We start from the raw sequence: 57,671 nt of genomic DNA on the forward strand, positions 1-57,671 counted from the left end.
GTGATGCGCAGCACTTCGCCGCTCCCCTCGACATCGACGTTCAGCGCCGATTGCAGCTGCGTGATGCGCGGCACGCGGTCGGTGGTGCGATAGGCGGTCAGGTCGTTCCAGAACCCGGCATCCTCGCTGCCCAGCCGCCACATCGCGACCGCATCGATCCCCAGCCGCCGCAGCGCCGCCATCTGGTTCCAGCTGGTCGCCGCATCCAGCATCCACACCTTGTGCTGGCTGCCGCGTTCGTCCTGATAGGCGAAGCCGGCATTGCCGCTGGCGCGGTCGAACCCGACCGCCGCCGACGAATCATGCGCGGCCAGCCACGCTTCCTCGATCGACAGCGCGTCGGCGCTGCCGTCATGCCAGTCATAGGCATAGCTGCCCAGTGCCACCACCAGCTTGTCGCGACCGACCTGTCGCAACGCGCTTTCGACCTGACCCACGAACCATGGCTGCGATGCGATCGGCCCCGCCGCCCCGCTTTCCCAATGTTCGTCATAGGCCATCAGGATGACGCGGTCGGTGGCACGGGCAAGGTCGGCCAGCCGCCAGTCGGGATCGCCGGCCGGCGCCGTCACCGCCAGCACCGCGTCCCTGGGAAGCGCCGCGTTCAACTGCGCGAGAAACGCCGGATAGCGCGCGACGGCGGCGGCGGGCAGGCTTTCATAATCCATCACCAGCCCGGCGGCATGGCGTGCCTTCACGAATGCGACCAGCTGATCGATCAGCGCCTTGCGCGCCGTCGGATCGGCCAGCATCTGTGCCGCACCCGCGCCGTCCCAGTCGGAATCGGTCAGGTTCTGCACCATCGGCAACAATTTCGGGGCATGGCGGGCACCGGCAAGCACCTGCTCCAGCCGCGGATCGTCGATGGCATGCACCTGCGTACCGACCACGCTGACATAGGCGGGCACGACCCAGTCGAGCGTGGCGAGGTGCCGCTGCAACGACGCGATCCCGCCCGCCGTATCGGGAGCATAGAAACCAATCGTCAGCGGCGTGCCGCCGGTCTTCGGCGACGTGGCGTGCGGCAGCCAGCGCCCATGCCGCCCCGTCGTATCGCTGCGCGGCGCAAACGCCTCGCCATGCCGCCGGGCAAAGGGCAGGGGAATGCCCAGCGTGCGCGGCGTCGCCACCAGCGTCGTCGCAAACGCCACCGCCGCGGCGATGACCGCGAGGATCAGCAACGCCACGCTCCGCCTTGCCCACACACCGCGACGCCCGGTCGGATCGAAGAAAATCGGCTTGCTCACACGGTCGACCCTGACTGCACCGGCCGCACGCTACGGCCATGACCTGCCGCTTAGCCCCGCCGTCCGGGCGGGGCGGTGAGCATGGCATGAACTTTTGGTCACCTGTCGGATCGCGAAGCTGCGCCGAACCGGAAGCCACCGCGGGCGATCGTCGCGGCGATCGACAGACATCTGCGGTCGGACCAACTCCGGTCGCGCGGCGCGACGGACAGACGATGGGTAGGAAAGGAAGCGCCGCCCATCCGGGCGGCTTCATCGCGACGCGCTTCGCACGGAAGGCATCTGGCGGAGAGGGAGGGATTCGAACCCTCGGTACCCGTTAAGGCACGCCGCATTTCGAGTGCGGTACAATCGACCACTCTGCCACCTCTCCGCAGAGGTTTCTCGCTCCATGCCGCAGGTCAGCGCGGCACGGTGGTCAGCGAGGGAGGCCGGTTAGCCCAAGGATTCGAGACTTGCAAGCGCCTCCTTGCTGCAATCGCACATCGGACCTAGATTATTTCAAATGAAGGCCCCGTCCTCCCCCTCGCTCGACCTCGGCACGCCGTTGCCGCCGGTCGCCCATGCCCGTTTTTCGATCGGCGACGTCGTGCGCCACCGTCTGTTCGACTTTCGCGGGGTCGTCTTCGATATCGACCCGATCTTCGCCAACAGCGAGGAATGGTATCAGTCGATCCCCGCCGAAGCGCGCCCGCGCAAGGACCAGCCCTTCTACCACCTGCTCGCCGAAAACGCGGAGGCGAGCTATGTCGCCTATGTCAGCCAGCAGAATCTGATAGCCGACGACAGCGAGGAGCCGGTCGATCATCCGGCGATCACCGGGTTGTTCGACGACTATGCCGATGGCCGCTACCGGCTGCGCCGCGAGCATCGCCACTGACCGGCAATCAGTAGATGTCGCGGCGATAGCGTCCTTCTTCCAGCATCGCCTCGACCATCGTTTCGCCGAGGATCGTCGTCAGCGCGGTATGGACCGCCGGTGCCATGCCCTGCACGCTGCCACAGACATAGATCGCCGCTCCGGCAGCGACCGCCGCGGCGATAGCCGGCGCGTCTGTCGCGAGTGCGTCCTGTACATAACGATGGCCGCCCGGATCGCGGGACCATGTCGCGATCGACCGCGTCAATACGCCCCGGTCGACCAGCGCCTGCCGTTCGACCGCGTGGAAATCGTCGTGCGCGGCCTGCCGCTCGCCCCAATAGAGCGACACCGGCCCGCCACCCTGTATCGCACGATGCCGCACATGGGCGAGCAGCCCGGCCAGCCCGGTGCCGTTGCCGATCAACACCAGCGGGGTCGCCGCGTCGCGTGGCGGATGGAAGGCCGGGTTCGCCCGAACCCGTGCCGCGATCGTCCCACCCAGCGTGGCGCCGTGGCACAGCCACCCCGATCCCAGACCGTCAAAGCCATCGGTCGCGGGACAGCGCCGTACGATCAATTCGACCCGGCCCGATGCCGCGATCGATGCGATCGAATATTCGCGGTGCCCGATCGGCTTGAGCGTCGCGACATCGGCATCCGCCGCGTCGGGGAGAATGCGCCTCATCAGCAACGCCCGCATCTCCGGCGTATCCGCGATCCCCGCTGCGCTCACAAAGGCATCGACCCTGCGGGCATCCTGTTGCGGGACGATCTCGACGATATCGCCCGGCATCCAGTCGACCGTCGCGCCGACCGGTTCGAGCGCGATATGCCATGCTTCCCCGCCGCTACTGCCCGGATTGAGCAGCCGCCGTTCGACCAGCCGCCATTCGCCCATCGCCGCCGGTGCCCAGTCGGGCTGATCGGTCCGAGCGCCCAGACCCGCCAGCTGCCGTTGCCAATGGCGCTGCGCATCGGCGTCCTCGCCATCGGCCTCGACCGCATCGAACAGCCGGGTCGCGCCGCTGTCGTGCAGCCAGCGATCGACCCGGTGGCCGAACGCGCAAAACTCGGCATATTCGCGGTCGCCCAGCGCCATCACCGCATATTCGAGGTGCGACAGATCGGGGGCAGCGCGATCGAGCGCACGCGCAAAACCGCGCGCATTGTCTGGCGGTTCGCCCTCGCCATAGGTGCTGGCGATCACGAACAGCCGCTTCACCCGCGCCAGCGCCGCATCGTCGAGCGCGGCGATCGGCAGCGCCGCGGCGGCGGGCAGGGCCTCGGCGGTCAACCGGGCAAGCCGCTCGGCCGATCCGGTCTGGCTCGCATAGGCGACGAGCGTCGTCGCCTCCGCGACCGGCCGGTCGGACGTATCGCCGACGACCGCCGCCAGCGCGGCCTTGCGCCGCCGTCGCGCGAAATAGAGCAGGAAGCCGGTGATGGTGAACAGCGGCATCGACAGGCTCGCGAGCAGGATCGCGATACGCCCGGCGACCCCGAAATAGGCACCACGATGCAGTTCATAGACGCTGGTGACGATATCATCGCCGACGGTCCGCATGGCGTAGGGCGTGGCCGACACCACTGCCCCGTTGGTCCCGTCGATGGTGAGTTCGTCGGTCACCCGGTCGTGCCGCGCACCGGGCAGTTTCGCGCGGAACTGCACCTGGTTGTCGCGGACGCTCGCGATGATGCGGTCGTACCGGCGGCCTTCGGTCGCGCGTTCGAACCCCCACCATGCCAGCGAGAGGTCCGCCTTCGCGCCCTTGACCGGCTTGTTCTCGGCGACCTGCGCGACCAGCATCGCCTTCACCCCGTCGCGATACCAGTCATAGGACCACCATAGCCCGGTCAGCCCGCTGATAAGGTAGAAGACCAGTACCCAGCCGCCAATGACGGCGTGGAGCGCGCGGTACAGGTTCCGCCCGGTCTTCCGCAGGTCGAGCACGAACCAGTTGCGCCAGTCGAGTGGGCGTTTCGGCCAGCGCAGATATAGGCCGGAAAGCGCGAAATAGATCAACGCGATCGCCGAGAAACCGGTAATCTGCCGACCGATACCGTCGCCGTCGTCGGGCAGCGCCAGCCAACGGTGCAAATCCTCCATCACCTCGAACACGGCGCTTCCCTTGAGCGTGCCCGTCAGTCTCCCGGTCGCAGGGTCGGTCCGTTCGACATGTCGTTCCTTCGATCCGGGCAGCGTATAGCCGACCAGCGTCGGCTCACTGGAATCGGTGGGCACGGTCAGCCGCGTGATCGTCGCCCCCGGCTTCTGCACCGCAAACCGCTCCGCCAGCACCGGCCCCGACAGCCGCGTACCAGCGGCAACCGGCCGATCCCGGTTCAGCGCGGCAAGGATTTCCGGCTCGAAGCTGAGCGACGCGCCGGTCACGCCCATCACCGCCAGCACCAGCCCGGCGGTGATCCCGAGGAACCAGTGAAGCTGGAAAAGAACGTTGCGGATCATCGACGGTTCGCTCATCTGCGCTTGCTATTGATAATTGATCGCGATAGCGGCCGCGCAAGATGAGGTCAATTGTTGCGCGGGGGAAATGATGATGGTGTCGGAAACGCGGCGTTCGCGCTGGATGATCGGGGCGGCGCTTGCACTGGTGCCGCAGCCGGTGATCGCACAGGAAGCGGGACCGGAAGCGGCCACGACCGCCGCGCGACCGGTCGACGACGAGATCGTCATCACCGCCGCCCGCACCATCCTGCCGCCCAATGCGTTGCCGCTGACCATCGACCTGATCGACAAGCAGGCGCTCGACCAGCAGATCGCGCTGTCGGGCAGCATCACCGATGCCGTCGCCACGCTGACGCCCAGCTTTTCGCCGACACGCGGCAAATTATCGGGCGCGGGGGAGACGCTGCGCGGTCGTTCGCCGCTCTATGCGATCAATGGCATCCCGCAGACGACGCCGCTGCGCGATGGCAGCCGCGACGGCTTTACCATCGATGGCTTCTTCATCGATCGGGTCGAACTGATCTATGGTTCGAACGCGTTGCAGGGTGTCGGCGGCACCGGCGGCATCGTGAACCAGGTGACGGTCGGCGCACCGCGCGAAGAGGGCGTCAGCGGCCGGGCGCTGGTGCAGGCGACGACCGCCGACGACTTCGACAAGGACGGCTCTGGCGGCAAAGCGGCCGGGCTGGTCCAGTATAAGGCCGGGCGGTTCGACGCGACATTCGGGGCCAGTTACGAACGGCGTGGCGCATTCTACGACGCGCGCGACCGGCGGATCGGCGTCAACCTGACGCAGGGCGAAACGCAGGATTCGCGCGCGACCGATATTTTCGCGCGGCTGGGGCTCGCGGTCGGCGCGACCGGGCGGCTCGACCTGATCGCCAATCGTTACGAACTGAACGGCGACGGTGATGATGTCGCGATCGCCGGCAACCGTCGTACCGGCCTGCCGACCAGTGCGGTGCGCGGGTCGCCGCCGGGCAAGCCGGCCGCCAACCGGGCCGAGGCATTGTCGCTGTCCTATTCCGACAGCGACCTGTTCGGCGGCAATCTCGTCACCCAGTTCTTCTTCAACCGCACGCACGACACCTTTGGCGGGGAAGTGACCTTCACTCCGACCTTTCAGGACCCGGCACTGGCGCCGGTCGGGACGTTGTTCGACCAGTCGGAAAACCGCTCGCGCAAATTGGGAGCGAAGCTCAGCTACGAGCGCGCCGTGCCGGGTTTTGAGGCACTGGTCGCGACGATCGGCTTCGACGCCCTGATAGACCGGACCGAGCAGCGGTTGATCGCGACGAACCGCATCTGGGTCCCGCCCGCCGATTTTCGCAGCCTCGCTCCGTTTGCCCAAGCCAATCTGAAGCTGTTCGACGGGGTCGTCCGGCTGGCCGGCGGGGCGCGCTGGGAAAATGTGCGGGTCCGCATCGACGATTTCCGCACGCTTGCGTCGAACACCTATGACGGGCGCAACGTCGCGACGTATGGCGGGGTCGCGGTGACCGGCGGCAGCCCGAAATTCAGCGACCTGCTGTTTAACGGCGGGGCGATCTTCGAACCCGTCACCGGCGTTCGCGCCTATGCCAGCTATGCACAGGGCTTCACCATGGCCGATATCGGCCGCATCACCCGCGCTATCTCGACGCCCAATGTCCGCCTCGTCGGCTTCCTCGATATCCAGCCGGTCGTATCGAACAACCGCGAGGTCGGCGTCGAGGTGAAGCGCGGGCCGCTCGACGCCAGCACCACCTATTTCTGGTCGTCGAGCGATCGCGGCCAGTTGCTGATCGCGCAGGGCAACGGCATTTTCGAGGTCCAGCGCCAGCGCGTCGAGATCGAGGGGTTGGAGGTCAGCCTCGCCGTACAGACCCCGCTACCAGGGCTGCGCGTCTCGACCGGCTATGCCCATATCCTCGGCCGCTATGACAGCGACCGCGCACCCGGCGACGGCGTGGTCGACACCGATCTCGACGGCACCAACATCTCGCCCGATCGGCTGAACCTTGCCGCAGATGTCGCGCACGGTCCGTTCACCGCGCGCGTCCAGACGCAATTCTACCTGTCGCGTACGTTCCGGGGGAAGGCGAACCCGAACCCCGACAATGATTTCGGCGGCTATGACGTGACCGACGCGCAACTCCGGTATCAGACCAGGTTCGGCGGCGTGACGCTGAGCGCCCAGAACATCTTCGATCGCTTCTATATCGATTATAACAGCGATACCCGGCTTCCGACCGACAACTTCGCCTTCTTCGCAGGGCGCGGTCGGACGTTCACGCTGGGCTGGGACGTGCGTTTCTGAACTGGACAGACGGGCGGGGCAGGGGCTACCCGCCGCCCATGCCTGTCACTGCAACGATCATGAATTCGACCACCGGCCAGCCGATCCAGAAGATGACCTTCGGCCGCATGCCCAAGCCATGGGCGTCGTTCAATCTCGAAACCGGCGAACTGGTCACCGCCGACCGCGTCGATGTCGGCAAGCCCGCGCCGGGCAAGGTCGTGGTGCCGGTATCGGTCTGGGTCACGCCCAAAAAATAACCCCTCCCGGCATCGCCGGAAGGGGTCGGTCGCTTATCCGCAGACTTCGCGGCCGTTGCGGATCACGTACCGGCAGGGGCCGCGATACTGGACCCCCATCGCGGCGGCTTCGCGCGATCCGCCATGGATGATCCGTTCGCCGCGATATCCCGAACGATCGCGGCGACCATCCCCGCGACGATCGTCCCATCGGCCGCGGTCGTTCCATGCGCGGCGATCGTCCCGACCGCGCCGGTCGTTCCAGCCACGACGATTGTCCCACTGACGGCGGTCGTCCCATCGGCGGCGATCCTGATCGCGCGCGCGTGGACCATCGTCATAGCGCTGCGCATGGTGGCGCGGGTGCGCGTCGGCCATGGCGGGCACAGCGGTCAGCCCGGCCAATGTTAGGCCGACCCCGGCAAAGATCTGCATCAACTTCATATCGGTTCCTCTCTGTTCCGGTTCTGCGCCGGGTCAGGTGAACCGGCGCTGGACGGTGTCGACAGGAAAGCGAAAGCCGATGCGGGCGGCGGGGTTCCCGAATCGTCAGTAGGTCGGTGTCCACATCTGGGCCGCGATCGCATCGCGATCGGTTGCCGCACCCTTGGCCGCGACGCCATCGCGGACCGCCTGCTCGGCCACGACCACGGCGATGTCGAGCGCCACGTCGCGAAGCCGCTCGATCGGCGGCAGCAACGTGTCCTCACCCCCCATCGCACCCAGCGCTCGTGCGGCGGCCATGAACATCGTGTCGGTGATCTTCGTCGCGCCCGCGGCGATCGCGCCCAGCCCGACGCCCGGAAAGATATAGACATTGTTGACCTGGGTGACGCCAGCCACCCCGAACGGGCTGCCGGTGCCGATCAGCGCGCGACCGGCACTCCAGCGATGCAGGTCGTCGGGATGCGCCTCCGCCCGCGACACCGGGTTGGACAGCGGAAAGATCACCGGCTGTTCGACCGCTTGCGCCATGGTGCGGATCACCGCTTCGTTGAACGCCCCATGCTGGCCCGATGCGCCGATCAGCACGGTCGGATGGACGTTGGCGACGGTGTCGAACAGGTCGATCGCGCCGTGGGTCGTCCGTGTCCATGCCGCGACGTCGTCGGGATCGCGGGCCAGTTCGCGCTGTGCCGGCGACAGATCGTCCATGTCGGACAGGATCAACCCGTAGCGATCGACCGCCCAGATGCGTTGCCGCGCCTGTGATTCGTCCAGCCCCTCTACCTGCAGCGCCTGCAACAGCATGTCGGCGATGCCGCATCCGGCCGCCCCCGCCCCGAACAGTAGGATGCGCTGCTCGGTCAGCGGCGTGCCGGTCCGTTCGATCGCCGACAGCAGCGTGCCGACGGCGGTGGCGGCGGTCCCCTGGATATCGTCGTTGAAGCTCAACAGCCGGCCCCGATACCGCTCCAGCAGCTTGTAGGCGTTGTGCCCGGCGAAATCCTCCCATTGCAGCAGCACGCCGGGGAAGCGCTCGGCGACCGCGCTCACGAAATCCTCGACGAACGCGTCATATTCGGCCCCGCGAATGCGCGGATTGCGCCAGCCGACATACAGCGGATCGTCGCGCCGTTCGGCATTGTCGGTGCCCACGTCGAGCAGGATCGGCAGCACTTCCGCCGGATGGATGCCGGCACAGGCGGTGTAGAGCGCCAGCTTCCCGATCGGGATACCCATGCCGCCCGCGCCCTGATCGCCGAGCCCCAAGATGCGTTCGCCATCGCTCACCACGATCACCTTCACCCGGTCGAGCGCGGGGTCGGCGAGGATGTCGGCGATGCGGTGCCGGTTCGGCCATGACAGGAACAGCCCGCGCGGCCGCCGCCATATCTCGCTGAACCGCTCGCATCCCTCGCCGACGGTCGGGGTATAGACCAGCGGCAGCATCGCGGGCAGGTCGCGCTGGACCAGCGCGTGGAACAGGATCTCGTTCGAATCCTGCAATTCGCGCAGGAAGGAATAGCGATGAAAGTCGTCCGGCATCCCGGCCAGCGCCTTGCGCCGCCGCTCGATCTGGCTGTCGAGCGTGCCGACATGCGGGGGCAGCAGCCCGTGCAGTCCAAACTGCTCGCGCTCGGCCTCGGTAAAGGCGGTACCCTTGTTGGTCAGCGGATCGGCAAGCAGCGCGCGCGCTGCGGCATGAACGGCGGGGGACATCGGCAGGCCCTTCGGATCGGAATACAAAAACGCCCCGGCGGAATCCGCCGGGGCGCGAGGTTGCTCCAGGGAACTAGAAGCGGAAGCTGACCCAGCCGGCCACGAAGTCGGAGCTTTTATAGTTCGCATCGGTCAGCGCCGGGCCGGCGATCAGATGCTCGTAGCGCGCCGTCAGGCTGACCCTCGGGCTGACCGTATAGATTGCCTGAAACCGGATCGTGTCGGCTATCTTGCGCGAATTGCCCAGCTGCGTGCCGGCAAACGCCTGTCCGTTGGCGCGGTACACCGCGTCGTTCAGGCTGTCGCGCCACGACAGCTGATACTCGCCGGCCAGCCGCAGTTTGGCGGTCGGCTGCAACTGCACGCTCGGCGCGAACGCGAACAGGTTGGTCGGCGTCGAATAGAGCTGATAGCTGTAGTAGATGTTGTTGCCGAACGGCGCGAGCGAGGTCTTCAACGTACCGTTGCCATAGGAACCGCCGCCGCTGGCGTAATCGAAGTGGAAGCCGACGCGCGGCGCGGTCTTCGATTTGCCGACCTTGTACATCTGCTGCATCAGGATCAACCAGGCCGAAATCGAACGGTTGTTGAACTCGCCGCCCTGATAATTGACCGTCCAGTCGAGATTGACCGGGCCGGTGTCACCATAAAGATGCAGGCCGTAGAATTTGCGGACTTCCTCCGCGGTCCGCCCGCCCCAGACGGCAGCGCTGTTGCGCAGCCGCCAGACGAATGGATCGAAATACAGGTTCGATCCGCCGAGGAACGTCTTGGGCAGCACGAACCCGGCGGTCGCGCCCGAGAACCGGCGATTGTCGTCGACGATGTCGTCGCGCGTGCCGCCGACGCCCAGCCGGGTCGTCTTGAAATCGAACACGTCGCCGCGGATCGTGTCGCCCTTCGCCCAGGCGCGCACGCCGTTATAGACGAAGAAGATCGTGTTGTTGTCGCGTGGCACGACCATCAGGTTCGGGCCGTCGGCAAACGTCTGCCGGCCATAGCGCACGCCGACGTCGACGTTGGCGACCGTCGCCTTCAGGTCGACGAAGCTCTGCTGCACCACCAGGTCGTTGTGCAGCTGTCCGGCCTTCGCGCCCAGATTGCGGCCCGACATGCCGGCATGCGCCATTTCGCCATACACGCGGACATGGTCGCCCAGATGCAGGTCGGCACCGCCGACGACGCGGAAGATATCCTGCCGCTGCGCTTCGCGGTCGCGCAGGTTGGGATTGGTGGTCAGGTTGACGCGAGCCCGGAACTCGCCCGACAGTGTCAGATAGACGTCGTCGCCGGCGATCGGGATGTATTTCAGCTTGTCGAGGATGTCCTCGCGCTTCTTGGGATCGCGATACTTGCTCCAGTCCTCGGCCCAGCGCGACTGGTTGTAGCCGCCGGCGGTGATACCGTCGCCGACGCCGGTGCTGGGATATTCCTGTGCGACCGGACGGGCGGTGCCCTTGTCCGCCACGGGGCCGGGGAAAACCGATGGCGAGTTCACATTGCCCGTCGCGGCCTGCGCTTCGGTCGCGGGCGTGCCAGCGTCGGCTGCCGGCGCTTCGGCGGTGGCCGGAGCGCCGGCGACGAATTCGGCGGCATGACCGATCGTCGGGATCGTCAGGGCGGCCGTGGTGCAGCAGAGCCGCAGGAACTTGTTCATCGAAACTCTCTCCGGTGCCTCGCGGGGCAGTAGCCGGGAACCGGTGCGGGATTCTTCACCCTGCACCGGCTCTCCCCTGATCAATCATTCGGCGGCGATGGCGCCTTCGGGCATCTGGTCGACGCGCACGCTGCGACCGGCCAGTGCTTCGTCGAACTGGTGCTTGTCGAGCTTGCCTTCCCACTTTGCGACGACAACGGTTGCTACTGCGTTACCGATGAAGTTGGTCAGGCTGCGGCATTCGCTCATGAAACGATCGACGCCGAGGATCAGCGCCATGCCGGCGACCGGCACGGTCGGGACGATCGACAGGGTCGCGGCCAGCGTGATGAAGCCCGCGCCGGTGACGCCCGCCGCGCCCTTCGACGACAGCATCGCGACGCTGAGGAGCAGCAGCTGCTGGCCGAGCGTCAGGTCGACGTTGCACGCCTGGGCGATGAACAGTGCCGCCAGCGTCATGTAGATGTTGGTGCCGTCGAGGTTGAACGAATAGCCGGTCGGGACGACCAGACCGACGATCGACTTCGGGATGCCGGCGCGTTCCATCTTCTCGATCAGCGAGGGCAGGGCGCTTTCCGACGACGAGGTACCGAGCACCAGCAGCAATTCGGCCTTCAGGTACGAGATCAGCTTGAAGATCGAGAAGCCGCAGAACTGCGCGACCGCCCCCAGCACGACCACGACGAACAGGAACGCGGTCAGGTAGAAGGTACCGACGAGCGCGGCGAGGCTGAACAGCGTGCCGATGCCGTATTTGCCGATGGTGAACGCCATCGCGCCGAATGCGCCGAGCGGTGCGGCCTTCATGACGATCGCGACGACCTTGAAGAAGGCGATCGAGATTTCGTTCAGACCGTCGAGGACGCGCTCGCCCTTGTCGCCGATCATGGCGAGGCCGATGCCGAACAGGATCGCGACGAACAGCGTCTGCAGGATGTTGCCTTCGGTCAGCGCCGAAATGAACGTGTCCGGGATGATCCCCATCAGGAACCCGGTGATCGTCGAATCATGTGCCTTTTCGGCATATTCGGTGATCTTCGTCGTATCGAGCGTCGAAGGATCGATGTTCAGCCCGGCACCCGGCTGGACGACGTTGCCGACGATCAGGCCGACGATGAGCGCAAGGGTCGAGAAGAACAGGAAATAGGCGAACGCCTTGCCCGCGACACGGCCGACGCTGGCAAGGTCGCGCATCCCGGCGATGCCGGTGACGATCGTCAGGAAGATGACCGGCGCGATGATCATCTTGACCAGCTTGATGAAGCCATCGCCGATCGGCTTCAGCGCTTCGCCGGTGGCCGGATAGAAGTGGCCCAGCAGCACGCCGCACACGATGGCGACCAGCACCTGCACGTACAGATGCCGATACCACGGCTTCGCTGCCGGCGGAATCGGCGGGTGGGTGGAATGACCAGTGATTATCATGCGACGACCTTTCATCCTCTGATGCGCCCGGCCCTGCTCTTCCCTGGCTATCGGCGCGACAGGAACGGTTTAACGGACTGCAAGCTGGGTTGTCCTATACGCAATCGCAGTGAATAAAGATCAATAATACAGCTACATAGCTGTTCTCGGCGATTCCAATTGCGTCAAATTTCGCCAGGGAACTTCGCGGAAAGTGCAAATTGTTGCACAAATGCTTGCGTATTCGTAAAGCGTAGATCGATGCGAGGGGGACTGAGATCGACATGGCTGCGCTGGGTGTTCGCGGCGGTGCTGCTGAGCATCCTCGTGGCCGTGGCCGTTGGCCGTCTGGCCGAACGCCGGGCACGCGCCGATCTGGTCGCGTCGATGGAGGCCGATGCCCGATTGCGTCAGGTCCTCCTCGCCAGCGAGATTGCCCGGTTTCGTCTGTTACCGCTCGCGCTGGCGGACGATCGCGACGTCGTCGCCGCGGTGCGCGGTGCGGACGGTGCCGCGCGATCGCTCGATCGCAAGCTCGCTGCCATGGCGAAATCGACCGGGGCGTCGGTCATCTATGTCATCGGTCGTGGGAAATTTGCCATCGCCGCCAGCAACTGGGCCGATCCGCAAAGTTTCGTGGGCAAGGACTATACCTTCCGCCGCTATTACCGTGACGCGATGTGGTACGGGGCAGGCACGCAGTTCGCGCTCGGGACCGTCAGCCATCGGCCCGGCCTGTACCTCAGCCGTCGCACCGCCGAGGGCGGCGTCGTCATCGTGAAACTGGAATTTGACCGGATCGAACAGGAATGGCGCGCCGCCGGCGGCATCACGTTCGTCACCGATCGCGCCGGCGTCGTGCTGATCTCCAGCCGGCCGAGCTGGCGTTTCGCCGCGACCCGACCGATCGCACCGGCGATCGCGGCGGCGTTGCGCGCCGATAGCGGTGCCGGGGCGCTGCGCACGGCCCCGTTCGCCATGATCGGTGACGCGATCCGGCTGAACGGCGATCGGCGGCGGTTGCAGCATGTCGCGACCGACGCCGATACCGCGGGCTGGCGCGTCCATCTGGCCATGCCGCTGCAACCCGCCGTCGGTGGCGTAGTGCGCGGCAGCGCGATCGCGGCGGCCATCGCCACCCTCGCGCTGCTCGCGATCGCATGGGGCCTCCACGAACGATCGCGTCGGCGGGCGCTGCGAACCAGCGAACTGGAGGCCGCCGTTGCCGATCGCACGCGCCTGCTACGCGGCGAGATGGAGGAACGCGCCGCCGCCGAAGCGCGCGCCGCCGATCTGCGCGAGGGGCTGCGACAGGCCAATCGCCTCGCCGCACTGGGACAGATCACTGCCAGCGTCGCCCACGAAACCGCCCAGCCGATCGCTGCGATTCGCAATTACGTCGCGGCGGCGCGCCAGTTGCTGGTGCGCGGCGATGCGCGTCAGGTCGACGACAATCTCGGCGCCATCGCCCGGCTGACCGACCGGATCGGTCTGGTCACCGCCGAACTGCGCGGGTTCGCGCGCAAGGGCAGCGGCACGATCGGTCCAGTCCCGCTCGCCGATGTCGTCGACGGCGCCCGGCTGATCCTGAAGGAACGTCTGTCGGAAGTGGCGTTCACCGTACCCGATATTCCCCCCGACCTGATGGTCGTCGCCGGTCGCGTGCGGCTGGAACAGGTGCTGGTCAATCTGTTGCAAAATGCGTTGGAGGCGCTCGGCGGGCGTCCCGATCCCGCCATCGCGATCGAGGTGCAGGTCGAACCGACGGTCGTCGCGCTCGTCGTCGCGGATAACGGACCGGGGATCGATCCGTCCGTCGCCGAACGCATGTTCACGCCGTTCGTCACCAGCCGTCCGACCGGCCTCGGACTGGGTCTGGTGATCGCGCAGGATATCATGACCGACCTCGGCGGCACGCTGCGGCTGATCCCGACCGCGCGCGGCGCGCGGTTCGAAGCGACCTTGCGGCGGGTGCCATGACCGATACCGGAACGAAACAGGGGCGGGTGGCCCTGGTCGAGGACGACGCCGATCTGCGCGCCTCGACCATGCAGTTGCTGATGTTGGCAGGGTTCGACGTCGTCCCCTTCGTCGCCGCACCGCCTGCGCTGCTGGCGATCGATGCCGATTTCGACGGGATCGTCGTAACCGACGTGCGGATGCCGCAAATGTCGGGGATCGAGCTGTTCCGCATCCTGCGCGAACGCGATCCGACGCTGCCGATCGTGCTGGTTACCGGTCATGCCGATGTCGAAATGGCGGTCGATGCGCTGAAGGCGGGGGCGTGGGACTTTTTGTCCAAGCCGTTCGATCCCGATGCGCTGATCGCCGCCGTCACCCGAGCGACTGCCGCCCGGTCGCTGGCGCTCGACAATCGCCGGTTGCGGGCGCAGGCGGCGGGCGGCGAACAGGTCGCGCTGATCGGTCGCTCCCCCGCGATCGTCCGCCTGCGCGAGATGATCCCGGTCTTGGCCGATACCGATATCGACCTGCTGATCGAGGGGGAGACCGGCACTGGCAAGGAATTGCTGGCGCGATCGATCCACCGCGCCGGCCGTCGTGCCCGCCATCGGTTCGTCGCTATCGCCTGCGCCGCGCTGCCCGGACAGGTGATCGAGGACGAATTGTTCGCGACGGTGGGCGACCGCGGCATTGTCGGTGCGCAGCGCGGCACGCTGTTCCTCGACGATATCGATCAGGCACCCCGCACCTTGCAGGGGCGCCTGACGCAGGTGATTGAGGATCGGGCGATCCGGGGTCCGCGCGACGCCGTGCCGGTCGATATTCGCGTCATCGCGACGGCGGCGGAGGAGGGGCAGCGTGCGGCCGACGCGATCGCCCCGGCGCTGCTGTACCGGCTGGCGGCGGTGCGACTGCGGATTCCGCCACTGCGCGAACGGCGCGAGGATGTGCCGCAATTGTTCGCGCATCTGGTCGACCTGTCGGCGGCACGGCTGCGGCGCGAGGTACCCGCGCTGACCCATGCCGCACGCGACCTGCTCGCCCGGCACGACTGGCCGGGCAATGTCCGCGAACTCGCACATTTCGCCGACCGGTTCGTGCTGGGGCTGGACGGCAGCAGCGGCGACGTGACCCCGAACGATGCCAGCCGCCCGCTGCCCGAACGCCTCGCCGCGTTCGAACGCGAGGCGATCCTCGCGGCGATCGCCGCGACCGGCGGTGAGATCGGCGCGGCGATCGACCGCCTCGGCATCCCGCGCAAGACCTTTTACTACAAGGTGCAGCGGCTCGGCATCGACCTGAAGACGGTACGCGGCCAGCCCTGATCGTCATCGCAGCGTTTCGGGTGCCAGTCCGTCGTCGGCGACATACGCAAGCCCGGCCCGCGACTGCAGTGCCGCCCGGTCGCGCATCGTGATCCGTCCGCGCGAACACCGGACCATATGCTCGCCCTCCAGGATGTGCAGGCAATCGGTGACCGTCGCCCGGCGCAGGTTCAGCGTCGCCGCGATCGATGCATGGGTGACCGACATGGTATCGCCCGCGATCCGGTCGTCGATCATCAGCAGCAGGCGGGCGATGCGCCGTTCGGGCACGTCGCGCAATGCCGACGCCAGCGTCCGCGCCATCTGCATCGTGAAACACTGTGCGAAGGTAAGGATCCGCTTCAGCAGTTCGGGGTCGTCGTCGGCGGCATCGACCACGGCCGCCGCCGGAATCTCGATCGCGCTGCCCGACTGGATATGGACCCGTGCAGTGAACGGCGTCGGCTGGTCGCTGAACAGGCGCGACCACCCGACCACGCCGTCGCGCCCGATCATGCCGACATCCTGCGACGACCCGCCGGTCGATACCGACAACATCGCCGGCGCCCCTTCGGGAAACACAAGACGATCGATCGGCTCGCCGGCACGCGTCAACACGTCGCCTGTATTCAATTCGATGCGGGTGGCTGCCATCGCCAGTCGTCGTCGCGTTTCCGGTCGCAACGACCCGATCAGCCGGTTGTCCGTCGTCGGCAGAAAATTGCCATTGTCGGGCGAAATGTCTGTTTGAACTGCGAACGCCATTGCACGACCTTTTGCCCGCAAGATTTTCTGCAATCCAGTCGTCGGCGTTCCCCGGTACGAAACCGTACGTCCGCGCCGGACTTGCATCTTTAATCCGCGACGTTTCGTTGCATGGAAATAACGATGCAGGGAGACGGTACCATGTCCGACCAAACGCTGTTGACGGAGGCGTTCGAAGCACGCGCCAAACGCCGGGAGGACCGGCGCGACTTCTTTCGGATGATCGGTGGTGCTGCGGCGGTCGGCGGTGCCGTGATCTTTGCATCGGAATCCAACGAAGCGATCGCGCAGACCGCGCCGAGCGATGCCGACGTGCTGAACTTCGCGCTCAATCTCGAATATCTCGAAGCGCAGTTTTATTATTTCGCGGCATTCGGCACCGGATTGCCCAGTTCGCTGCTGACCGGAACCGGTACGCAGGGCGCAGTAACCGGCGGGAAACAGGTGACGTTCACCGATCCTGTCGTCGCGCAATATGCCCGCGAAATTGCGGCCGATGAGCGCGCCCATGTCGAATTCCTGCGTGCAGGCCTCGGCACGTCGGCGGTCGCCCAGCCGGCGATCGATATCGGTTCGTCGGTCAACGGCGCGTTTTCCAGCGCGGCCCGCGCGGCCGGCCTGATCGGCGCGACCGACACCTTCGATCCCTATGCCAGCGACGAGAATTTTTTGCTCGGCGCGTATATCTTCGAGGACGTCGGGGTCACCGCCTACAAGGGGGCGGCACCGCTGCTTTCCAGCAAGACCTTCCTCGAAGCGGCCGCCGGCATTCTCGCGGTAGAGGCGTATCACGCGGCGATCGTCCGCACGACCCTGTATGCCAAGGGTATCCAGACCCCGGCGCTGATCGCGGCGACCGACGCGATCTCCAACGCGCGTGACAGCCTCGATGGCACGCTCGACATTGATCAGGGCCTGACCCCGCTGTCTACCAACCCCAGCGCCAGCAACATCGTCCCGCTCGACAGCAACGGCATCGCGTTCAGCCGTTCGACCGGGCAGGTGCTCAATATCGTCTATCTGAACCGGGCCCAGGTCAGCGGTGGTGGCTTCTTCCCCAACGGGGTGAACGGAACCATCCGCGCCAGCGCTGCGAACTGAGCCAGGGAGAGAGAATCATGACCAACGATCCAATCCTGCAGGTGCTCGAAGCCTGCGAACAACGCCGCAACGCCCGGCGCGATTTCATCCGGTACGCCGGCACCGCGGCGGTCGCGACCGCCGGCGCATCGCTGCTCGCGGCATGCAGCGACAGCGGCGGCGGTCCGATCAACGGCGCTACCCCCACGCCGACGCCGACGGCCACCGCCGGTGTGACCGATGCCGATGTGTTCAACTTTGCGCTGAACCTCGAATATCTGGAGGCGCAATTCTATGCATTCGCCGCCAATGGCAGCGGCCTTCCGAACAGCAGCCTGACCGGAACGGGCACGCAGGGTGCGGTCACCGGCGGGCGTCAGGTGACGTTCTCCGATCCGCTGGTCGCCCGGTACGCGCGCGAAATCGCGGCGGACGAACTGGCGCACGTCAACTTCCTGCGCGCGACGCTGGGATCGGCGGCGGTGGCGCAGCCGGCGATCGATATCGGCGTGACCGCGACCAGTGCCTTCTCGAACGCGGCCCGTGCCGCCGGACTGATCGGCACCGGCGCGGCGTTCGACGTATATGCCAATGACGAAAACTTCCTGCTCGGCGCGTACATCTTCGAAGATGTCGGCGTGACCGCGTACAAGGGGGCGGTCGGGTTCATCAGCAACAAGACCTTCCTCGAAGCCGCGGCCGGCATCCACGCTGCCGAGGCCTATCACGCCGGCCTGGTCCGCACCGTGCTGTATCGCAAGGGCGTGGCGACACCCGCGCTTCTCGACGCCGCCGACGCGATCTCGAACGCGCGCGACAGCCTCGATGGCAGCACCGATCTCGATCAGGGGATCCGCGCGACCGGCAGCGGATCGACCCTCGCGTCGAACATCGTTCCGACCGACAACAGCGGCATCGCGTTCAGCCGTACGCCGGGTCAGGTGTTGAACATCGTGTACCTGAACCGCACCGCCCAAACCGCCGGCGGCTTCTTCCCTAACGGGGTCAACGGCACGATCCGGCAGAGCGCCGCCAGCGGAACCTGACCGACCAAAAATCAACGGGCCGTTTCGAAAGGAACGGCCCGTTTTTTATTGTCTGAGCGCAATTGCTCGAACGAGATCGGCAGGCTCAAGGCCCGACGCGAACCAGCCGGTCATAGGCGGCCTCGGCAGAGCCATAGGTATCCGCCGCCAATGCCAGCAATTTGTCCCGTTCGCGCACGATCACCCGCCCGCGCACCGACCGGATCGCATGCGCTTCCTCCAGCCGGTGCAGTGCATCGGTGATGCTGCTGCGCCGTACGCCCAGCATGATGCGGAACTCCTCATGCGTCATCGCGATTTCGTCGCCGCGCACCCGGTCATGATAGAGAAGTATCCACCGGGCCAACCGCCGTTCGACCGGATGGCCCAGTGCCGACACCACCGTTCGCCCCATCTGGATCATGAAAACCTCGATGAAGCGCAACAGCGCCCGGCGCAGCGTCTCGCTCTGGTCCGCCGCCTCCGTCACCCGCTCGACCGGTATCCGCAGGGCGGTACCAGGCTCGGCGCGCAGGATGGTCGCATAGGGGGAACGATCGTCGCCCAGAAGCACCGGCCAACCCAGATAGCCTTCGTTTCCGATCAGCCCGACCGCGTGCAACCGCTCGCCTTCTATCGCATCGAGCAGTGCGGCGATGCCGGCATCGAGGAAATAGAGATGCTCGATCCGCCCCCCTGCCGGAATGATGACGTCGCCGACCGCGATCGACACCCGTTCGAGGTGCGGCGACAGCAATGCGAAGTCGGCATCGTTCAACTGGGCCAGAAACAGATTGGCGGACATCCGCCGGCCGGCGGGGCTGGTCGTTGCCCGGTTCGATACCCCGGCATGGTCGTGCTGCAAGCTCATCCTCGCTCCGTACAAAATCTTGCCAAGGGGATCTCAGTCCGTCGCGTACCAACGGTGGAGCGCCGTCCGGGTTGCCATATAATCGTTACGCGCACCCGGGCGTCGATCCGCATTGCCGTTTGCGCACGGGTTGCATAGACAGTGCGCGACCGTGCCCAGCATCCATGCCCTTGCCAATCCTCGTCGATTTCTGTCGATCGCACGACCGCTGACTCCGGTGCTGCTGTGGGGCGGGCTGGTCCTGTTCCTGTTCGGCTGCTGGGCCGGGCTGACGCAGACGCCGGCCGATTATCTGCAGGGGGAAAGCGTCCGCATCCTCTATGTCCATGTTCCGGCGGCGTGGCTCGGCATGGGCGGCTGGTCGGGACTGGCGATCGCCAGCATCGTCTATCTGGTGTGGCGGCATCCGCTGGCGGCGGTCGCGGCGCGGGCTATCGCGCTGCCGGGTGCGGTCTTCGCCGGCATCTGTCTGGCGACCGGATCGATCTGGGGCCGGCCGACCTGGGGAACGTGGTGGCAATGGGACGGTCGACTGACCTCGATGCTGCTGCTGTTCTTCGTCTATCTCGCCTATCTGGCATTGGCGCGGGCCGATGCCGATCGCGATGGCGACGGCCGCATTCCGGCGCTGTTCGGGATCGCCGGCACCGCGCTGCTGCCGGTCATCCGCTATTCGGTGCTATGGTGGTACACGCTGCATCAGGGGCCGAGCATCACGCTGACCAAATCGACGATCGATCCATCGATCCTGTGGCCGCTGGGTTTCACCGCCGGTGGTGCCAGCCTGTTGTTCGGCGGTATCGTGCTGATGCGGATGCGCGCCGATCTCGCCCGGATCAAGGCGGAGGCGCGGATGCGCCGCCGGGCCGCGATATGAACCACTGGCCCTTCATTCTCTCCGCCTATGGCCTGACGATCGGCGCGATCGTCGCGCTGGTCGTGTTCGCATGGGTGGCGATGCGCCGCGCGGAGCGGGGATGACCCCCAAACGGCAACGCATGACGCTGGCATTGCTGGCGGTGATCGCCATCGTCGGCGCGGTGCTGCTGGCGATGTCGGCGCTCAGCGACGAAGCGGCGTTCTTCTACGCGCCCGGCGATGCGGCCTCGGCCCCGGTCGACAAACCGGTGCGGCTGGGCGGGATGGTCGCGCCGGGATCGATCCGGCGCATGGCCGATGGCGTAACCATCGCCTTCACCGTGACCGATGGCAAGGCGACCGTGCCCGTCCGCTTTTCCGGCATCGCCCCCGATCTGTTCCGTGAGAATTCGGGCGTAGTCGCCGAGGGGCGGTTCGTGGCGGGCGGCGGTTTCGTCGCCGACAACCTGCTTGCCAAGCATGACGAACGCTACATGCCGCCGCAGGTCGCCGGAAAGATGCACAAGAGCGAAAGCATCGCCAAATGATCGCCGAAGCCGGTCTTGCCGCGCTATGGCTGGCGGCGGCGATGGCGCTGTTGCAGTTCGCGATGGCGGCGATCGCGCTGTCGTCGCGCGCGCAGGAACCGCCGCAGATCGTTCGCGACCTGCTGGCGGCGGTGCGGCCGGTGGCGGTGGCGCAGGGAGTGCTCGCGCTCGGCGCGTTCGCGGCACTGATCGCGCTGTTCGCGCGCACCGATCTGTCGGTGCTGCTGGTCGCCGAAAATAGCCACAGCGCGAAGCCGATGCTGTACAAGGTCGCCGCGACGTGGGGCAATCACGAAGGGTCGATGCTGCTATGGGTCACCGTGCTGGCGGTGGCGGGCGGCGGCATGGCCCTGTTCGAACGGCTGCTGGCCGCGCGCACCCATGTCGCGACGCTGGCGGCACAGGCGGCGATCGCGGCGGGTTTCTACGCGTTCCTGCTGTTCGCGTCCAACCCCTTTGCCCGCCTGTCGCCGGTGCCGCTCGACGGCCTCGGTCTCAATCCGTTGTTGCAGGACCCCGGTCTCGCCTTCCATCCGCCGACGCTCTACCTCGGCTATGTCGGGCTGTCGGTGGCGTTTTCCTTCGCGGTCGGCGCGCTCGTCACGCGCGATGTCGGCCGCGATTTCGCGCGGGCGATGCGGCCATGGGTGCTGGGCGCGTGGATATTTCTTACGATCGGGATCACGGCGGGCAGCTACTGGGCCTATTACGAGCTGGGCTGGGGCGGCTGGTGGTTCTGGGACCCGGTCGAAAACGCCTCGCTGATGCCATGGCTGGCGGCGACCGCGTTGCTGCATTCGGTGACGGTGCTGGCGACCCGCGACGGCCTGCGCGCCTGGACGATCATGTTATCGGTTGTCGCCTTCTCGATGTCGATGGTCGGCACCTTTCTGGTCCGATCGGGCATCCTGACCAGCGTCCATGCCTTTGCCGTCGACCCGACGCGCGGCAGCTTTATCCTTGCGCTGCTGATCCTGTATATCGGCGGCGCGCTGGCGCTGTTCGCCTTTCGCGTCGGGACCGTGCGGCAGGGCGCGCTGTTCGAACCGGTCAGTCGTGAAGGCGGGCTGGTGCTCAACAACCTGCTGTTGTCGGTCATCCTTGGCATCGTCCTGATCGGTACCCTCTATCCGTTGCTCGCCGAAGCATTCGGCGTGCAACTCTCGGTCGGACCGCCCTTCTTCAACCGCGCCGCCGGGCCGGTCGCGCTGTTGCTGGTCGCGGGGATGGCGGTCGGGCCGTTGCTGCGCTGGCGACGTGATCGGGGCGGCGCGGTCGCACGGCGGATCGCGATACCCGGCGCGGTGACGCTGATCGCGTTCGTCGCTTTGCTGTTCACCGGTGCCGGCTGGATGCCGATTCTCGGCCTGTCGTTCGCCGCCGGTCTGGCGGTCGCCAGCGTCCTGCCGCTGGTCGGGCGCAGTCCGTGGCGCACGCCACTGCCGATCTGGGGCATGGTCGTCGCGCATTTCGGCATCGCCGTCAGCCTGGCCGGCATGGCCAGCGACAGCGCCTTCACCGCCGAACGCCTCGTCGCTGCCGCACCGGGCGAAGTGAACCGCGTCGGGCCGTTCGGCATCCGCTTCGACGGGATCAAGCCGGTCGTCGGCGACAACTGGTCGGCGGTGCAGGGGCGGCTGATCGTCACCCGTGACGGCGACGCGCCCTTCCTGTTGCGGCCCGAACAGCGGTTCTTCGCCAATCCCCCGACCGAAACCAGCGAAGCCGCGCTCGCGACCTTCTGGGACGGACAGCTCTATGCCGTCCTCGGGCGCGACGATCATGGCGGGCGGCGGCAGTTGCGGCTGTGGTGGAAACCGTTCGTGACGCTGATCTGGGCGGGCGGCGGGCTGATCGCGCTCGGCGGGTTCGTGTCGCTGGTCGGGCGCGTCCGGCGGCGGAGGATGCGGTGAAGCGCAGGGTGCTCTGGCTGCCGCTGCTGGCCTTCGTCGCCATCGCTGTGCTGTTCGCGTGGATGTTGACGCGTGAGCCCGATCGGCAGGTCCGCTCGCGCCTGATCGGTCAGCCGCTGCCGGCCTTCACGCTCGCTCCGGCGGTGCCGGGCAAACCGGGTCTGACCACCGCCACCTTCCGCACCGGTCAGCCGCGCCTGCTCAACGTCTTTGGCAGCTGGTGCGTCCCCTGCGCCGCCGAAGCACCGCAACTCGCCAAACTCGCTGCGGCCGGTGTGCCGATCGACGCGATCGCCATCCGCGATACGCCGGAGAAGGTCGCCACCTTCCTGCGCGACTATGGCGACCCCTATGCCGCGATCGGCGACGACCGCAACAGTTCGGTGCAACTGGCGCTCGGGTCGTCGGGCGTCCCAGAAACCTTCGTCATCAATCGCGAGGGTCGCATCGCCCATCAACATATCGGCGCGATCCGCGACGAAGATGTGCCGGTCCTGCTCGCCGCACTGAAGGCGGCCCGGTGAAGCGCGCGCTCGCCCTGACCCTGCTGCTCGCCGGACCGGCATCGGCGCAATCGAACGTGCCGCCGCCCGCACTTGCCGACACGCAACTGCCCGACGCGACGCAGGAGCGATCGGCCAAGGCGCTGATGGAAACGCTGCGCTGTCTGGTCTGTCAGGGCCAGTCGATCGCCGACAGCGACGCCGACATGGCCGCCGACATGCGCGCGCTGGTTCGCCAGCGGATCGCGAGCGGCGAGCAGCCCGACCGCGTCCGCGACTGGCTGATCGAACGCTATGGCGACTATGTCAGCTATGATCCGCCGCTGTCGCCTGCGACCGGCCTGTTATGGGCGACGCCGTTGCTGCTGCTCGGCATCGGCGTGGGTTTGGCGCGGCGCAGCCTGAAGCGGGGACGGCGATGAACGGTTGGCTGATCCTTGCCGCACTGCTGATCGGCAGTTTCGCGCTGCTCGTCGTCGCGCGCGTTTCGCGCCCGCTATGGGGCTTCGTCGGTGCGGCGCTGATGCTGGGGGCCGCCGGCTATGCGTGGCAGGGGCAGCCCGAACTGCCCGGCGCTCCGCGAACGGCGCAGCGCGTTACCGAACCGGTCGATATCGCTGCCGATGATCTGCGCGACGCGATCTGGGGCCGGTTCACCTACGATTACGCCTATACCGTCGCCGCCGATGGTCTCACCCGCGCCGGCGCGACGCAGGCGGCGGTGAATGCGGTGCTGGGCGGGCTGCAAGGCAATCCGCAGAGCGCACGCCTGTATACCCGGCTCGGCACCGCAATCCTCGCCCATGACGGCGGTCGCGTGCTGTCGCCTGCGGCGAAACTCGCCTTCGCGCAGGGCATCGCCAACGCGCCGGACCATCCGGGGCCGTATTTCTATTACGGCATGGCGCTGATCCAGACCGGCGACCTACCCGGTGCGAAGCGAGCATGGCTGGCGGCGCTGAAGCGGGCGCGGCCCAATGCCTCGTACCGGGTCGATCTGGCAACCCGGCTGGTGCTGCTCGACCGGTTGATGGCGATGCGGCCAGGGTTCTAATGTAGTCCCATTCCGTTCGGTTCGAGCAGTTTCGAGCCTGTCGAGAAGCGTATGTCGAGAACGCTTGGGGATGGGTACCGCCTTCTCGACTACGGTTCTCGACGGGCTCGAAGCGAACGGGTGGCGTTCGGAAAGATTCCTAGTTCACCCCGCGCCCGGTCTTTTCCTGCAACGCATCGATTGCCTTCGACGCGTCCGCCTTGGTCAGCGTATCGTCGAACGGCTCGCCGGCTTCCTCGCTCAGCGTCTTCAGATACGACGCCTGCGCACCGGTCATCTTCTCGTCCCCGGTCGTCCAGTCGTCCGGGTCCTTCTCGGCGTTCGAAAAGGGTTCGCTCTTGGGATTGGCATGATCGGTCATGGCAGTTCCTTTCGACGCCACCAACCGCCCCGTTCCCAATTCGTTCCGTCAGGTGACCGCGTTGCGCGCATGATAATGCGGCCGGTCCCAACTGCCGTCGCGCAGCAGGTCGGCCAGCACCGCCACCGCCCGCCACAGATCGGCAAACCCGATATAGAGCGGCGCGAAGCCCAGACGCAGCACGTCCGGCGCACGAAAGTCGCCGATGACCCCGCGATCGATCAGCGCCTGACAGATCGCATAGGCTTGGCGGTGCCGGAACGAGACATGGCTCCCCCGCGACCCGGCATCGCGCGGTGACACCAGCGCCATCTCCGGACACTGCGCCTCGACCAGCGCGATACACGCATCCCCCAACGCCTGCCCCTTGGCGAACAACGCCGCGCGATCGACGCCCTCGAACTGTGCGATTCCTTCCTCCAGCGCGGCGATACCCAGAATCGGCGGCGTTCCGCACTGGAACCGGCCGATGTCCGCCGCCGGGGCATAGTCGTCGCCGAACTCGAACGGCGCGGCATGGCCGAACCACCCCGACAGCGGCGATCGCAGCACCGCGTGATGCTGCTGCGCGACATACAGGAATGCCGGCGCACCCGGCCCGCCATTCAGATATTTATAGCCGCAGCCGACCGCCAGATCGGCATTGCAGCCGTTCAGATCGATCGGGACCGCGCCCACGCTATGGCTCAGATCCCACAGCACCAGCGCCCCCTTCGCCTGCGCCGCCGCCGTGATCGCGCGCATGTCGAGCATCGCGCCGCTCTTGTAATGGACATGCGTCAACAGCACGACTGCGACATCGTCGTCGATCGCGTCGACGATATCGGCCACCGCCACCGTCTTCACCCGCCCGTCGCCGACACTCCACGCCGCCCCATCGGCCATATACAGGTCGGTCGGAAAATTGCCCGGCTCGGACAGGATCGTCCGCCTGCCGCCCTGCGCCTTCACCGCCGCCACCAGCAATTTGTAGAGATTGGCCGAGGTCGAATCGGCGACCACCACCTCATGGGGTTGCGCGCCGATGAATGGCGCGATCTTCGCACCGACCCGCCGCCCCGCACCGACCCAGTCATGCGCGTTCCAGCTGCGGATCAGCCCGTTGCCCCACTCCTCGACCGCCACGGCTTGCAACCGCGCCGGGGTCGACCGGGGCAGGGCACCCAGCGAATTGCCGTCGAGATAGATCACCCCCTCGGGCAACGCGAACCGATCGCGAAACCCGCCCAACGGATCGGCGGCGTCCAGCGCCTCCGCTTCCGCCAGCGACCTCACAACGCCACCCGCACGGCCAGCAATTCGGGAAAGAACACCTCGTCGATCACCTTCGCCAGATAGGGGACGCCCGCCGTCCCGCCGGTGCCGCGCTTGAAGCCGATGATGCGTTCGATTGTCTTCAGATGGCCGAACCGCCACAGCTGGACGCGATATTCGAGGTCGACCAGCTTCTCGGCCAGTTCGTACAGATCCCACCACCGATCGGGATCGCGATACACCGCCTGCCACGCCGCCTCGACCGCAGGCGACGCGACATAGGCTTGCGTGAAATCCCGCTCCAGCCGGTCTGCCGGAATGTCGAACCCCCGCCGCGCCAGCATCCGCAGCGCCTCGTCATACAGGCTGGTTCTTGCCAGCGCCTCGGTCAGCACCGCCTGCGCCGCCGGGTCGCCGTCATGCGCCGCCAGCATCCCCGCCTTCTTGGCACCCAGCATATATTCGAGCAGCCGGTACTGGATCGACTGGAACCCCGAACTGCCGCCCAATTGCCCACGCATCGCCGAATAATCGGCAGGCGTGATCGTCGCCAGCACTTCCCAGCTCTGGATCAGCTGCTGTTGCACGCGGGCGACGCGCGCCATCATCTTGAACGCGATGCCCGGCCGGTCGGCGATCAGCGCCTGCCGCGCTGCCTCCAGCTCGTGCAGGCACAGCTTGATCCACAGCTCCGACGCCTGATGGATGACGATGAACAGCAACTCGTCATGGGTATCGGATAGCGGCGTCTGACACGTCAGCAACGTGTCGAGCCGCAGATAGCTGGTATAGGTCGGCCCACGCTCCGGCGGGGCGGGCCGATCCGCCTCGCGGCTTTCCATCAGTGCCCGGCGGGCGGTGGCCCGCCCATGTCACGGAAACTGTCGGGAACGTCGCTGCGTGGATGCCCCGACGGCGTCGGCAGCGGTTCGATCACCGGCGATTCGGGCGTGTCGAAGCCGCCCTCCCACTTCGCGATGACGCTGGCGGCGATCGCATTGCCGACGACGTTGGTCGCGGTGCGCCCCATGTCGAGGAAATGGTCGATGGCGAGGATCAGCAACAGTCCGGCTTCGGGGATATTGAACATGCCCAGCGTCGCGGCGATCACCACCAGGCTGGCGCGTGGCACCCCGGCAATCCCCTTCGACGTGATCATCAACACCAGCAGCATCAGGAACATCTGTCCCCAGCTCAGATCGATGCCATAGGCCTGCGCGATGAAGATCGACGCGAACGTCATGTACATCATCGACCCGTCGAGGTTGAACGAATAGCCGAGCGGCAGCACGAAGCTGGCGATGCGCGGGGGCACCCCGAACCGGTCGAGCGCCTCCAGCGTGCGCGGATAGGCCGCTTCCGACGATGCGGTCGAAAAGCCCAGCAGGATCGGGTCGCGCAGATAGCGCAGCAGCATCTTCACCCGCGGGCCGATGATGGCAAAGGCAATGCCGATCAGCACTGTCCACAGTGCCGCGAGGCCCAGATAGAAGCTGCCCATGAAATAGGCGAGGTCGCCGATGATTCCCGGCCCCCGCTCGGCCAGCGTTGCCGTCACCGCCGCGAACACCGCGAACGGGGCGAAGCGCATGACGTAATCGGTGACCTGCAACATCACCGCGACAAGGCCCTCCAGCGCGCGGACCAGCGGCTTGCCCTTGTCGCCAACGGCGGTCAGCGCGACGCCGATGAACAGCGAGAAGATGACGATCTGCAAAATCTCGTTGGTCGCCATCGCCTCGATACCCGAAGCGGGGAAGATATGGCCGACGAACTTCACGAAATCGAACGCCGGCTTGTCGACGCCGGACGCGGCGGTGACCGGCGGAACCGGCAGGCCCAGACCCACGCCCGGCTGCAACAGATTGACCAGCAACAGCCCGAGCATCAGCGAGATGAAGCTCGCCATCACGAACCAGCCGAACGAGCGCAAGCCGACACGACCCAGCGACGAACTGTCGCCCATATGCGCGATGCCGACGACCAGCGTCGAAAACACCAGCGGCGCGATGATCATCTTGATGAGCCGCAGGAACACGGTGGTCACGGCGGACAGGTAATAGGCGATATTCTTCAGCGTCGCGGTGCCGGCACCGCCGCCATCGTCCAGCGCGGCGTTCAGCGCCCAGCCGAGCACAAGGCCCCCGACGAGCGCGATGAGAATGAAAGTCGTAAGCCGCTTGGCCATGCGTCGTCCCTGATCGTTTGCACGGGAAAGGACGGGAATGTTTCGTCCGGGTCAACCCCGTGCTTGTCTCACCTTGGCAAGTGGCGCGTGCCTGCGTATCGAACCGAAATGACCTCGACCAACGATGTTCGCCGCTCGTTCCTCGATTTTTTCGAGAAGGCGGGCCACGCCCGCGTAGCTTCCGCGCCGCTCGTTCCGCAGAACGACCCGACGCTGATGTTCGTCAACGCCGGCATGGTGCCGTTCAAGAACGTGTTCACCGGCCTCGAAACGCGGCCCTATGTGACGGCCACGTCGTCGCAGAAATGCGTGCGCGCCGGCGGCAAGCATAACGACCTCGACAATGTCGGCTATACCGCGCGGCACCACACCTTCTTCGAAATGCTCGGCAATTTCTCGTTCGGCGATTATTTCAAGGAACAGGCGATCCTGAACGCGTGGACGCTGCTGACCCGCGACTGGGGGTTGCCGGCGGACAAGCTGACCGCGACCGTCTATCACACCGACGACGAAGCGTTCGACCTGTGGAAGAAGATCGCCGGCCTGCCCGATCACCGGATCATCCGCATCCCGACCAAGGATAATTTCTGGGCGATGGGCGACAGCGGCCCGTGCGGACCGTGTTCGGAAATCTTCTACGATCACGGCGACCATATCCCCGGCGGTCCTCCCGGTTCGCCGGATGAGGACGGCGACCGCTTCGTCGAGATCTGGAACCTCGTGTTCATGCAGTTCGAGCAGGACGCGAACGAGATCGTCGGCGACCTGCCCAAGAAGTCGATCGACACCGGCATGGGGCTGGAGCGCATCGCGGCGGTGATGCAGGGCGTGTCGGACAATTACGACACCGACACCTTCAAGGCGCTGATCGCCGCATCGTGCGAACTGACCGGCACCCGTGCGGAAGGGGAGATGCAGGCCAGCCACCGCGTCATCGCCGACCATCTGCGCGCATCCGGCTTCCTGATCGCCGATGGCGTGCTGCCTGCCGCCGACGGGCGCGGCTATGTCCTGCGCCGCATCATGCGCCGCGCGATGCGCCACGCGCATCTGCTGGGGGCCAAGGACCCGTTGATGCACCGTCTGGTCGGCTCGCTCGTGTCCGAAATGGGCGCGGCCTATCCCGAACTGGTCCGCGCCCAGCCGCTGATCGAAGCGACGCTCAGCCAAGAGGAAACCCAGTTCCGCCGCACCCTCGACAAGGGGCTGAAGCTCCTCGACGAAGCGACCGCCGGCATGGCCGATGGCGCGACGTTGGCCGGTGAGACCGCGTTCAAGCTCTACGACACGTTCGGTTTCCCCTATGACCTGACCGAGGATGCCCTGCGCGCGCAGGGCTATGCCGTCGATCGCGCCGGGTTCGATGCGGCGATGGCCGAACAGAAGCGCGCCGCCCGCGCCGCATGGAAGGGTTCGGGGGCCAAGGCATCCGACGAAATCTGGTTCGACGTCCTCGAAACCGCCGGTCCGACCGAATTCATCGGCTACTCGGTGGAGGCTGGCGAGGGACAGGTCGTCGCCATCGTGCGCGACGGCGCGCGCGTCGAATCGGCAGCGGCCGGCGACGAGGTGCTGGTCCTGACCAACCAGACGCCCTTCTACGCCGAAAGCGGCGGTCAGGTCGGCGATGCCGGGACCATGGCGACCGATGCCGGGTTCAAGGCGACCGTCACCGACACCGCCAAACAATTGGGCAAGCTCCACGCCCATGTCGCGACGATCGAGGCGGGGACGCTCAAGGTCGGCGACAGTGTCGCGCTGACCATCGACACCGCCCGCCGCGCGCAGATCCGCGCCAACCACTCGGCAACGCATCTGCTGCACGAGGCACTGCGCGAGCGGCTCGGCGCCCATGTCGCGCAGAAGGGATCGATGGTCGCGCCCGAGCGGCTGCGCTTCGACTTTTCGCAGCCCTCGCCGATCGCGGCGGATGCGCTGGCGCTGGTCGAGGCCGACGTCAACGCACAGGTGCGCGGCAATGGTGGCGTCACCACCCGGTTGATGACCCCCGACGACGCGATCGCGATGGGCGCGATGGCGCTGTTCGGCGAGAAGTACGGCGACGAGGTCCGTGTCGTCTCGATGGGGCAGGACGCCGACGGCACCTATTCGATCGAGCTGTGCGGCGGGACGCACGTCAATGCGCTGGGCGAGATCGGCCTGTTCAAGATCGTGTCGGAAGGCGCGGTGTCGTCGGGCGTCCGCCGGGTCGAGGCGCTGACCGGCGAAGCCGCGCGGCAATGGCTCGGCAACCGCGACGCGAAGCTGCGCGAAGCCGCGGCCGCGCTGAAGGCGACCCCCGACGAAGTGCCGGCGCGCGTCGCGCAGCTGGTCGAGGATCGCCGCCGCCTCGAACGCGAACTCGCCGACGCGAAGAAGGCGCTGGCCCTGTCGGGAGCAAGTGGGGGCGGCGGTGCCGGTGCCGCCCCCGCCGGTCCCGAACAGGTCGGCGACATCGCGTTCCTGGGACAGGTCATCGACGGGTTGGAGGCGAAGGCGCTGCGCGGCACGATCGACGAAGCCCGCACCCGCGTGCCGTCGGGCGTCGTGGCGCTGGTCGCGGTGAATGACGGTCGCGCCTCGGTCGGCGTCGGGGTGTCGAGCGATCTGGTCGGCCGGGTCAGCGCGGTCGATCTGGTCAAGGCAGCGGTCGCGGCACTCGGCGGGCAGGGCGGCGGCGGCCGTCCCGACATGGCGCAGGGCGGTGGCCCCGACGGGTCGAAGAGTGCCGAAGCGATCGACGCGATCAAGGCGCTGCTGGCGGGCTGACGCCAGCCACAAACGGTACCGTACGCCGGCGAACGCCGGGCTCCGGTTGGGAAGGCCCCTGCGAGATGCGGATAGGGTCACCCAACTGGCCCCCGGCCTTCGCCGGCGTACGCAGTTCGTAAGGGTAGGGGCCGAGCCTCCCCAAAATGTATCCCCGCGCAGGCGGGATCCAGAGCCAAGCAGCGCACCACTCGCGACCCTTGGACCCCCGCCTCCGCGGGGGCACATTCTCTACCGGCGGATCGCAACCCTCAAATATACGTCCGCAAAAACTCCGCCAGCGCACATACCGCCAGACTTTGCCCGTACGGCATCGAGGTCAGCGCAATATCCTTGTAGAATTGCTGCGTATCCCCCATCGCCGTCCCGAAGCTCACCTGCTTCAACTCGCCGGTCGCATCGATATTGGCCAGCACGCCGCGCACCGCCTTGATCCCGACCGCCTCATAGTGGCGCGGCAGATACCCCTTCCGGACCGCCTTCAGGATGCCATAGGCGAACCCCGCCGCCGCCGACGCTTCCAGATAGCTGGTCGGATCGACGATCAGCGTGTGCCACAACCCGCTCTCGTCCTGCGTCTCGGCCAGCGTCTTCACCTGCGCCGCCAGCGTATCGATCAGGAAGGTACGGAACGCATCGCCGACCGGCAGGTCGAGAATCTCGATGATCTCCGGAATCGCGATCGTGACCCAGCAATTGCCCCGCGCCCACAGCGCTTCGGCGAAATTGTGCCGCCCGTTAAAGTCCCAGCCGTGGAACCACAGCCCGGTCTTTTTATCGAACAGATATTTGATATGCACGAGGAACTGGCGCTTCGCCTCCTCGACATAGTATGGCCGGCCCAGCAACAGCCCGATCTTGGCCAGCGGCAACACGCTCATCATCAGCGTGTCGTCCCACATCTCACCCGGGTTTTCGTCGTTATAGACGATGTGCTGGAACCCGCCCTCTTCGGTCTTGGGCAATCCGTCCGGGGCCATCAGCCATTCCGCCCACGTATCCAGATAGGGGATATAGCGCGGGTCAGGCTCATGCTCGTACAGATAGGCGAGTGTGATGAACGGCGCGACGGTGTTGATGTTCTTGGTCGGGGTGCCTTCGGCAAAGCGATCCTCGAACCATTGCTTGATGATCGCCAGCGCCGCCTTGTCGCCGGTCTGCTCATAATAGCGCCACATGCCGAACAGGCCGACGCCATGCGTCCATTCCCACCCGGCCCAGCCCTTGGTATCGATGATCCGCCCGTCGTCGAGGTGGAGCAGAAACTCGCCGGTCTCGTCCTTGATATTGACCAGATTGTCCATCAGCAGCGCGATGGCGTCGGTCACCTGTTGGCGGGGAATGTCGTGGGTCAGCGCGGCCATGATTGCTCCGGAAGAAAGGTTGTTTCGTTGAAAATTCGGTGTGCTCCCGCGCAGGCGGGAGCCCAGGGCCACGAGCGTGCCGCCTGCGGCTCTGGACCCCCGCCTGCGCGGGGGTACGGAAAGGGGTGGGGGGTCACTTCGTCAGCACCGTCGGTGCATCGACCATCCGCACCGGCACCCCGCCGCGAACGTTGCGCATTGTCACCAGCCGCACCTGTTCCAGCGCGTTGCCCGGCGCCCCATCGCTGGTGACGGCAAGCGACAGCACGTTGCGCCCGCGATGGTTCAGCACCCCTTCGGGCACGACGAAGGTTCGCTGCGGCCCGACATGGGCGATGAACTGCCCCATGTGCCAGCCATTGACGAACACCAACACCCGGTAATCGACCGGGGACCGGGGAAGCGAGGCATCGCCGAACGACACTCCGATGGTCGCATCCTGCCCCTTCGGAACGTTCAGGTCGAAACTGGTCCGATACCAGTTGGTCCCTGCCAGCGCGGTGGTCGCCGGCAACGTGACCTTCGCCCAGCGCGCATCGTCGAACCCGGGCAGGTGCCATCCCATCCGCTCGCCATATTGCCCGCCATTGTTCGGAACGCCGCGCGCCGGATCGACGATATCCTCGCCGCCCTGCCGCCCCTGGATCTTCCACGCGACGGGAATTGCGAACGACCGGCCGGCCTGTTTCTCGACCGATGCCGACACCAGCCCGCGCGCTTCCTTGTGGAAATCGTCGGCGTCGAGGTCCCAGTTATGGCCGTTGTTCCGCAGCATCACCGACAGCACATGCTCGCCCGGCGTCCGTGCCGCATCGGGCAGGGGGATCGTCGCCGTCCCCGTCGTGATCGGTCGCGGCAACCCGCCGGGCAGTTCGTCCTGCCCGATCAGCTTCCCGTCGAGGAACACCTGCACCATTCCCGACCCGCCGGCCCCGTAATAGAGCCGCAGCCGCTCGGCATCCGCCGTCCCGGTAAAGCGCCCGCGATACCACACGTCGCCCTCATGAAAGCCGTACGCGTCCATCAGCATGTTGGGCTGCCCGTCGGGCCGCGCGGTGATGCTGGCATAGCCGCGATTGTCGATCGCCTGCCATTGACGGTCGTCGAAGCCCGGTTCCGCCTCGGGCGTGCCGGGTGCCATCCGCCAATCGGCCAGCACCGGCAGCGTCACCGCCACCGGACCGGGCAGGGCGCTACGGGCTACGACGCTCCCCGTACTCCCGACACCGGTCGCGACCCGCGCGCCATTCCACGTCACCGATCGCGCCGCCTTGGGCGCCCAGACCTCCAGCGGGGTCGCTTCCTTCGTGTCGCCGGTCAGCGCCAATGCCGACCCACGCAGCGTCGCCGACCGCACCAGCGCCGGCCCGCGCACCAGCACGTCGCCCGACTTCCAGAATTTCGCGACCTCGGCCTCGTCGCCGATCAGCAGCGTCATCGGCGGCCGTCCGCCCCCCGACACCTGCACGCGCGCGAGGCTGCCATGCGCATAATCGAGCCGCAAATCGCCCGTCGCCGTATCGAACGCCGATCGGACGTCGCCCGCTACGACGCGAACGGTCGGCGCGCTGCTATAGCGCAGCACCGTCGTGCCCGCCTCCTGCGCCCGCCCGTACAGCAAGATCACATCGCCGCCATCGATCCGCAGGTGCGACTGCAATTCCGACGTCGCATAGACCAGCCGCTGCCCGCCCAGATTGACACCCGCGACCAGCCACTTCGCATCGAACCCGTTCAGCCGCATTTCGGGCAGCGCATAGCGCCCGTCGGGCAGGTCGGCGGTAATGGTGAAGCGATCGTCGGTCGTCTTGTTCGACGGACTGTGCGTGACCAGCAGGAAGCGCGCGTCGGTCTCGGGCGACTTGTTGTGATAGACCTGGATGTTCGGCGAAGAGATCGTCACCGGCCCCGCCGGCACCATCCCCGCCAGATCGGGCACCGCCGCGATCATGCCCGCCAGCGATTTCAGCTCTTCGGCCTTCTCGCGCACCTCGCGCGTCTCGCTGAACGCCGCGCCATAATCATAGCTGGTGAAGACGACCGGTGCCGGCAGCCAGCCCCAGCTCGTGCCCCCGAACCCCATATAGAAGCTCTGGATGGCGATGCCGTTGGCCAGATTGGTGCCATAGAACACCCGCTGGAACCGCTTTCCCCGCTGGCGGGCATTGCATTCATACCCGCCGTTCGACCCCCAGTAATCGAACCAGCCGCCGCCGAACTCCGCCGCGAAGCCCGGCGTGTTCGGGCTGGCCGAAGCCCCGCCGCGCGCGCCGCCGGGACCGTAAAAGCCCCAGTCGGGCGCCGCCGACCCGCGCGTCACCTTGCCACCGACAGTGCAGGTACCGCCGGGATAGCCGTCGAACGCATACAGGTCGGGCGAACCCTCGACCGTCTTCGCCACGTTCGACCCGCGCGGTACCCAATATCCGTTGCGGCCCTGATCGTTGTGGAACAGCGGCACGGTGATCCCGTCCGCCCGCGCCTTGGCGTACAGGTGATCCATATACCGCCCCTGTGCCGGGGTGGTCAGCGCCAATTCGTTTTCGATCTGGTGCAGGATTACCGTGCCGCCCTTTTCGCCCTTCGGGCCGCCGTTGATCTGGTGGCGGGCGATGATCGGGTTGATCTGCGAAAGCCATTCGTCGGCGGCGGCAAGGTAATCGGGGTCGTCGGTCCGCGCCCGCGCCCGCTGGTTCTGCAACCATCCGGGAAAGCCGCCGCGCGTCAGTTCGGCATTCACATACGGCCCGGCGCGGGTGATGACGTACAGCCCTTCCTCCGCCGCCATGGTCAGCAGCCGGTCGATGTCGCGGATGCCGCTGAAGTCGTACTGTCCACGCTTCGGACTGTGGAACCCCCAGTCGAAATAGAAGGCGACGGTGTTGAACCCGCTCGCCTTCATCTTCTGCAACACGTCGCGCCACAGATCGGGAGAGGGAAGACGGAACGCATGGACCTCGGCCGACCAGATGGTGAGCCGCTTGCCATCGATCATCAGCGACCGCGCATCATACGACACGCGCCCGAATTTCTTGACCGGCGCGGCGAGATTGGCGGTCGGCTTCGCGGTCTGCGCCACCGCCGGCGTCAACATCGACGCGGCAACGCCACACAGGAGCAGGCTACGGAACATGCCGGTCATGCCATGTGGAACATGGGGGTGAGCGACCATTCGAGCGGGCGGTTGTCGGCCTGCGTGTCCATCAGCGGCGCCATCGACTCCCACCACCGCTGCATGATCGGATGCTGGGGCAGGGTATCGCGCCGGTTATCCTCGGCCAGTTCCAGCGTCGCGAACAGCGCGCCGGTCTCTTCGTCGAGGAAGATCCAGTAATCCGAAATCCCCGCCTCGCGCAGCAGCGCCGACAATTCGGGCCAGATCGCGTCGTGGCGCGCACGATACTCGGCGGCCATCCCCGGCTTCAACTGCATCCGAAACGCGTGGCGCGCCATCGGCCCCTCCTGTATGTTCACTATGTGAACGTTATATTCAAAATATAGAATGACGGATGATTCGGGTCAATCGCTACGTGTCACCTTCGTCAACTTCGCCCCCTCGACATCCTCCAGTCCGATCGCCGCCCGTCCGTCGCCCGCCGTGGTCAGGGCGAGCCCCTCAACGGTCAGCCCCCGCACATGCCGGCACCACAGCCCCCATGCCGGGGTCGGCCCGAACATGCTCGGCTCGGGATAGGCGTCGGCCAGTTCCGGCGGCGGCGGCACGGGCTGCCCCCCGCCCAGATAGGAAAGGCTGATATCGCGCAGGGTTACGTCCTCGATTCGGTACCCCGGCAACCCCGCCAGCGTCGCCGCGAACCGGTGGTCGATCCCCGTCGCCCGCAGCCCCTCGATCACCACGCCGCGGATCGCGCCGACCCCGGTCCCCGCCGGCCCGCGCCGCCGGTCGCCGATCCGCAGGAACAGCGGTGCGGTGGTGACCTCGGTCATGGTCAGGTCGCGGACCACCACGTCCTCGATCACCCCGCCATCGACCGTCTCCAGCGCCAGCCCCCGCGACCGCTCGAACCGGCATCGCTCGATCCGAATGCGCCGGAAACCGCCATTGCTCTCGGTGCCCAGCTTGATCCGCCCGGTCACCCGGTCGCGGTCGGGTGCCAGCTGCTGCGTCCGCCCCCGCGTGCCGTCGATCAGCGTTCCCGGATCATAGCCCGACACCACGCAATCGCGCACCGTCACGTCGCTGCACGCGATCGCCCGCCCCAGCGCAAAACTGCTTTTCAGAACAATGGCATCGTCATTGGGCGTGTTCACCCGGCACCGCTCGACCAGCACGTCCTGCACGCCGTCGAGGTCGATCCCGTCACGATTGGTATCGATGCTCAGGTCGCGCAGCACCATGCCGCTGCAGCCGGTGGCAAGGATCGCGAAATGCCCGCCGCGCGCGATCGTCAGCCCCTCGATCCGCACGTCCTGCGCATCGACCAGCGCGATCGCCTTGTTTCCCAACCCGGCCATCCGCGCCGCATCGGGTTCCAGCCGCGCAATCTCCTCGGCCGTCATCTGCCGCATCGACAGCGGCCGTTCGCCCGCCTGCTTGCGCCAGCGCGCACCCGGCCCGTCGCGGGTCAGACCTTCGCCATCGATCGTCCCCGGCCCGAGGATCGCGACCCGCTTCACGCCGTCGCCGACGATCAGGCTGTTGTGCCAATGGCTATGCCCGAAATCCTGATACAACTGCTCGCCGCGATCCTCGGGCAGTGCATAGTGCCCGGCGTCGCGATCGGGATCGGCCGCGACGATCACCGCGCCCCGCTCCAGCACCAGCGTCACGTCGCTGGCCAATCGCACCGTAAAGCACCGGTATCGCCCTGCCGGAACGACGACCGTCCCGCCGCCCACCGCCGCATCGATCGCGCGCTGCACCGCCGCCGTATCGAGCGTGCGTCCATCGCCCGTCGCCCCGAACGCCCGCACGTCGAACCGCCGCGCGGCGTGGGCGGGAAAGGGCAGGGCGAGCATCCCCAGCAACATGGCGCGCCGGTCGATCAATTGCCGTCCGGCCGCACGTCGCTACGCGCCGCACTCGGGACGATCGCCACCGCCGCCGGCCGCGGCGGTCGTGCCGGATCGAACCGTGCCGATGTCACATGCGCCGCCATGCCGGGCAGGGTCCGGATGCCTTCCGCGACCGCCCGCGCCAACAGCCACGCGCCATAGTTATTGTGGTGCGTCCGGTCCGCCCCACCATCGTTGAACGCCTGCGGACTGACCGCCGGACCCAGTGCTTCGTAGATCGCGATGCTGGCCGCGTTCAGATCGATCACTGCCACCCCCTCTTCGGCACCGACCGCCCGCACCGCCGCCGGATAGTCGCCGAGCGACGGCTGTATCCGTCCCGCCGCATCGAAATTGCGTCGTTCGGGACTGGTGACCAGCACCGGTGTCGCGCCACGCCGTCGGGCCTCGGCGATATAGGCCTTCAGATAGGCACGATAGGTCGTTCCCGCCTCGACATAGGTCTGCGGCCACTGCGCCTTCTGATCGTTATGGCCGAACTGGATCAACAGCCAGTCGCCCTTGCCGATCGTCGACAGCACCTTGTCGAGCCGCAATTCGGTCAGGAACGATTTGAGCGTTTCACCGGATTCGGCATGATTGGCCACCGCGACCTGCCCATCGAGAAAGGCGGGCAGCATCTGCCCCCAACTTGCGGCCGGTTCGGACGGCTGATCGGTGACGGTCGAATCGCCGACAAGGTACAGCGTCGGCACCTCGACCGGTTCGATTCGCACGGTATGGACGGCGGCGTCACCCAGCAGCTCCAGAGTCAGCCGATCGTCCCAGGTCGGACTACCGATCTCGCGCGGCTTCAGGCGCACCATCGTACCACCCGGCGCGTTGGCCGGCGGCGGCGTCAGCGCCGCCGTTCGCGTATTGACGACGAAGCTGCGTTCCAGTCGCTGCCCGGCGCGCGTCGCCACCCGGTCCAGCATCAGCCGTCGCGCCTCTGCCTTGACCGTCGTCGTCGCCGCCCGTTTGTCGCCGATGGTCAGCGTGACCCGCCAATTCCCTTCCGGCACCGTCACCGAGAACCGCCGTCCGCCACCGGCTTCATACCCATATCCGTCGCGATAGGGTCGATCGCGCTCGACCCGGATCTCTGCGCCCCTTGGCGTGGCATCGCCGAGCCGGTAGGTCACGGGCACCGCCTGTCCGGCGAGCAGCATCGCCAACGCCGCAATCACTTCGGGGCGACCAACGGATGCGGTGGCTGGTTATAGGCGGTATTCTGCCACGCGATGCCCAACCGATAGATCGGATCGTGCATCAACGTCGCCCGCCGGATCGTGGTCGGGAAGGGGGTGGCATAGATCCGCAGCTCGCGATTATCCTCGCTGCGCAGGATCACTTCCTCGCGCCAGTCGCCGAGAATATCCGCCGACAGCGCTGGCGTCGATTTCGTGCCGTTGTTCGACGTCGCCCCTTCGGCGATCATCAGCGGCACCTCGGTTCCCGCCTGCCAATCCCATTTCGTGATCCGGTTGCGATCGAGCAATTCGCGCAACGCATCGCCATCCCACCAGATCGCAAAATTGGCGACCTTCGGCTTCGGTCCAGGGATGATCTGCCCCTTGGCGGTGTACAGGTGCGGCGTACTGGAATTCCAGTTCTCTTCGCCCGGATATCGCGGGTCGATATCGGCCGACAGCCCGCGTCCGGTGTCCTTGGTCGCGGGTGTTGTCCACAGGATTTCGCCGGTCCGCGCGTCAAGCAAGGCCGATCCGATCCCGCCATTACGCGGCACCTCTTCATGCACGCCGAATTTCTCCAGCCCCGGCCGGGTCGGATCGAGATCGCCGACATGCATCGTGTCGCCATGCCCCAACCCCGCGCTCCACAGCCCCTTGCCATCGTCGTCGATCGCCATCGAACCATAGATGATCTCGTCGCGACCATCGCCGTCGACATCCGCGACGGATAGATTGTGGTTGCCCTGTCCGCCGAACTTCGCGTTGCCGGGGGCGGCGCTGTCGAACAGCCAACGCTGCGTCAGCTTGCCGTAGCGCCAGTCCCATGCGGCGACCGTCGATCTGGCGTAATAGCCACGCCCGAAAATGCCGCTCGGCCGCGTGCCGTCGAGATAGGCGACGCCCGCCAGAAACCGGTCGGACCGGTTGCCATAGCCATCACCCCACAGTGCCTGCAGCCCTTCGGGCGTGTCACTGCCGCGGGGCGGGGCATAGGGCTGCGTCGCCAGCGCGCGTCCGGTCGTCCCCTCGAACACGGTCAGATATTCGGGCCCGGACAGGATGCGCCCCTGTACCCGCGCGACCTTCCGCCCGTCGGGCAGGGTCGTGGCACCGGTCCGGTCGGCTTGCGGTAGCTCGCCGTCCTTCGCCCGCCAGTCTGCGTTCGCGTCGCCAAGCACGCGGCCGGTACCGTCGATCGTGCCATCACCGGTCTTGACCATGATCTCGGCGCGGCCATCGCCGTCGAAGTCATACACCATGAACTGCGTATAATGCGCGCCCGATCGGATGTTGCGCCCAAGGTCGATCCGCCACAGCCGCTTGCCGTCCAGCGTATAGGCGTCGAGCAACGTTTCCCCGCTATAGCCGCCAAAGGCGTTGTCCCTGGAAATGGTCGGGTCCCATTTCAGAATAATCTCGTAGCGTCCGTCGCCATCCAGATCGCCGACGCTGGCGTCGTTCGCGGTATAGCCATAGCGTTCACCCGTCGGGGTCACCCGTTCACCCGGCGTGTCGAGCGGGATCGACCAATAGCCCTTGGCCCATACCGCCGCGGTCGCCGGCGGTTCACGCCTGCCGATCGCTTCGAGACGATAGCGGGAAGCGGGAGTCCCGCTGCGGTCGTGCACGCTCGAAGCGCCGGTTACACGGGCCGCGATCACCTTGCCGTCCCGCAGCAATCGGAACGCTGCACCCGGCCGATCGGTGGCAAGCCGCCGCCACGACACGTGATTGCCGCCGCCCGTCGCCGGGACCGCGACCAGTCCTCTGTCGAGTCGTTCGTATTGCCGCGAGGGTGTTGCGGCCGTCGCCGGCGACACGGCGATGGCGCCCGACGCCACCTGCACCGCCAGCATGACCAAGATCGATCCGCGCATAACCCACTCTCCCGCTACCCATATTGTCTCACCATATGGACACAAATATCATATTGCGAAGATTCTGCTTTGCAACCCGTCCATTCGACAGTACGCAATGTCGAGCAAAGCGAATTTAATCGGCGACGGGGAACACCAACGCGCCGTGCCAGACATGAGGAGGGGTTTGCATGACGTCGTTCGCCAACATCCGTGGAATGCGGCTTCGCGGTGCCGCTTCCGGGCTTGCGCTGATCGTTGCACTGGGCAGCGCACCGGCACTGGCGCAGGTCGCACCGAAAACGGGTAACACGACGACGACTGATGAGGTCCGCACCTCGCCGACCGATCCGCTCGACCAGGAAGCCGAAATTCTCGTCACCGGCACCCGCGCCTCGCTGCAGTCCGCCAACGCCCGCAAGAAGAACGCCGACACCGTCGTCGATTCGATCGTTGCGGAGGATATCGCCAGCTTCCCCGACAAGAACGTCGGCGAGGCGCTGGCCCGCATCACCGGCGTCCAGCTTCAGCGCGACTTCGGCGAAGGGTCGAAAGTCTCGATCCGCGGCGTCGAACCCGACCTGAACCGTATCGAGATCAACGGCGTCAGCCAGCAGGCGCCCGACGGCAGCCGCAGCGGCGACTTTCGCGAACTGGCGGTCGAACTGGTCAAGTCGATCGACGTGTACAAGGGCTATACCGTCGACCTGACTGAAGGCGGCATCGGCGGCACCGTGCGCGTCGAGACGCGCCGTCCGCTCGAACTCACCAAACCGTTGTTCAGCGTCAAGGGCGAGGCGCAGCGGCTGAACCTGACCGAGAAATGGCGTCCGCGCTTCAATCTGACGGCGGGCCGCTCGGACCTGTTCGACGGGCGGCTGGGCGTGCTGTTCAACGTCACGCACAGTGTCGTCGACACGCGCGGCGATTCGGTCGCCAACACCAACTGGCAGCGGTATTTCGACTTCGATCGCTCGACCGAAAAGACGGTCGCCAATCCCGCTTATGCCAATTTCGGCACCTATGAGAGCTGCGCGGGCACGACCGGCACGACGGCCGCGCTCGCGACCTCGAACCGCCTTGCCTGCGAAGACCAGTTCTTCGACTGGTCACCGGGTTCGGTGCGCTATCGCAATCAGGAGCGTACCGACGCGCGGACGTCAGTCGATTTTCAGGCGCAGGTCCAGCTGGCCGATAATTTCTCGGCCTGGGGCCAGGTTCAGCTGAACTATCGCAACCAGAATCTGCGCGACACCAACTACGGCCTGAACATGGGCGGTGGTCTGAGCGGTGCCGGCCTGTCCCTCAGCAACGGCGACTTCACCCGCTACAATCTCGATGCGGCGCTCGCCGCCAATGCCGCCGGGGGCACGTCGCGGGCGCGCCCGACCCAGTCGTTCGTCACGACCGAGGACCATATCCTGACAAGCTGGACGTCCGCGTTGAACGGCGTGACCCCGACCGGGTCGGGTGCGATCGCGAATTCGGCTGGAGCCAGCAACATCGTCGGCGTCCAGCGTCGCGATTTCAGCTTCGACAGCAACACGCGCTACCTCCAGACCGGGTTCAAATGGGACCTCGACCGGATGAAGATGATCTTCCTGGCCTCCCGGTCGGAAGGCAGCCAGGTCAACGAAACCAATCTGGTTTCGATCACGACCGGCGTGTCGGGGATCAGCTTCGATCGCCGGAACGACGCCGGCCTGCCGGTGGTGACGTTTCCCAGCAATTTCGATCCCGCCGACATCGGCTCCTACGGCGACAACACCCGCCGCGGTGCCAATGGCCAGTTGCTGGTCCAGTCCGGACCGTCGGTGCAGTATCGCCCGAGTCAGGCGGACTCGGCGGAGGACCAGCTGAAGCTCGACGTCGACTATGATCTCGACTGGGGCTTCCTCAAGAGCATCAAATTCGGCGGGCAGTATCGCAACCAGGATCTCGTGTCCTATGGCGCGGGCGGCGGGAGGCTGTTGTCGCCGGCCGTGACCGCGGTTCCGGCGGCGGGCATCGTCGGGCGTCCGGCAGTGTTCCAGTACAACAACAACGTGTCGCTCTCGACCGTGATCGGCTCGCCGCCGGCCACCGGCCCCGCGGCCGGCGTCACCTACTTCACCCCGGCGCAGTATCAGCAGTTCCTCGCGGCCAACAGCGGCCTTACCGGCGGCGCGCCGCTGTTCACCGGGATCAAGGGGATCGACGGAGCCCCGCCGCGGTTGGCCCAGCCACTGTTCGATTTCGCCAACCTGTCGCGGTTCTACGACCTGTCGAACTTCAATCAGAGCCGGGTGCGTGAGGCCGATGGCCTGCCGCAGATCCCGGGTTACATTATCAGCGAAAAGATCGTGGCCGGGTATCTGCGCGCGAATTTTGGCACCGAGGTGTTCGGCATGAACCTGACCGGCAACGCCGGCATGCGCTACACCTACACCAAGGACGATTCGACCAGCAGCAACACGCGGCGCGAAAGCCGGGTGCGGCCGGGTACCGGCGTTCCCGGCATTCCGGCGGTGATCGAGGTCGTGACGGTCGCGGTGCAGGAAGTCACCCTGTCCAACGATTATCACGACTGGTTGCCCGCCGCGAACCTGTCGCTCGAAGTACGGCCCAACCTGTTCGTCCGCGCAACCTATGCCAAGAATCTTGCGCGGCCGCGGCCGAGCGATCTGTCGCCGGCGGTCAACTGCGTGATCGACCTCGCCGACACGATTGCGGGCGAAGACACCTGCTCGGCCGGCAATCCGGCGCTGAAGCCCTATCGCGCCGATCAGTACGACCTGAACGCCGCATGGTATCCCAATGCCGATACTGTCGTCAGCGTGGGATATTATTACAAGGATATCAAAAGCTTCATCCTGCCTGCGTCGGTCATCGCCGGTGTCGACCTGTTCAACGACGGCGTGCTGTACACTGTGCGCCAGCCGAGGAACGGTTTCGGGGCGAAGCTCGACGGGTTCGAGTTCAGCGCATCGACGGTGTTCTCGTTCCTGCCGGCACCGCTCGACGGCTTCGGCGTCAACGGCAACTTCACCTTCAGCCGCGCACTGAACAGCACGCTGACCAACCAGGCGACCGGGGAGTCGATCGATGACTTCCCCGGCCTGTCGAAGTTCACCTACAATGGCAGCATTTTCTACGACAAGGACTGGTTGAACGCGCGCGTCAGCTACAACAAGCGCACCGACTATCTGATCGCGGCGGTCGATGCGTCGAGCGCCAACAACCCGGTCTATCGTCGTGGCGAAACCTATGTCGACGCCAAGGTCCAGTTCCGCATCACCCCGCAGTACAGCATGTTCTTCGAGGCGCTGAACCTGACCAACGAACTGTCCCGGTCGTACATCGATGACGCCCGGCCGATCGAATATACCGACAGCGGTCGCCGTATCTTCATCGGTGCGCAGTTCAAGCTGTGATGCCATCGGCCGGCCGCGTCATCGAACATCGCGGCCGGCCGGTACTGTTCGCGTTGGCACTGGCGACCGCAGGTTGTGCCCATATTCACGATGGGCCGCCCGCATGGCGCACCGAAGCGGAATCGCCCTCGGCCCGTGTCCGGTTTCTACCCGGCGGCGTGATCGACATCGATACACCGCGCGGGCTGACCCTCTGGTATCCCCGACGTCTCGATGGTCCCGTGCGGATCACGTTCGATGCCATGGCGGTGTCGGCAGGCGGGCCGAACGATCAGGTGAGCGACCTCAACGCCTTCTGGATGGCGACCGATCCGGCGGCGATCGATCAGGCGGTCCTCGATCGACGCCGTAGTGGCCGGTTCGAGGACTATGATACGCTGACCACCTATTATGTCGGTATCGGCGGCAACCGGAATACGACCACGCGGATGCGCCGCTATACCGGACGCGCCGGCGACCGGCCGTTGCTGCCCGAACATGATCGCGCCGACCCGCCCGCCATGTTGCAGCCCAATCGCTGGACCCGGATCGCGCTGATCGCGGACGGGAACCGGATCGCGGTGGAACGCGACGGCCGCTCGCTCTTCGCGATGACCGACCCCAATCCCTATCGCAGCGGCTGGTTCGCGATCCGGACGACGCAAAGCCATTTGCGCATTCGCCGGTTGAAGATTTCCCGGCCCTGATCATCGGAGAGACGACCATGCCGATCACCCGCCGCGGCCTGTTGGGCGCGACCATGCTTGCGACCGGGCTGCGCAGCCTGCCGGCCATCGCCGCGCCTAGCGATCGGCGTCGACCGGTCGAAGCGCGCGCGGGTTGGGTAGAGGCAGCGGCACCGGCCGCGCATGTCGGCCAGACCTTCGGCATGGCATGGCCGCGCGGGCGGGTTTCGGCGCGGCAAGGATGGACGGTGCGTGACGACGCCGGGCGTCCGTTGCCCGCGCAGAGCTGGACTACGGCAAGCTGGCCCGATGGCAGCGTCAAATGGACGGCCCATGCCTTGCCCGCCGACGTCATGCCGGGCGCGGCCGTCGCTGTCGGCCCCGGCCGTGCGACGCAACCTGCCTTGCCCGTTCGGGTCGAGGAACAGGTTGACACGATCGTCATCGCTACCGGCGACTATCGCTGGGAAATCGCCCGGAGCGGCGACGTGCTGGTTCGCCGCGCCACAGTTGGCGACCGGACCGTGCTGCGCGACGCGGGACTGGTCGCCGAACTGCGGCAGGGTTCACCCGAAGGGCCGCGCCTGTCGCTAAAGGGACGCATCGACGACGTGCGCATCGAGCAACGCGGGCCGGTCCGCGCGGTGGTGAAGATCGAGGGGTATCACGTCGGTCCCGGTCAGCGTGTCCTGCCGTTCGTCGTGCGCCTCTACGCCTATGCCGGGTCGAAGGGGCTGCGGATCGTCCATAGCTTCGTCCATGACGTCGATCCGGCGGCGTTGTTCGTGTCGGGGATCGGCTTGACCGCGGCGGTGCCGATGGCAGCCCCCTTGCACGACCGGCATGTCCGGATCGCGCTCGACGACGGGGCGATGTTCGTCGAGGCGGTGCGACCGCTGACCGGGCTGCGGCGCGATCCGGGCGAGGCCACCCGCCTTGCGCAGGTCGCCGGGCGGGCGACGCCGCCCGCAACGGCGATGGCGAAGCCAGTCGGCGATCTGCTCGAGCGGATTCCGGCATGGAGCGACGTGTCGCTGACCCAATTTTCGGGGCAGGGTTTTGCGCTCCGCAAGCGCACTGGCCCCGATCACGCTTGGGTCGATGCGGGGGAGGGCGGCCGGGCACCCGGACTCGCCTATGTCGGTTCGCCGCAGGGCGGTGCCGCGATCGGTGCGCGCTGGTTTTGGCAACGGCATCCAGCCGAGATCGCGATAACGAACGCTGCGGCCGACAACGCCGACCTGACGATGTGGCTCTGGTCGCCGCGCGCCGGGGCGATGGATCTGCGGCCCTATCGCGGCGTGATGGGAATGGATAATTTCGATGCCCAGAACGAAGGCTTGGCGGTAACCTACGAAGATTACGAGCCGGGCTGGGACAGCGCCACCGGGATCGCGCGCACCAGCGAATTGATGCTGTGGGCGTTCGAAGCGACTCCGCCGACCGAGCGATTGAAGGTGCTGGCATCGGTTGTCGCCGATCCCCCGCAACTGGTTGCCGATCCCGCCGGGCTGCAAGCGGCGAAGGTCTTCGGCCATTGGAGCCTCCCCGATCGCTCGACGCCCAACCGTACCGTCATCGAGGATCAGCTGACCAATCTCGTCGATTTCTACGCGAGCGAAGTCGATCGGCGGCATTGGTACGGTTTCTGGAACCACGGCGACGTCATGCACAGTTATGACGCCGACCGGCATCAATGGCGCTACGATATCGGCGGCTTCGCATGGGCGAACAGCGAATTGTCCCCGGACCTGTGGCTATGGATGCAGGCGCTACGCACCGGCGGCGGACAGGCGTACCGACTGGCGGAGGCAATGACGCGTCATACTGGCGAAGTCGACGTTTATCACCTGGGGCGTTTCCGCGGCATGGGAACGCGCCACGGCGTGCAACACTTCAGTGACAGTTCCAAACAACCGCGTATCAGCAACGCCGCCTACCGGCGGATCTTTTATTATCTGACGGCAGACGAACGGGTCGGCGACCTGATGCGTGACCTGCTGACGTCGGACCGGACGCTGGCCACGGTCGAGATCGGACGAAAGGTTCCAGGCGGCGAACGTCCGACATTGTCGGCGGGACTGATCGAGATGTCGTTCGGGACGGTGTGGTGCTCGCTTGCTGCTGCGTGGCTGACCGAATGGGAACGCACCGGTGATCGGCAATGGCGCGACCGGCTGATCGCAGGCATGGACAGCATCGGCCGTCTGAAAAATGGCTGGATCTCGGGAAGCGCACCGTATGATCTCGCCAGCGGGCGTTTCGTCGGACCCGGTGACAGGGTATCGATATCGCATCTGAATGCGGTCTTCGGGGCGGTCGAGATCAATGCGGAGCTGCTGCAACTGCTCGACGTGCCGCGCTACCGCCAGGCGTGGCTCGACTACTGCCGGTATTACAATGCCCCTCGCGCAGAGTTCGAAGCGCGGTTCGGACCGCGTAAGGGTTCGGAAAATCTCGCCGAAGCGCATTCGCGACTGACCGCCTTCGCCGCGTGGGCCGAGAGTGACGCGAGCCTCGCCACACGGGCGGCAACCGAATTTTTCGCGGGCAAGGCTGGCCTTGGCACACGGCCGGGCGATCCCCGACGCAAACTGTCCGGTGGCGTCGTCGAATGGCCGGGCGTCAGCACCAATGCCGCATCGCAATGGGGGCTCGCCGCGATCGAAAATCTGGCGTTGATACCGGCGGCGATCGATATCGGCAGCATACGTCCGTAGCGCGGAATTGGAGCGTGACGTCGTTCATCTGCCATGCAGGTGACCGCGCCCATCACCGAACGTTGCGCGGCTGTGGTGCGCGTGCTACCGGCCCGCGCTCAAACCATTGGGACGCGGTCTACATGACCAACTTCGTTGCCACTTCGGCGCGGTCCCCGCGCCCGTGATATTTTCCCGAGAGGCTTCCAGCGAAGCCACCGACCTGCCCGCCGAGGGACCGGGCCATCACGGCCCGTCGCAGTCGCTCGCCAAGCTGTCGCTCGGCGCGCTCGGCATTGTCTACGGCGATATCGGCACCTCGCCGCTCTATGCGATGAAGGAGACCTTTGTCGGTCACCACCGGCTGCCGGTCGATCAGATCAATATCTTCGGCGTCGTCAGCCTGGTATTCTGGTCGCTGATGCTGATCGTGACGTTGAAATACGTCTTCATCATCATGCGCGCCGACAATAACGGAGAGGGTGGCAGCCTTGCGCTGCTTGCCCTGATCCAGCGCAAGACGGGCGGTGGTCGCTGGACGTCCAGCCTCGTCATCCTTGGTGTGCTGGCGACCGCGCTGTTCTTCGGCGACTGCATGATTACCCCAGCCGTGTCGGTGCTGTCGGCGGTGGAGGGTCTGGCGACCGTCAATGCCGGGTTCGACCCGTTCGTGATCCCGATCGCAGTGGTCATCATGATTGCTCTGTTCTGGTTGCAGGCGGTGGGGACGGCCGGAGTCGGCCGGCTCTTTGGGCCGATCATGATCGCCTATTTCGTGACGTTGATTGGCCTCGGTGTCATCAACATCCTCGACCGGCCGGAGATCATTCAGGCGCTGAACCCGATCTGGGCGGTCCGCTTCTTTGCGCAGGACGGCGTGATGGCCTTTCTGGCGCTGGGGTCGGTCGTGCTGTCGGTGACCGGGGCGGAGGCGCTGTACGCCGATATGGGCCATTTCGGGCGGCGTCCGATTTCCATCGCGTGGCTGTACTGCGTGTTTCCGGCGCTGATGGTCAATTATCTGGGGCAGGGGGCGCTGCTGCTCGAAAACCCCGCTGCCGCGTCCAACCCGTTCTTCTTCATGGCGTCGGAGGATTTCCGTCTGCCGCTGGTCATCCTCGCGACGCTCGCCACGATCATTGCCAGCCAGGCGGTCATTACCGGTGCGTTCTCGGTAGTGCAGCAGGCGGTGCAACTCGGCCTGATGCCCCGCCTTCGTATCGAGCATACCAGCGCGGATGCGGCAGGTCAGATCTACATTCCCGCCGTGAATTGGGCGTTGCTCATCATGGTCCTGCTGCTGATCTTCGGGTTTCAGGAATCGTCGAACCTCGCCGCGGCTTATGGCATTGCCGTGACTGGCACGATGTTCATCAGCACCTGCATGATCGCGGTGCTGGTCAAGCGCGTCTGGAACTGGCCGGTGGCCGCCGTGGCGGCGTTCATGGCGATCTTCCTCTGTATCGACGGCGCCTATTTCGCGTCGAACCTGACGAAGGTTCCCGATGGTGGCTGGTTCCCGTTGCTGGTCGGGATCGTCGTCTTCGTCCTGCTTACGACCTGGGCCAAGGGACGCAAGCTGATGATCGAGCGGATGCGTGAATCCGCGATGCCGATCAAGGTCTTCATCCAGTCGGCAGCCAGTTCGGCGACGCGGGTGCCAGGCACGGCGGTGTTCATGACGTCGACGCCCGAGGGTGTCCCGCACGCGCTGTTACACAATCTGAAACACAACAAGGTATTGCACGACCGGGTCATCCTGTTGACGGTCAAGATTGCCGATACGCCCTATGTCGATCCGGAAGTACGGACCAAGAACGAGGATCTTGGACAGGGCTTTCACCGCATGATCCTGAGATTCGGGTTCATGCAGGATCCCGACGTTCCTGGGGCCTTGAAGGTTGTGGGGTGCTGCGGCGGCGATTTCCGGATGATGGACACCAGCTTCTTCCTTGCCCGGCAGACGCTGTTGCCGTCGTCGCGGCCAGGGATGATGATTTGGCGGGAGAAGCTGTTCGCCTGGATGCTGCAGAACTCTGAAAGCGCTATGGAGTTTTTCCGCTTGCCAACTAACCGCGTGGTCGAACTGGGCAGTCAGGTCGAAATTTGACAGACGCGCCGCTTTCCGCTCCCATCATCGTGACGGCCGTGTTCGGTAACGAGGATCAAGCATGGTTCGAGCGGCAGCGCCGGGCGTATTTCCCGCCGGAGCGCAACGTGCTGGCGGCGCATTGCACGATGTTCCATCATCTGGCCCCGGAGCTGGGTGCCGAACTCAAACGCCGCTTGAATGCGGCGACACGCGGGCAGGCGGCACCGGTTGCGAGGATCGGCGGGTTGATGAGCCTGGGCCGCGGCGTCGCCTATCGTATCGAATCGCCCGATCTTGAAGCGATCCGTGCCGATCTCGCCGATGCCTTCGGCTCGATGTTGATACCGCAGGACCGGGGCGGATGGCGCCCGCACGTCACCGTCCAGAACAAGGTCGAGCCCGCCGAGGCCAAAGCCCTGATGGCGACCTTGTCCGCCGAATTTTGTCAGCGACCGGTCAAAATCGCGGGTTTGGCAAGCTGGTGGTATCGCGGTGGCCCTTGGGAAGCATTTTCTCGCCACATGTTCGCTTGACCGCGGCAATTCCCGTTCGTATAGGGCCGCCTCCCGACGGGAAGTGGCGGGGCGAAGTAGCTCAGTTGGTTAGAGCACGGGAATCATAATCCTGGGGTCGGGGGTTCAAATCCCTCCTTCGCTACCACCGCGACAGACCTTCCCAAGCTCCCTTCCGGGGGAGATCGACCTTCGACCAGATCGACAGCACTGCTGAGCGATGTGAGTACGTCGATCGACCATCCGGAATTGGTTTGCCTAACCGTCACCTGCTCAACCAGCTCGCGCAGCTGGCGGGCGACAAGCTCGGGCGCGCCCGAGCCGTCAGCGTACACCAGCTCCCGCACGCGGCGGCGGTAGGCCTCGGCGATTGCCGGGTTCAGCGCGATCACTTCAATGGCACCCAACTCGGCGCGCTCGCGGACAAGGCGTTCTCTATCCGCCTGCCGCGCGACCAGCGCTTCGCGGATCATTCGGAAGTCGGCCGCGCCTGTCTCGATCGCTCCCACCAGCCGGCCGAGTGCCACGTCGACTTCGGCGATGCGCTTGTCGATTGCAGCCGTGCGCCGCCGCCGGTCGCTGGTCGCAGCGGCGACCTCGTCGTGATAGGTCTTCACCAGCAACGAAATCGCTTCCGGGCTCAGCAGCTGATCGACCAGACATGCCAGGACACGGCGCTCGACCTCCGCGCGCGCAAGCGTACCCTGCTGGTCGCAGGTGCCGGCCTCGCGCGTTCGAGAGCAGCCAAGCCTTCGTGCGTTAATGGCAGCGAACCCGCCGCCGCATTTGCCGCACCGGACCAATCCCGACAGCAGGTGCCGTGGGCGGTTGCGCTGGGGTAGGGGCTGAGCCGCACGTTTGGCGATAGCGTCCTGTGCCGCCTGCCACCTCTCGGCGCTGATGATTGCCAGCTCCGGAATATGCGCCGAGATCCGCTCATCTGCGGGGTTCGGCCGCGAAACCCTTCGACGGGTTTCCGGATCGCGTTTCATCTGGACGCGATTGTAGACGAAGCGGCCCGCGTAGATCGCATTGTGAAGGATGCCGACCGACCGGCTGCGTGAACCCAGAATGCTCGACGCCGTCCACACGCTGCCGCGTGGTGAGGGGAAACCGTCAGCGTTGAGGCTGATCGCAATCTGCCGTGGGCTGCGGCCGGCTAGGAATTCGTCATACACACGGCGGACGACCGCGGCCTGCTCGGGGACGATTTCGCGCAGTCCGCGGACCGGCTCCCCATCCTCGCCGAAGGCCCGCACGATCGAATAGCCATAGGTCAACCCGCCGGGAATGCGGGACCGGGCAACCGAACCACGCTGACCGCGTCGGATCTTCTCTGCGAGATCCTTAAGGTAGAGCGCCGACATGGTGCCCTTCAGGCCGATGTGCAGCTCGTCGACCTTTCCGTCGCTGAGCGTGTGGATGGCGACGCCGGCGAAGGTCAGACGCTTGTAGATCGCGGCGATATCTTCCTGATCGCGGGCTATGCGATCGAGAGCTTCGGCGCAGACGATATCGAAAGCGCCCTTTGCAGCGTCGCTGAGCATCGCCGTCATGCCGGGGCGCCGGTTGGACGCGCCGCTGATTGCGACGTCGGTGTAGACGTCGACGACTTCCCACCCTTCACGCTCGGCTCGTGTCTTGCAGAGCGCGACCTGATCTTCGCAGGAATGGATGGACTGCAGTTCGGAAGAGAAGCGGGCATAGATGACGCAGCGGGGCATGGACGACTCCGAGGTGTATTGGCGCGCGCAACATCTTCGGCCGCCATGTCGGCGGCAATGGCACGGACGAGATCGGCGATCCGGGCGTCAAGCATCATCGGCTGCACACAGCACCGGTTCCGGCCTGCCCCCTGACCTTGTAGACGCGATCGCGTCCTCGATGTCGATCTGGCAATCGTCGCGGGCGTTGCTGCCATAGGTCACCGACATGGCGATATTGCACCACGTCTGATGCCCGGTGCGATCGTGATGCTGGACGGCCAGCGCCTGGGCGTTGGCGCTGGTCCAGAACGCGGCAGCGCCATGGCATACGAAGCAGCCTGCCGTGATGTCCCGGTGTCGGGCGGTAGGGCGCGTCACGCGTTTGCCATCCCGTGCCTTGCCTCGATCGGCGCAGTCTGTGAGCCAGTCGCGACGATCGTCACCTGACGTTTCGAACGGATCGTGACGACCCCGATCACACCCAATCGGCGAAGATCGCCGAACGCCTTTGCGGCGTCCGACGTGTCGCTGCCGATGCGTTCGGCGAGCGCAGCGTTGGTCGGGCAGCCCGCCCCCTCGGCCGCGAACCGCTCCAGCACGTTGAAGACGCGCCGCTGGTTGATGGTGAGCTTCATGCGCCCACTCCGTCGGCCTGCCCGGTGCTAGGGAAGCGTGCCTGCAAAGCCATGCGGATCTCGATGATCGCATCGTCAGCGGCCATCGCGTTCCAGCCTTCCCCGCTCCAAGCGCACTCGATCAAGCGCATCGCCGTTGCTTTCAGGACGGCATCCCGGAGGGTGGTATCCTTCGAAATCTCGCCGTTGGGGCCGCAGCGCTCGGCGGCGTGAAACAGGATGCTCAGTGCCAGTTCGATATCGGACGAATGTCGCGCGGCGACCCGCCGGATTTCGTACGGATGCACACCGAATTCGCGCGCGGTCGGCGGGCAATAATAGGGGTCGCGAAGGATTTGATCGGACGGCGCGGTCATTATAGCCCGATCATGATCTGGAGACCGGGGCCGCCGAGCGCCCAATCGGTCAACCATGCGGTGACGAAGCCGATAGCGAACATCGCCACTGTCTCGATCGCGGCCTTGCGGTGATAGTCGCGGTCGCACGCCGGGCAGTTGCAGTCGATCAGATGGATCGTAACGCGGCGTGGAGCCGGGTCGTGGCGTAGGGAAAGCGGGCGAACGCGGGGCATCAGCGGTCTCCATTCCGACGGTTGAGGTTGCGAACGGCGGTCAGCGCCAGCAGGCAGGCGAGGGCGGCGGCGACGATCGCCGCCGGGTTGCGGCCAAGCATGCCAAAGCCGGCGGCAAGGCCGGTCAGCAGCGCGGATACGCGCAGGAAATTGCGGTTCAGGGGGGTGAGCGGGCGCATCAGGACGCACTCGCGCAAGAAATGCAAAGGTCCGGCTTGTCCCAGCCCCATGCCGGCACGGCGATCCCGATCGGTCCGGTGTCGCTCGACGCGCAGATACGGCACAGGCGCGGCGCCGGGAGATCAGCGCCGAGATGGATCAGCAAAAGCCGCTCCAGCACCGTCAAGTCGAAGGGGAAATGCTGGCGCAGGGCGACAATCGTCGTCCAGCTCGCCGGGGCGATATCTGCCTCGATGCGCATGATCCACGCTGCACGCTCGTGCCACGCGATCTGCGGGTCGGTCGACAGCACGCCGGCAACGTCCTCCACGCCGAAACCGGCGGCAGTCCTTCGACGCTTCAGGTACGCTCCGGGGGTCAGGGTCACGAAAATCTCCGGGCAGCAGAAATCCGCTTCGCGAACCGTGTGGTCGCGAACCGGGGCGGGGCAGGTCGGTGGTCGGGAAGATCTAGTCGATCGGCTTTACGGTGGTTGTGGCTGTCGCTTCATCAGGGCACGCAGAATCGGAATGATCCGGCGCTTCGCGTTTAGAGCCTGGATGACCTCGCGCATCGCGGCGTCCCGGGTGGCATCAGTCGCATCCGGAGCAAGGGCGGCGATCAGGGCGGCGGCGGCTTCGCCGCTTTCGCGGACGGCCTCTATCGTCGCACCAGCGAGAGCGGCCTTCGCATTGGCGACGCTCGACTGACGGGCGTCGACCTGCATGCGAAGCATGTCAATGAGCGGACGTGTGCCAAACATGCGGTCGTGTTCGGTGTCGAGCAGAACAACATCCCGGCAGGTAAGCTGTTCTCGCTTATGCGCGTGCGACAGTGCCCGCAGATAATGCGGGGTGCGACCGGTGACTTCGGCCGCACGCGCAATCGATATCGCTTCGACTACGTCTCGCAGGGTCTGCTCAATCGACAAGGGTTCGCACGCCGTTGTCATGCGCGTGTCGCGAAAAACGGGGCCGATCGCAGCATACGACCGGCCCCGCCCGCGCCTAGGGAGGTATGACCGCGCAGCGCGTGCCCCTGACCGGTACGATACATTGCGACCGGGCAAAGTTCCCGGCCGTCACTTACACGGCCGAACGGGGGAGACGCTTGTGGAAGGCGCGTCACGAACCATGTCCGTTAGCACGCCCACTAGTATGAAGCGGCTCGACACCCGGAGCAGTCGCGTCGGGCTTGATACCCAAGGCAACGGCAATGCGATGCGAGTCACCGCGGATGCACCGTCGCCGACCGCTGAGAACCTGATGGACGAGCGTCAGCGAAAAGCCGCGCTCGCGCGCCCACTCGGAAACGTTGGTCCCGGACGCAATGAACTGCTCTCGGGCCGTAATAGCGCGCGTAGGCAGGCCACCGTCAATATTGGCGACTTCGTTCGGCATGTGTCATGTATCAGTTTGTAGAAACTGGTCCAAAAATGCGCAGGATTGTGTGAAAGATCAAGCGGAATTTCCGGATTTGGCGAATTTCGCTTTGCGTCTCAAGGAGGCGCGAAAGGCAAGTCGTTGCAATCAGACCGATTTCGCAGCGTTGGGTGGGGTCGGGTTGGGTTCGCAAAGCCGTTATGAGAAGGGCGAAACTGCGCCGGGCGTGAATTATTTGATGCTGCTTGGGGCGAATGAAATCGACGTTGGCTATCTACTCACCGGCCGGCACACCTCCGATTCGTTGGATCAGGAAACGAGTGCTATCGTCAGCAGCGTGAGAAGGTTGGCGGGCGATCAAAGGCGTAGCCTGCTGGCCTTCCTGGCAACAATCGTCCCGGATTCATCCGACACGGACTAATTTGACGCGATCCTGACTGCCCAAGATTGTGGGTATGGTGGGGGTATCATTCGAAGCATCACACCATCAGGTCGCTCTTGACCGCGCGCTTTGCGGTACGGCGGCGGAGCGTGTGTCCGCCGCTTCCACCTTGCGTTTTGACAAGATGCGCCAAAGCACGCTTTAGATCGGTGGTGCCATCACCGGCATTGCGCGGGTACGCCGCAGAACCTCACGCAAAGGGTGCAGATGCGAATTGTCGAGATAGCGAGCCGGCTGGCCAAGCTTCGTCCAGTAGCAACCGCGATCGGCAATCTGCGCCTTCCGGTAAGGGTGCTGATCTACCGACGAGGCAGTCTCAGCGTGACGGGTCGTCTGGTGGGCGCTGGACGACTGACGATCGGTAAATACTGGCCCGGGCAGGTACCTCGAACGGCCGAAGTGGTGGTGCGGAAGGGCGGCGAGTGCGTTGTCGAGGGCAACTTCGTCCTCCACCGCGGCACCGAGATCCGTGTCCGTCCTGGCGCCAAACTGTCGTTGGGCAGCGGGTATCTTGCGGACGATGTGCGTATCGATTGTCAGCGGGACATAACGATCGGGCATCGCGTAGCGATCGCCGCCGGAACCGTGATCATGGATACCGACCATCACGATCTGACAGGCTCACGTGGGCGCACTGCGCCGGTCGCGATTGGCGACGACGTCTGGATTGGGTTGGGTGCGAGGATCCTGAAAGGCGTTACGATCGGAAACGGTGCCGTGATAGCTGCCGGCTCGATCGTTACGCGCAACGTGCCGGCGGGGATGTTGGTCGCCGGAAGCCCGGCGAGAGAGATCCGCCCGGTAACGTGGACTTTATAGGCTTCGTTCTCGTGAACGCAGTCGGGCTTTGAGGGTATCGGTTACTGGGTTGAGGGTACAAATGCCCTGAGACCGTACTGTATCTCGTGCCCTCGGCGGACGGGGTGTCCGCCGCTGCAACGTCGGAAAGAACGAGGTGTAGTTAGGGGCGGATCTGCGCGCGTTGGCCGTTCGGAAGCCTCTTCGTCCATACTAGCCAAGCGAAGATGCCGCAGGCCAAAGCCGTAACAATTACACCCGTGAACCGTTCGTCGAGCGTCAGGTCGTCCTTTCCGAGGGCGACAAGGACATTGAACGTCGCCGGCAATCCAACGACGCTCCACAGCTTCACCCGCGCTTCGGGTTGCGGCGAGAGTAGGCCATACAGGATCGCGCTGAAAACAATCATGTTTGCCGCAGCGCTCGCGATGACTTCAAATGGCATGGGGCATCCGTGAAAGGCTTAGAGGGCGGCGGTTTCCGTAATCTACTATCGAATCGGTCTGCCGTCGACGAAGACGATTGGGGGTATAGGCGATACAAATACGGGTATCGCCCGTGCATCGGCAGCGGATTTCCTGGGAAGCGGCGGACGGAGTGTCCGCCGCGTCCTGCTATCGGTTGACGCCACCCGCGTAGGTGAGGATGTTGTGAGCGACGGCAGCAGAGTCCCGTGACAGGGATGAGTCGCTACAGGGAGCTAGAATGAAAGCGCTTGCCTTTTTTAACAACAAGGGAGGCGTAGGTAAAACGACGCTCTTGTGCAATGTAGCGGCTTTCTTCTCTCAGCAGGGTCACCGTGTCTGTGTTGTGGATTGTGATCCTCAATGCAATGCGTCGCAATACCTCTTCCATGACGAAGTCTTGGAAGAGACGTTTGATAAACCGACCCACAACATTGAGAGCCTATTCACCAGTTTGATGGCTGGTGAGGGCCACGCAGATCGAGTTCCCATTAGACGTTCCGCGGCTTTTGGGGTGGATGTCGTTTGCGGCAGCCCAGGATTGTCGATGGCTGAAGATTTTTTGGCGGAGGAGTGGGCGGGGCTCAACACCCAGCGCGGGCTTTCAAGTACGATGGTCTTCCGCAGACTGCTAAAATCACTGCATGATTACGACTATGTGTTTTTCGACGTGAGTCCTTCCTTGGGATCAATCAATAGGACGGTTTTGTTATCATCGGACTATTTTGTAAGTCCGATGTCTATCGATATCTTTTCGTTGAAAGCGTTCGAAAATATCAGTCGTTGGATGTCGAAATGGCAGGCGCATTGGGAGTATTCGGTAAGTAGTCCCCAACTTGATGCTGCCAACCCAACAGTACTCGACGCGAAGAGTGTCGTTGGCGCGACGTTTATCGGTTACGTATCTCAGCAGTATATCGCGAAGAGGGATGCGAGCGGTGAACGCCGTCCTGTGAGATCGTATGATGAAATAATTCAGCAAATAGATGGACAGATTGATCAATATTTCCATGGCGGACTAATCCCGCCTAAGCCCTACGAAATAGGCAAGATTCCAAACCTACATAGTTTGGCACCAATGTCGCAGTCTCGTCGCAAACCAATTTTTGCACTTACTGCAGCGGACGGAATTGTCGGAGCACATTTCGCGAAAGTGAAAGAGGCGAAGGAGATTTTTGGCCAGGTGTCCCAGGACATCCGCGCGCGGCTCATCTAAAATGCTACTGGAGGAATGGCCAGCGCCGCTTATCAGGGACGTCGCCCGGCGTCGTGCTGTGTTCGTCATTGGATCAGGCGTTTCTCGGCACGCGCTGGGTGCAGACGGAGTTACTCGGCCGCCAGTTTGGAAGGGTTTCCTTGAGGGGGCTGCTGCTAGGTTTCCTAGAGGTGCGCAGACGGAGCATATCCATCGAGCCATCCAAGACGGTGACCTTTTGCATGCATGCGAATGGCTGAAGAATCGCTACGATGAGGACTGGCCAGCATACCTGCGTTCGAAGTTCACGGATCCGCGGTATGTGCCGGGCGAAATACACAAATTAATTGCATTGCTCGATACCAGGGTCGTTTTCTCGCTAAATTTTGATGATATATACGAAAACAAAAGTAGGGAAATAAACGAAGCTTCGCAATTCACAAAGAACTATAGTGATCCGGATGTCTGTGAGTTTCTTCGTAACGACGCTCGCTATGTCGTGAAGGTCCACGGCAACCTAGCATCTCCAGCCTCACTGATTTTCACGCAAGAGGACTATGCCAAAGCAAGGATTAGGCATAGCCTGTTCTATTCTGCGTTTGATGCAGCATTAATGACTCACACATTCCTGTTCATCGGGTGCGGCTATGGCGATCCAGACGTTAATTTGCTACTTGAGAATCAAGCTTTCATCGCTCAGCCCGGCTCAATAAATCCGCATTATTTTCTTACTT

Annotated in this window: 52 protein-coding genes and 2 tRNA genes (2 of these 54 running past the window's edge); 25 read left to right on the top strand and 29 right to left on the bottom strand. The window is 65.3% G+C overall.

Annotation, left to right across the window (positions count from 1 at the left end):
- Positions 1-1,247: the beginning of a glycosyltransferase gene (locus ASE91_RS14195; RefSeq protein WP_056627102.1), read on the bottom strand. Its footprint begins 2,056 nt before the window's first position; only the first 1,247 of its 3,303 coding nucleotides appear in the window; the start codon lies at positions 1,245-1,247; the stop codon falls past the left edge of the window.
- A 283-nt stretch (positions 1,248-1,530) separates the two neighbouring features.
- A tRNA-Ser gene (locus ASE91_RS14200) sits at positions 1,531-1,620 on the bottom strand.
- 132 nt (positions 1,621-1,752) lie between these two features.
- On the opposite strand from ASE91_RS14200, the gene hspQ reads away from it, so the two are divergent.
- Positions 1,753-2,127, top strand: a complete 375-nt coding sequence (gene hspQ / locus ASE91_RS14205) for a heat shock protein HspQ (protein ID WP_055994544.1) — start codon at positions 1,753-1,755, stop codon at positions 2,125-2,127.
- A 7-nt stretch (positions 2,128-2,134) separates the two neighbouring features.
- Here the strand turns inward: hspQ and ASE91_RS14210 are convergent, their stop codons facing one another.
- Positions 2,135-4,591 carry a PepSY domain-containing protein gene (locus ASE91_RS14210; RefSeq protein ID WP_235530492.1) on the bottom strand — a complete coding sequence of 819 codons (2,457 nt, stop codon included), beginning with the start codon at positions 4,589-4,591 and terminating at the stop codon, positions 2,135-2,137.
- Positions 4,592-4,664: 73 nt separating this feature from the next.
- On the opposite strand from ASE91_RS14210, the gene ASE91_RS14215 reads away from it, so the two are divergent.
- Both ASE91_RS14215 and ASE91_RS14220 read left to right on the top strand, forming a co-directional pair.
- Entirely contained in the window at positions 4,665-6,875 is a 2,211-nt protein-coding gene (locus ASE91_RS14215; protein ID WP_443024542.1) for a TonB-dependent receptor, read from the top strand.
- Positions 6,876-6,934: 59 nt separating this feature from the next.
- Positions 6,935-7,114, top strand: coding sequence for a hypothetical protein (locus ASE91_RS14220; RefSeq protein WP_055756069.1), 180 nt, complete (start codon positions 6,935-6,937; stop codon positions 7,112-7,114).
- Between the two features lie 33 nt (positions 7,115-7,147).
- Here the strand turns inward: ASE91_RS14220 and ASE91_RS14225 are convergent, their stop codons facing one another.
- The 4 genes from ASE91_RS14225 to ASE91_RS14240 all read right to left on the bottom strand — a co-directional run bounded on the left by ASE91_RS14225 (position 7,148) and on the right by ASE91_RS14240 (position 12,338).
- Positions 7,148-7,537 (bottom strand): hypothetical protein, encoded by a 390-nt coding sequence (locus tag ASE91_RS14225; RefSeq protein WP_055994542.1) that lies wholly within the window; start codon positions 7,535-7,537, stop codon positions 7,148-7,150.
- 105 nt (positions 7,538-7,642) lie between these two features.
- The gene (locus ASE91_RS14230; protein WP_235530493.1) at positions 7,643-9,256 is read right to left on the bottom strand and encodes an NAD-dependent malic enzyme; all 1,614 of its coding nucleotides are present in this window, start codon (positions 9,254-9,256) and stop codon (positions 7,643-7,645) included.
- A gap of 73 nt (positions 9,257-9,329) precedes the next feature.
- Positions 9,330-10,913, bottom strand: coding sequence for an alginate export family protein (locus ASE91_RS14235; RefSeq protein WP_056627106.1), 1,584 nt, complete (start codon positions 10,911-10,913; stop codon positions 9,330-9,332).
- An 84-nt stretch (positions 10,914-10,997) separates the two neighbouring features.
- Entirely contained in the window at positions 10,998-12,338 is a 1,341-nt protein-coding gene (locus tag ASE91_RS14240; RefSeq protein ID WP_055996979.1) for a dicarboxylate/amino acid:cation symporter, read from the bottom strand.
- Positions 12,339-12,578: 240 nt separating this feature from the next.
- Between ASE91_RS14240 and ASE91_RS14245 the strand changes: the two genes are divergently transcribed.
- Both ASE91_RS14245 and ASE91_RS14250 read left to right on the top strand, forming a co-directional pair.
- The gene (locus ASE91_RS14245; RefSeq protein ID WP_056627108.1) at positions 12,579-14,297 is read left to right on the top strand and encodes a sensor histidine kinase; all 1,719 of its coding nucleotides are present in this window, start codon (positions 12,579-12,581) and stop codon (positions 14,295-14,297) included.
- The gene (locus tag ASE91_RS14250) at positions 14,294-15,604 is read left to right on the top strand and encodes a sigma-54-dependent transcriptional regulator (protein ID WP_056627109.1); all 1,311 of its coding nucleotides are present in this window, start codon (positions 14,294-14,296) and stop codon (positions 15,602-15,604) included. Before ASE91_RS14245 ends, ASE91_RS14250 begins: the two co-directional genes overlap by 4 nt.
- Before the next feature lie 3 nt (positions 15,605-15,607).
- Here ASE91_RS14250 and ASE91_RS14255 read toward each other — a convergent pair whose 3' ends face one another.
- On the bottom strand, positions 15,608-16,348 hold the full coding sequence (locus tag ASE91_RS14255; RefSeq protein ID WP_056627111.1) for a Crp/Fnr family transcriptional regulator: 741 nt from the start codon (positions 16,346-16,348) through the stop codon (positions 15,608-15,610).
- 141 nt (positions 16,349-16,489) lie between these two features.
- Here ASE91_RS14255 and ASE91_RS14260 point away from each other — a divergent pair, with 141 nt between their 5' ends.
- Positions 16,490-17,449, top strand: a complete 960-nt coding sequence (locus ASE91_RS14260) for a ferritin-like domain-containing protein (protein ID WP_055994526.1) — start codon at positions 16,490-16,492, stop codon at positions 17,447-17,449.
- 17 nt (positions 17,450-17,466) lie between these two features.
- Complete coding sequence (locus tag ASE91_RS14265) at positions 17,467-18,474, top strand: ferritin-like domain-containing protein (protein ID WP_056627112.1); 1,008 nt, start codon at positions 17,467-17,469, stop codon at positions 18,472-18,474.
- A gap of 85 nt (positions 18,475-18,559) precedes the next feature.
- Here the strand turns inward: ASE91_RS14265 and ASE91_RS14270 are convergent, their stop codons facing one another.
- On the bottom strand, positions 18,560-19,324 hold the full coding sequence (locus ASE91_RS14270; RefSeq protein WP_056627113.1) for a Crp/Fnr family transcriptional regulator: 765 nt from the start codon (positions 19,322-19,324) through the stop codon (positions 18,560-18,562).
- A 151-nt stretch (positions 19,325-19,475) separates the two neighbouring features.
- Between ASE91_RS14270 and ccmC the strand changes: the two genes are divergently transcribed.
- From ccmC to ASE91_RS14300, 7 genes are read left to right on the top strand one after another with little or no spacing between them, the layout of a single operon-like run.
- On the top strand, positions 19,476-20,201 hold the full coding sequence (ccmC, locus tag ASE91_RS14275) for a heme ABC transporter permease CcmC (RefSeq protein ID WP_082449252.1): 726 nt from the start codon (positions 19,476-19,478) through the stop codon (positions 20,199-20,201).
- The gene (locus ASE91_RS19725) at positions 20,198-20,305 is read left to right on the top strand and encodes a heme exporter protein CcmD (protein ID WP_156357845.1); all 108 of its coding nucleotides are present in this window, start codon (positions 20,198-20,200) and stop codon (positions 20,303-20,305) included. Before ccmC ends, ASE91_RS19725 begins: the two co-directional genes overlap by 4 nt.
- Positions 20,302-20,730, top strand: a complete 429-nt coding sequence (gene ccmE, locus ASE91_RS14280; RefSeq protein WP_056627114.1) for a cytochrome c maturation protein CcmE — start codon at positions 20,302-20,304, stop codon at positions 20,728-20,730. Before ASE91_RS19725 ends, ccmE begins: the two co-directional genes overlap by 4 nt.
- A complete protein-coding gene (locus ASE91_RS14285) occupies positions 20,727-22,643 on the top strand; it encodes a heme lyase CcmF/NrfE family subunit (protein ID WP_056627115.1) in 1,917 nt (638 codons plus the stop codon). The genes ccmE and ASE91_RS14285 overlap by 4 nt, the downstream gene beginning before the upstream one ends.
- The gene (locus ASE91_RS14290) at positions 22,640-23,167 is read left to right on the top strand and encodes a DsbE family thiol:disulfide interchange protein (protein ID WP_056627116.1); all 528 of its coding nucleotides are present in this window, start codon (positions 22,640-22,642) and stop codon (positions 23,165-23,167) included. Before ASE91_RS14285 ends, ASE91_RS14290 begins: the two co-directional genes overlap by 4 nt.
- Complete coding sequence (locus ASE91_RS14295) at positions 23,164-23,568, top strand: cytochrome c-type biogenesis protein (RefSeq protein WP_056627117.1); 405 nt, start codon at positions 23,164-23,166, stop codon at positions 23,566-23,568. The genes ASE91_RS14290 and ASE91_RS14295 overlap by 4 nt, the downstream gene beginning before the upstream one ends.
- Positions 23,565-24,200, top strand: a complete 636-nt coding sequence (locus tag ASE91_RS14300) for a tetratricopeptide repeat protein (protein ID WP_056627118.1) — start codon at positions 23,565-23,567, stop codon at positions 24,198-24,200. Before ASE91_RS14295 ends, ASE91_RS14300 begins: the two co-directional genes overlap by 4 nt.
- A gap of 139 nt (positions 24,201-24,339) precedes the next feature.
- Here ASE91_RS14300 and ASE91_RS14305 read toward each other — a convergent pair whose 3' ends face one another.
- From ASE91_RS14305 to ASE91_RS14320, 4 genes are read right to left on the bottom strand one after another with little or no spacing between them, the layout of a single operon-like run.
- Positions 24,340-24,561, bottom strand: coding sequence for a DUF3072 domain-containing protein (locus ASE91_RS14305; protein WP_055994506.1), 222 nt, complete (start codon positions 24,559-24,561; stop codon positions 24,340-24,342).
- 48 nt (positions 24,562-24,609) lie between these two features.
- Positions 24,610-25,836 carry a kynureninase gene (kynU, locus tag ASE91_RS14310; protein ID WP_082454032.1) on the bottom strand — a complete coding sequence of 409 codons (1,227 nt, stop codon included), beginning with the start codon at positions 25,834-25,836 and terminating at the stop codon, positions 24,610-24,612.
- Positions 25,833-26,657 carry a tryptophan 2,3-dioxygenase gene (locus ASE91_RS14315; protein WP_056627119.1) on the bottom strand — a complete coding sequence of 275 codons (825 nt, stop codon included), beginning with the start codon at positions 26,655-26,657 and terminating at the stop codon, positions 25,833-25,835. The genes kynU and ASE91_RS14315 overlap by 4 nt, the downstream gene beginning before the upstream one ends.
- Positions 26,657-28,003 (bottom strand): dicarboxylate/amino acid:cation symporter, encoded by a 1,347-nt coding sequence (locus tag ASE91_RS14320; protein ID WP_056627120.1) that lies wholly within the window; start codon positions 28,001-28,003, stop codon positions 26,657-26,659. The genes ASE91_RS14315 and ASE91_RS14320 overlap by 1 nt, the downstream gene beginning before the upstream one ends.
- Before the next feature lie 108 nt (positions 28,004-28,111).
- Here ASE91_RS14320 and alaS point away from each other — a divergent pair, with 108 nt between their 5' ends.
- A complete protein-coding gene (alaS, locus tag ASE91_RS14325; protein WP_056627121.1) occupies positions 28,112-30,772 on the top strand; it encodes an alanine--tRNA ligase in 2,661 nt (886 codons plus the stop codon).
- 251 nt (positions 30,773-31,023) lie between these two features.
- Here alaS and bglB read toward each other — a convergent pair whose 3' ends face one another.
- From bglB to ASE91_RS14355, 6 genes are all read right to left on the bottom strand, one after another.
- Positions 31,024-32,136, bottom strand: a complete 1,113-nt coding sequence (bglB, locus tag ASE91_RS14330; protein WP_056627122.1) for a beta-galactosidase BglB — start codon at positions 32,134-32,136, stop codon at positions 31,024-31,026.
- 133 nt (positions 32,137-32,269) lie between these two features.
- Complete coding sequence (locus ASE91_RS14335; RefSeq protein WP_082454048.1) at positions 32,270-35,269, bottom strand: glycoside hydrolase family 35 protein; 3,000 nt, start codon at positions 35,267-35,269, stop codon at positions 32,270-32,272.
- A gap of 5 nt (positions 35,270-35,274) precedes the next feature.
- Positions 35,275-35,589, bottom strand: a complete 315-nt coding sequence (locus ASE91_RS14340; RefSeq protein WP_056627123.1) for an L-rhamnose mutarotase — start codon at positions 35,587-35,589, stop codon at positions 35,275-35,277.
- Between the two features lie 66 nt (positions 35,590-35,655).
- Positions 35,656-37,143: a rhamnogalacturonidase gene (locus ASE91_RS14345; protein WP_443024546.1), complete on the bottom strand. Its 1,488-nt coding sequence runs from the start codon at positions 37,141-37,143 to the stop codon at positions 35,656-35,658.
- A complete protein-coding gene (locus tag ASE91_RS14350; protein ID WP_056627252.1) occupies positions 37,143-38,324 on the bottom strand; it encodes a rhamnogalacturonan acetylesterase in 1,182 nt (393 codons plus the stop codon). Before ASE91_RS14350 ends, ASE91_RS14345 begins: the two co-directional genes overlap by 1 nt.
- 14 nt (positions 38,325-38,338) lie before the next feature.
- Positions 38,339-40,225 carry a rhamnogalacturonan lyase gene (locus tag ASE91_RS14355; RefSeq protein WP_235530494.1) on the bottom strand — a complete coding sequence of 629 codons (1,887 nt, stop codon included), beginning with the start codon at positions 40,223-40,225 and terminating at the stop codon, positions 38,339-38,341.
- 170 nt (positions 40,226-40,395) lie between these two features.
- Between ASE91_RS14355 and ASE91_RS14360 the strand changes: the two genes are divergently transcribed.
- The 6 genes from ASE91_RS14360 (at position 40,396) to ASE91_RS14385 (ending at position 49,733) form a co-directional block, all read left to right on the top strand.
- A complete protein-coding gene (locus tag ASE91_RS14360; RefSeq protein ID WP_056627125.1) occupies positions 40,396-43,617 on the top strand; it encodes a TonB-dependent receptor in 3,222 nt (1,073 codons plus the stop codon).
- Positions 43,617-44,303, top strand: a complete 687-nt coding sequence (locus ASE91_RS14365) for a DUF6250 domain-containing protein (RefSeq protein ID WP_056627126.1) — start codon at positions 43,617-43,619, stop codon at positions 44,301-44,303. Before ASE91_RS14360 ends, ASE91_RS14365 begins: the two co-directional genes overlap by 1 nt.
- Positions 44,304-44,320: 17 nt before the next feature.
- Entirely contained in the window at positions 44,321-47,002 is a 2,682-nt protein-coding gene (locus ASE91_RS14370; RefSeq protein WP_056627127.1) for an exo-rhamnogalacturonan lyase family protein, read from the top strand.
- Between the two features lie 163 nt (positions 47,003-47,165).
- Positions 47,166-49,091, top strand: coding sequence for a potassium transporter Kup (locus tag ASE91_RS14375; protein WP_443024543.1), 1,926 nt, complete (start codon positions 47,166-47,168; stop codon positions 49,089-49,091).
- A 29-nt stretch (positions 49,092-49,120) separates the two neighbouring features.
- Positions 49,121-49,606: a 2'-5' RNA ligase family protein gene (locus ASE91_RS14380; protein ID WP_443024544.1), complete on the top strand. Its 486-nt coding sequence runs from the start codon at positions 49,121-49,123 to the stop codon at positions 49,604-49,606.
- A 50-nt stretch (positions 49,607-49,656) separates the two neighbouring features.
- Positions 49,657-49,733, top strand: a tRNA-Met gene (locus ASE91_RS14385).
- Here the strand turns inward: ASE91_RS14385 and ASE91_RS18975 are convergent.
- The 9 genes from ASE91_RS18975 to ASE91_RS21070 all read right to left on the bottom strand — a co-directional run bounded on the left by ASE91_RS18975 (position 49,690) and on the right by ASE91_RS21070 (position 54,056).
- Entirely contained in the window at positions 49,690-51,309 is a 1,620-nt protein-coding gene (locus ASE91_RS18975; protein WP_082454049.1) for a recombinase family protein, read from the bottom strand. The two genes, ASE91_RS14385 and ASE91_RS18975, sit on opposite strands and share 44 nt — an antisense overlap.
- Positions 51,310-51,396: 87 nt before the next feature.
- Positions 51,397-51,669, bottom strand: coding sequence for a hypothetical protein (locus tag ASE91_RS14395; RefSeq protein WP_056627130.1), 273 nt, complete (start codon positions 51,667-51,669; stop codon positions 51,397-51,399).
- On the bottom strand, positions 51,666-51,926 hold the full coding sequence (locus ASE91_RS14400; protein ID WP_056627131.1) for a hypothetical protein: 261 nt from the start codon (positions 51,924-51,926) through the stop codon (positions 51,666-51,668). Before ASE91_RS14400 ends, ASE91_RS14395 begins: the two co-directional genes overlap by 4 nt.
- Positions 51,923-52,282, bottom strand: a complete 360-nt coding sequence (locus ASE91_RS14405; protein WP_056627132.1) for a hypothetical protein — start codon at positions 52,280-52,282, stop codon at positions 51,923-51,925. Before ASE91_RS14405 ends, ASE91_RS14400 begins: the two co-directional genes overlap by 4 nt.
- On the bottom strand, positions 52,282-52,497 hold the full coding sequence (locus tag ASE91_RS14410) for a hypothetical protein (protein WP_056505781.1): 216 nt from the start codon (positions 52,495-52,497) through the stop codon (positions 52,282-52,284). The genes ASE91_RS14405 and ASE91_RS14410 overlap by 1 nt, the downstream gene beginning before the upstream one ends.
- Complete coding sequence (locus tag ASE91_RS14415; protein WP_056505784.1) at positions 52,497-52,676, bottom strand: hypothetical protein; 180 nt, start codon at positions 52,674-52,676, stop codon at positions 52,497-52,499. Before ASE91_RS14415 ends, ASE91_RS14410 begins: the two co-directional genes overlap by 1 nt.
- Positions 52,676-53,044, bottom strand: coding sequence for an XRE family transcriptional regulator (locus ASE91_RS14420; protein ID WP_235519921.1), 369 nt, complete (start codon positions 53,042-53,044; stop codon positions 52,676-52,678). The genes ASE91_RS14415 and ASE91_RS14420 overlap by 1 nt, the downstream gene beginning before the upstream one ends.
- 96 nt (positions 53,045-53,140) lie before the next feature.
- On the bottom strand, positions 53,141-53,587 hold the full coding sequence (locus ASE91_RS14425) for a hypothetical protein (RefSeq protein WP_156357846.1): 447 nt from the start codon (positions 53,585-53,587) through the stop codon (positions 53,141-53,143).
- Positions 53,588-53,780: 193 nt separating this feature from the next.
- On the bottom strand, positions 53,781-54,056 hold the full coding sequence (locus tag ASE91_RS21070) for a DNA-binding protein (RefSeq protein WP_082454033.1): 276 nt from the start codon (positions 54,054-54,056) through the stop codon (positions 53,781-53,783).
- A 49-nt stretch (positions 54,057-54,105) separates the two neighbouring features.
- On the opposite strand from ASE91_RS21070, the gene ASE91_RS14430 reads away from it, so the two are divergent.
- Together ASE91_RS14430 and ASE91_RS20710 are read left to right on the top strand one after the other, a co-directional pair.
- Positions 54,106-54,459 (top strand): helix-turn-helix domain-containing protein, encoded by a 354-nt coding sequence (locus ASE91_RS14430; protein WP_156357847.1) that lies wholly within the window; start codon positions 54,106-54,108, stop codon positions 54,457-54,459.
- A 228-nt stretch (positions 54,460-54,687) separates the two neighbouring features.
- Positions 54,688-55,299: an acyltransferase gene (locus tag ASE91_RS20710; protein ID WP_082454050.1), complete on the top strand. Its 612-nt coding sequence runs from the start codon at positions 54,688-54,690 to the stop codon at positions 55,297-55,299.
- A gap of 142 nt (positions 55,300-55,441) precedes the next feature.
- Here the strand turns inward: ASE91_RS20710 and ASE91_RS14440 are convergent, their stop codons facing one another.
- Positions 55,442-55,723: a hypothetical protein gene (locus ASE91_RS14440; RefSeq protein ID WP_056627135.1), complete on the bottom strand. Its 282-nt coding sequence runs from the start codon at positions 55,721-55,723 to the stop codon at positions 55,442-55,444.
- Between the two features lie 260 nt (positions 55,724-55,983).
- On the opposite strand from ASE91_RS14440, the gene ASE91_RS14445 reads away from it, so the two are divergent.
- Entirely contained in the window at positions 55,984-56,958 is a 975-nt protein-coding gene (locus ASE91_RS14445) for a ParA family protein (protein ID WP_082454034.1), read from the top strand.
- 58 nt (positions 56,959-57,016) lie between these two features.
- Positions 57,017-57,671 carry the 5' portion of an SIR2 family NAD-dependent protein deacylase gene (locus ASE91_RS18990; protein WP_162233665.1) on the top strand. 173 nt of this gene lie beyond the right edge of the window, so the window shows 655 of its 828 coding nt (coding positions 1-655); the start codon lies at positions 57,017-57,019; its stop codon lies off the right edge, out of view.

Origin of the sequence: Sphingomonas sp. Leaf62 (assembly GCF_001421915.1) — a bacterium.
GTDB lineage: Bacteria > Pseudomonadota > Alphaproteobacteria > Sphingomonadales > Sphingomonadaceae > Sphingomonas.

Bases quoted from the DNA above. Each gene is read 5' to 3' on its own strand.
- ASE91_RS14355 (WP_235530494.1), bottom strand. From the start codon at position 40,225: ATGCGCGGATCGATCTTGGTCATGCTGGCGGTGCAGGTGGCGTCGGGC.
- ASE91_RS14360 (WP_056627125.1), top strand. From the start codon at position 40,396: ATGACGTCGTTCGCCAACATCCGTGGAATGCGGCTTCGCGGTGCCGCT.
- ASE91_RS14365 (WP_056627126.1), top strand. From the start codon at position 43,617: ATGCCATCGGCCGGCCGCGTCATCGAACATCGCGGCCGGCCGGTACTG.
- ASE91_RS14285 (WP_056627115.1), top strand. From the start codon at position 20,727: ATGATCGCCGAAGCCGGTCTTGCCGCGCTATGGCTGGCGGCGGCGATG.
- ASE91_RS14370 (WP_056627127.1), top strand. From the start codon at position 44,321: ATGCCGATCACCCGCCGCGGCCTGTTGGGCGCGACCATGCTTGCGACC.
- hspQ (WP_055994544.1), top strand. From the start codon at position 1,753: ATGAAGGCCCCGTCCTCCCCCTCGCTCGACCTCGGCACGCCGTTGCCG.
- ASE91_RS14260 (WP_055994526.1), top strand. From the start codon at position 16,490: ATGTCCGACCAAACGCTGTTGACGGAGGCGTTCGAAGCACGCGCCAAA.
- ASE91_RS14315 (WP_056627119.1), bottom strand. From the start codon at position 26,657: ATGGAAAGCCGCGAGGCGGATCGGCCCGCCCCGCCGGAGCGTGGGCCG.
- ASE91_RS14235 (WP_056627106.1), bottom strand. From the start codon at position 10,913: ATGAACAAGTTCCTGCGGCTCTGCTGCACCACGGCCGCCCTGACGATC.
- ASE91_RS14225 (WP_055994542.1), bottom strand. From the start codon at position 7,537: ATGAAGTTGATGCAGATCTTTGCCGGGGTCGGCCTAACATTGGCCGGG.
- ccmE (WP_056627114.1), top strand. From the start codon at position 20,302: ATGACCCCCAAACGGCAACGCATGACGCTGGCATTGCTGGCGGTGATC.
- ASE91_RS14240 (WP_055996979.1), bottom strand. From the start codon at position 12,338: ATGATAATCACTGGTCATTCCACCCACCCGCCGATTCCGCCGGCAGCG.
- ASE91_RS20710 (WP_082454050.1), top strand. From the start codon at position 54,688: ATGCGAATTGTCGAGATAGCGAGCCGGCTGGCCAAGCTTCGTCCAGTA.
- ASE91_RS14300 (WP_056627118.1), top strand. From the start codon at position 23,565: ATGAACGGTTGGCTGATCCTTGCCGCACTGCTGATCGGCAGTTTCGCG.
- ASE91_RS14320 (WP_056627120.1), bottom strand. From the start codon at position 28,003: ATGGCCAAGCGGCTTACGACTTTCATTCTCATCGCGCTCGTCGGGGGC.
- ASE91_RS14350 (WP_056627252.1), bottom strand. From the start codon at position 38,324: ATGCTGCTCGCCGGACAGGCGGTGCCCGTGACCTACCGGCTCGGCGAT.
- ASE91_RS14250 (WP_056627109.1), top strand. From the start codon at position 14,294: ATGACCGATACCGGAACGAAACAGGGGCGGGTGGCCCTGGTCGAGGAC.
- ASE91_RS14215 (WP_443024542.1), top strand. From the start codon at position 4,665: ATGATGGTGTCGGAAACGCGGCGTTCGCGCTGGATGATCGGGGCGGCG.
- ASE91_RS14245 (WP_056627108.1), top strand. From the start codon at position 12,579: ATGCGAGGGGGACTGAGATCGACATGGCTGCGCTGGGTGTTCGCGGCG.
- alaS (WP_056627121.1), top strand. From the start codon at position 28,112: ATGACCTCGACCAACGATGTTCGCCGCTCGTTCCTCGATTTTTTCGAG.
- ASE91_RS21070 (WP_082454033.1), bottom strand. From the start codon at position 54,056: ATGCCGAACGAAGTCGCCAATATTGACGGTGGCCTGCCTACGCGCGCT.
- ASE91_RS14400 (WP_056627131.1), bottom strand. From the start codon at position 51,926: ATGAAGCTCACCATCAACCAGCGGCGCGTCTTCAACGTGCTGGAGCGG.
- ASE91_RS14210 (WP_235530492.1), bottom strand. From the start codon at position 4,591: ATGAGCGAACCGTCGATGATCCGCAACGTTCTTTTCCAGCTTCACTGG.
- ASE91_RS14410 (WP_056505781.1), bottom strand. From the start codon at position 52,497: ATGCCCCGCGTTCGCCCGCTTTCCCTACGCCACGACCCGGCTCCACGC.
- ASE91_RS14335 (WP_082454048.1), bottom strand. From the start codon at position 35,269: ATGTTCCGTAGCCTGCTCCTGTGTGGCGTTGCCGCGTCGATGTTGACG.
- ASE91_RS14220 (WP_055756069.1), top strand. From the start codon at position 6,935: ATGAATTCGACCACCGGCCAGCCGATCCAGAAGATGACCTTCGGCCGC.
- ASE91_RS14265 (WP_056627112.1), top strand. From the start codon at position 17,467: ATGACCAACGATCCAATCCTGCAGGTGCTCGAAGCCTGCGAACAACGC.
- ASE91_RS14415 (WP_056505784.1), bottom strand. From the start codon at position 52,676: ATGCGCCCGCTCACCCCCCTGAACCGCAATTTCCTGCGCGTATCCGCG.
- ASE91_RS14305 (WP_055994506.1), bottom strand. From the start codon at position 24,561: ATGACCGATCATGCCAATCCCAAGAGCGAACCCTTTTCGAACGCCGAG.
- ASE91_RS14440 (WP_056627135.1), bottom strand. From the start codon at position 55,723: ATGCCATTTGAAGTCATCGCGAGCGCTGCGGCAAACATGATTGTTTTC.
- ASE91_RS14230 (WP_235530493.1), bottom strand. From the start codon at position 9,256: ATGTCCCCCGCCGTTCATGCCGCAGCGCGCGCGCTGCTTGCCGATCCG.
- ASE91_RS14255 (WP_056627111.1), bottom strand. From the start codon at position 16,348: ATGGCGTTCGCAGTTCAAACAGACATTTCGCCCGACAATGGCAATTTT.
- bglB (WP_056627122.1), bottom strand. From the start codon at position 32,136: ATGGCCGCGCTGACCCACGACATTCCCCGCCAACAGGTGACCGACGCC.
- ASE91_RS14405 (WP_056627132.1), bottom strand. From the start codon at position 52,282: ATGACCGCGCCGTCCGATCAAATCCTTCGCGACCCCTATTATTGCCCG.
- ASE91_RS14445 (WP_082454034.1), top strand. From the start codon at position 55,984: ATGAAAGCGCTTGCCTTTTTTAACAACAAGGGAGGCGTAGGTAAAACG.
- ASE91_RS19725 (WP_156357845.1), top strand. From the start codon at position 20,198: ATGAACCACTGGCCCTTCATTCTCTCCGCCTATGGCCTGACGATCGGC.
- ASE91_RS14340 (WP_056627123.1), bottom strand. From the start codon at position 35,589: ATGGCGCGCCACGCGTTTCGGATGCAGTTGAAGCCGGGGATGGCCGCC.
- ASE91_RS14270 (WP_056627113.1), bottom strand. From the start codon at position 19,324: ATGAGCTTGCAGCACGACCATGCCGGGGTATCGAACCGGGCAACGACC.
- ASE91_RS18975 (WP_082454049.1), bottom strand. From the start codon at position 51,309: ATGCCCCGCTGCGTCATCTATGCCCGCTTCTCTTCCGAACTGCAGTCC.